This window comes from Pseudomonas sp. WS 5021, from assembly GCF_012985535.1.
Lineage (GTDB): Bacteria > Pseudomonadota > Gammaproteobacteria > Pseudomonadales > Pseudomonadaceae > Aquipseudomonas.
Genome location: NZ_JAAQWP010000004.1, coordinates 1 through 55,654, shown reverse-complemented (window position 1 = coordinate 55,654; position 55,654 = coordinate 1). Strand labels below are relative to the sequence as shown.

The window sequence follows — 55,654 nt, the reverse complement described above, 5'->3', positions numbered from 1 at the left end:
CTCCAGACATTCACGCAGCTCGTTTTCGGTGAGCAGCGCCTCAGGGGTGTCCTGGTGCCAGGCAAATGGCGCGACCAGCCAATGCTCATCGCCGGCGGCAAAACGCTCATCGCCGATGGTGCCGTGGGGCGACGGCAGGTCGTCCAGCAGCACTTCCCGTCGATTCTGCTTGTAGCGCCCCTTGGCCGAGTTGGCGGTGATGGTCAGCAGCCAGGTCTTGAGGCTGGAACGCCCTTCAAACCGGGCGAGGCTGCGCACCACCGAAAGCCATGCGTCCTGGACCACTTCGTCGGCATGGCGCTGGCCTACGATGGCGTAGGCCACCGCACGCATCGCGCTCTGGTAGGTGGTGACCAATTCCTTGTAGGCCCGCTGCTCGCCCTTGAGCAGGCGTTCAAGCAGGTGCGCGTCGTCGGCTGCTGCCATTCAAAACCTCATTGTGCAAGACGTGGCCGCAATCGCCTGGTTCCTAGCGCTTGCGCAGGATCACGCTGCCAATCGAATACCCGGCGCCAAACGAGCTGAGTACCGCCAGCGCGCCCTTGGGCAAGTCGTCCTGATAGGTGTGGAACGCGATCACCGAGCCCGCCGAACTGGTGTTGGCGTAGGTATCGAGGATCACCGGTGCTTCTTCGATCTCGGCTTCACGGCCCAGCAGCTTCTTGACGATCAGGTGGTTCATGCTCAGGTTGGCCTGGTGCAACCAGAAACGCTTCACATCGGTGACGCTCAACTGATTTTCCGAAAGGTGCTGGCCGATCAACTCGGCAACCATCGGGCAGACATCACGGAAGACTTTGCGGCCTTCCTGCACGAAAAGTTTATCTGGCGCACCAACGCCCTCTTCCGCCGCGCGGTTGAGAAAGCCAAAGTTGTTGCGGATGTTATTGGAGAACTTGGTCAGCAACTTGGTGCTGACAACGTCGAACTGGTGTTCGGAAGTGGCCAGGTCGGCACGCTCCAGAATCACCGCGGTCGCCGCATCGCCGAAGATGAAGTGGCTGTCACGGTCGCGGAAGTTCAGGTGGCCGGTGCAGATCTCCGGGTTGACCATCAGGATCGCCCGGGCCTGGCCCAACTGAATGCTGTTGCAAGCGTTCTGGATACCGAAAGTCGCCGAAGAACACGCCACGTTCATGTCAAAACCAAAACCCTGGATGCCCAGGGCTTCCTGGACTTCGATGGCAATGGCCGGATAGGCGCGTTGCAGGTTGGAGCAGGCGACGATCACCCCATCGATATCGGCGGCAGTCTTGCCAGCGCGCTGCAGGGCTTGCTCGGCGGCGCCCACGGCCATCTGACAGAGAATCGACCACTCGTCGTTGGAGCGCTCGGGCAAACGCGGGGTCATGCGCTGGGGGTCAAGAATGCCTTCCTTGTCCATGACAAAGCGGCTCTTGATACCTGAGGCCTTTTCGATAAAGGCGGCGCTGGATTCGGTCAACGCCTGAACGTCGCCCTGCTCGATGGCCACGGCGTTGTCGGCATTGAACTGTTGAACGTAAGCATTGAAAGACTGCACCAGCTCTTCGTTGGAGATGCTGTTGGCCGGGGTGTACAGGCCTGTGCCGCTGATGACGACGTTATGCACGGTCGTTCCTCTAAATCTGTTCAGGCAGAAGGGATTGGTACCTTCGTACCAAACCGTAAATCGCTCTAGTCCGCCGCGCGGACATCAAACGGGGAAACGCTTTGTCCCGGCGCGTCGAGGCTGATACAGCCAATCTAGACGATCCTGGCATTTATAGCGGCGAAGTTTGCCATAAACCGGGGGGTTTGGCGCCTGTCGCGCGCGCACCCGCCCCCGGTACGCCAGGTCAAGGCTCGACCTGGCTCCACTGTTTGCTCAAGCGCTTGTCGGAAATCGGCGCCTTGGTGCCCAACTGCTGGGCAAACAACGACACCCGGTATTCCTCCAGCCACCAGCGGTAAAGCTCCAGTTGCGGGTCGCGCTTGCCTTCCTGGGTGTGCTTGTTCAGGCGCGTCTGGTACTGGCTCCACAGGCCGCTCAACTCACCGCTCCAGACCCGGTCCTTCTGCACCTGGCTGGGCAGTTTTTCCAGGCGTAGCTCGATGGCCTTGAGATAGCGCGGCAGTTCCTTGAACCACTGCGCCGGGGTTTCGCGCACAAACCCTGGATACACCAGGTTGCTCAGTTGCTGCTTGATATCGTTGAGTGCCACGACCTGGGCCAGGTCGATCTTGCCTTTGAAGCGCTTTTGCAGGCCATGCCACAGTTTCAGCACTTCCAGGGTCAGGCGCGCCAGGCGTTCGGCATGTTCGGTCCAACTGCCGCGCTTGCGCTCGGCCAGGGCGGCCAGGCCCGCGCCATCCCTGGGCAGGCTGGCCTCGCCTTCCAGCACGCAGCTGTCGAGGCTGGCCAGCAGAATGTCCTCCACCAGGGCCTCGATACGTCCCAACTCGCGGTACATCAGCCCCAGCTCTGTCAGGCCCGGCAATTTGCCGCGCAGGAATTTTGCCGGTTCGGCCAATTGCTGCATCAACAGGCGCTGCAAGGCGCGGCGATGCTGGAACTCGGCTTCGGCAGCCGTAGAGAAACGTCCTTCCTTGACCGTGCCGTTTTCTTCTACCAGCGCCGGATACACCGTCATCGACAGGCCAGCAATCTTCTGCTGGGTAGTCTCGGCAACCGCAGCGAAGACCTTGGCCTCCACCGGCTGCTGGCTTTTGGCAGTCTGCGGCACTGCCAGGGCAGCCTGGCTGGCTTCGACAAACCGCGCAGTCAACGCTGCCAGGTCGCGGCCTTCGCCGAGGAACTTCCCCTGGGCGTCGACCACTTCCAGGTTCATCTTCAGGTGGTTTTCCACCTGCTGCGCCGCTTCGCTCCAGGCTTCATCGCTGACCCGTACACCGGTCATGCGCAACAGTTCGCGCCCCAGCGCCTGGGGCAGCGAGCCCTGGGCAAATTCGATACGTTGCAGCGCGGCCTTGACGAAGTCCGGCACCGGCACGAAGTTCTTGCGCAGGGCCTTGGGCAGGTTGCGCACCAGGGCAATGCACTTGGCTTCGATCAGCCCGGGCACCAGCCATTCCAGACGCTCGGCGGGCAAGGCCGGCAACAGCGGCGCCGGCACGCGCAAGGTCACGCCGTCGCGCGGGTGGTTGGGTTCAAAGTGGTAACTCAAGGCCAGGGCCAGGTCGCCCAGGTGCAAGGTGTCGGGGTAATGGGCGGCGGTGACCTCGCTGGCCTCGCGGGCCAGCACGTCTTCTTCGCGCATGATCAGCAGTTGCGGGTCTTTCTGGCTGGTGATCTTGTACCAACTGTCGAAGGTCGCCGTCTGATGAATCTCCGCCGGCAGGCGCGCGTCGTAGAAGGCGTACAGGGTTTCCTCGTCGGCCAGGATATCGCGGCGCCGGGCCTTGGCTTCCAGCTCGTCCAATTGCTCCAGCAACTGCTGGTTTGCGGCCAGGCACTTGGCCCGGGATTGGATCTCGCCACGCACCAGGCCTTCGCGGATAAACAGCTCGCGGGACACCACCGGGTCCACCGGCCCGTAGTGCACGGGCCTACGCCCCACCACAATCAAACCGAACAACGTGATCTGCTCAAAGGCCACGACCTGGCCGCGCTTCTTCTCCCAATGGGGTTCGAAGTGGTTTTTCTTGATCAGGTGCCCGGCCAACGGTTCGATCCAATCGGCATCGATCTTGGCCACCATGCGCGCATACAGCTTGGTGGTTTCCACCAGTTCGGCGGTCATCAACCATTGCGGACGCTTCTTGCCGATCCCCGAGGAGGGATGAATCCAGAAGCGCCGCTGACGGGCCCCCAGGTAATCGCCGTCTTCGGTTTTCTGGCCGATCTGGCTCAACAGGCCGGACAGCACCGCCTTGTGCAGTTTCGGGAAGTCCGCCGGTTCCTTGTTGACCGTCAACTGCATATCGCGGCAGATCAGGCTCAACTGGCGATGGGAATCGCGCCACTCGCGCAGGCGCAGGTAGTTGAGGAAGTTCTTGCGACACCAGTTGCGCAGCGGGCTGGCGGTCAGTTCCTGGCGCTGCTCTTCAAAGCCGCGCCACAAATTGACCAGCCCGGCGAAGTCCGAATCGGGATCCTTCCATTGCGCGTGGGCCTGGTCGGCCGCTTGCTGGCGCTCCGGCGGGCGCTCGCGCGGGTCCTGGATCGACATGGCGCTGGCGACGATCAGCACTTCCTGCAAACTGCCAAGCTTGGCCGCTTCCAGCAACATGCGACCCATGCGCGGGTCCACCGGCAGGCGCGCCAGTTGCCGGCCCAGGGGTGTCAGTTGGCTATTGCGGTCTACTGCCGAGAGTTCCTGCAGCAGGTTGAAACCATCGCTGATGGCCTTGCCATCCGGGGGCTCTATAAACGGGAAGTCGGTGATTTCGCCCAGGCGCAGGTGCAGCATCTGCAGGATCACGGCCGCAAGGTTGGTACGCAAGATCTCCGGGTCGGTAAATTCCGGGCGCCCGATAAAATCTTCTTCGCTGTACAGGCGCACGCAAATGCCCGGCTCGACCCGGCCGCAACGGCCTTTACGCTGGTTGGCGCTGGCCTGGGAAATCGCCTCGATCGGCAGGCGCTGGACCTTGGCGCGGTAGCTGTAGCGGCTGATGCGAGCGGTGCCGCTGTCGATCACGTAGCGGATGCCCGGCACGGTCAGCGAGGTTTCCGCAACGTTGGTCGCCAGCACCACGCGCCGCCCCGGATGGGACTGGAAAATGCGCTGCTGTTCGGCCGGTGACAGGCGCGCGTACAACGGCAGGATTTCGGTGTGCTTGAGCTGGGCCTTGCGCAGCATATCGGCGGCATCGCGGATCTCGCGCTCACCGGGCAGGAACACCAGCACATCACCAGGGCTCTTGCGCTCGCTGCGCTCAAAGGCGGCGATTTCATCGAGGGTGGCGAGGATCGCCTGGTCCACGGTCAAGTCGTCTTCGACGCGGTTGCCCTCTTCGTCCTGTTCCAGGGTCAGCGGGCGGTACCAGGTTTCCACCGGGAACGTACGCCCCGAGACCTCGACAATCGGCGCATCGTCGAAGTGCTTGGAAAAGCGCTCCAGGTCGATGGTGGCCGAGGTGATGATGACTTTGAGGTCGGGACGGCGCGGCAGCAGGGTCTTCAGGTAGCCGAGCAGGAAATCGATGTTCAGGCTGCGCTCGTGGGCTTCGTCGACGATGATCGTGTCGTAGCGTTCGAGGTAGCGATCGTTCTGGGTCTCGGCGAGCAGGATGCCGTCGGTCATCAACTTGATCAGGGTGTTGGAATCGCTCTGGTCCTCGAACCGCACCTGATAACCCACCAGCGCCCCCAGCGGCGTGGCCAACTCGTCCGCGACCCGGCTCGCCACACTGCGCGCGGCAATACGCCGGGGCTGGGTATGACCGATCAAGCCGTACTGGCCGCGACCGATTTCCAGGCAGATCTTCGGCAACTGCGTGGTTTTACCCGAGCCGGTCTCGCCCGCGATGATCAGCACCTGGTGCTTTTGCAGCGCGGCCTTGATCTCGTCGCGCTTGGCGGCGATGGGCAGGCTGTCGTCATAGCGAACCTGCGGCACGCTGGCCGCGCGCGCCGTGACCTGGGCACACGATGCCTGCATGCGCGCCACCCACTGCGCCAGCTTCTCCTCATCGGGTTTCTTGCGCAGCTCAAGCAACTGCCGACGCAAGCGGTGGCGGTCGGCGAGCATGGCGTGATCGAGGTTTTTCAGGAGTTGGTCGATAGCGGGCGCTTGGTCAGTCATCAGGTACTTTGAAGGTCGTCTATTTATGCACGGCCGGCAATTGTGGCAGAAAAGCGCACACAACGTTAAAGGCCGCGTAAATCACCTGTAGGGGCTGGCACGGCCGGCATCGCTGTTGGCTGGCCCAGCGCTATCGCAGCCTCGCCGGGGCTCGACAGCTCCCACAGGGTCTGGCGGTATTGATGCCCTTATTCGTTATCCAGGCCCTTGCGCCGATACGGGAACACATCAATCACCTTCCCCGCCCGAATCGCCTCTTGCAGGCCTTTCCAGTAGTCGGCGTTGTACAACTCGCCGTGCAGTTCATCGAACAGGCGCCGCTGCCCGGCGTCGGCAAACAGGAACGGCGGGAATTCCTCGGGGAACACGTCCAGCGGGCCGATGGAATACCAGGGCTCGGAGGCCATTTCGTCTTCCGGGGTGCGCGGTGCCGGGATGTGGCGAAAGTTGGCTTCGGTAAGAAAGCAGATCTCGTCATAGTCGTAGAACACCACGCGACCATGACGGGTGACGCCAAAGTTTTTCAGCAGCATGTCGCCGGGAAAGATATTCGCCGCCGCCAGTTGCTTGATGGCCAGGCCGTAGTCTTCGAGGGCTTCGCGTACCTGGGCCTCGTTGGCGTTTTCCAGGTAGAGGTTGAGCGGGGTCATGCGGCGTTCGGTCCAGCAGTGGCGAATCAGTACCGTGTCGCCTTCGACTTCGACCGTGCCGGCAGCCACTTCCAGCAGTTCGGCCAGGCATTGCGGCTCGAATTTGCTCAAGGGAAAACGGAAATCGGCGAACTCCTGGGTATCGGCCATGCGCCCGACCCGGTCGACACTCTTCACCAGGCGGTACTTCTCGATCACCGTGGCACGGTTGACGTTTTTCGACGGCGAAAAACGGTCCTTGATGATTTTGAACACCGTGTTGAAGCCCGGCAGGGTAAACACGCTCATGACCATCCCACGCACGCCCGGGGCCATGATGAACTGATCGTCAGTGCTGGCCAGGTGGTTGATCAGCGCCCGGTAGAACTCCGACTTGCCGTGTTTGTAGAAGCCGATGGAGGTGTACAGCTCGGCGATGTGCTTGCCCGGCAGGATGCGCTTGAGAAAGCCGATGAACTCTGCCGGCACCGGCACATCCACCATGAAATAGGAGCGGGTGAACGAGAAGATGATCGACACATCGGCTTCATCGGTGATCAGCGCGTCGATGCGGATGCCCTGCCCTTCGCGGTGCAGCAGCGGGATGACCAGCGGCCATTGTTCATCGCGGGTGTAGAGGCGGCCCACCAGGTACGCGCCCTTGTTGCGGTAAAGCACCGAGGAAAACAGCTCGACGTTGAGGTCCGGGTCCTTGCATACCCAGTCCGGCAGGTTCTCGCGCAGTTGTGCTTCGAGACGCTGCAGGTCGCCGGCCAGGTCGGCGTAGGGTTCGCTGAAGCGGTAGTCGCTGAAAATTTGCTCGAGCATCCCGGCCAACTGGCCCTGGGGCTTGTAGGTGCGGGTTTGCGCGGCACGGGCGCGGCGCAGGCTCGGGCGGGTGGTGTGGATGAACATACAGCCGTCGCTGATCAGGTCGTGGCTGAACAGCCCGCAAAAGATCGAGTTGTACCAGGTCTCGGACAGTTCATCGTCAAACCGCAGGTCGATCAGGCTGATATAGGCGCTCTTGACCAGGGGCCAGGACTGGATATCCAGCAGCGCCCCCGCATCGAAAGTGGCTCGCAGGCGCGTGGTGACTTCGCCGACCTTCTCTTCATAGAGGTTGATCCGCGCCGCCGAGGCGGCTTGCGCCTCTTGCCACTGGGCCTTTTCAAAACGCTCGCGGGCGCCGTCGGTGATCTGGCGAAAGTGCTCGCGGTAATCGTCGAAGCCATCGAGGATCATCTTGGCGATGGACTGCGCGGTGTCGATGGCAGGCGTTTGCTGCGGCATGTCGTAGACCTCTGCGGGCATTCGGAAGACCTGAGATTAGCCAGAGTCCTCATGCAGGAGAAGTACATTTTTTACCGGGCGCTGGCTCCTCACGGGGGCGCCTCAAACAATTGTTTACGATTTTTTAATTCGACCATAGGGTCAATAAAACACCCATAAAGTCACCTCGCGTTGATTAATCGATTCATCTGAAGGCCACAAAACACGGGCGCTGGCACCGCGAACAGGAAGAACCCCAGGCCGGGCGGGGTTTCGCGACCTTATACGGACTTGGATCCAACGTAAGGGAAACCCCGATTACCTCAATGATGGCACTTTGCTATACAGCCCAGCGTTTTCCCTGATAACAAGGTCCTAAGACCGGCTCGGGAATCGATTTAAATCGCCCAAGGAGCATTGATATGTCATTGAGGAACATGGGAATCGGCCTGCGTGCCAGTCTGAGTTTTGCGGTATTGGCCGGCCTGCTGGTGCTGGTCGGGTTGTTTGGCCTGGGGCAGATGGCCAAGCTGCGCGAAAGCGCCGCCATCATTGAAACGGCCTGGATGCCGAGTATCGAGAACATCCACAACAGCGCCGCCAACGTCGCGGCTATCCGCCTGGAGGCGTTGCGCTTGCTGACCACCGATGAATCGGCGGTGCGCAAGCGCAGCAAAGAGGTGATCACCAAGGAGCGCGGCTATTTGCAGGAACGCCTGGACAATCACCAGGCCCTGCTGAGCAATGACCAGGAGCGCCAGCTACTGGAGCAGCTCAAGGCCACCGCGTCGGACTATATGACCATCGTCGACCAATTGATCCAACTGGTGGACCAGGATAACCAGATGCAGGCCCTGACCCTGCTCACCGATACGTTGACGCCCCAAGGCGTGATCCTCAACCGGAGCCTGGGCGCCTTGATCGACTTCAACCAGCAAGGCGCCCAGGATGCGGCGCAATCGGCGGCGCAGATGTACCAGAGCGCACAGTGGATCGTCGGCCTCATCATCGCGGTCGCCCTGATCGCGACGCTGCTGCTGGCCTGGCTGTTGACCCGCAGTATCACCACGCCCCTGGCGCAGGCATTGCACGCGGCACGCACGATTGCCGCCGGCGACCTGAGCCAGCCGATCCACGTGCACGGCAAGGACGAACCGGCACAGTTGCTGGGCGCCCTGGCCACCATGCAGGAACAGTTGCAGGCGACTATTCGCGGCATCAGCGAGTCCGCCCAGCAACTGGCCTCGGCAGCCGAAGAGATGAGTTCGGTGATGGAGCAAAGCACTCGCGGCCTGCAAGCACAGAACGATGAAATCGAACAGGCCGCCACCGCCGTCACACAGATGAGCGCAGCGGTGGATGAAGTGGCGGGGAATGCGGTCTCCAGCGCCGAGGCATCCCAGGCGTCCGATGAGGACAGCAAGCACGGCCATTTCCAGATCAGCGAAACCATCAGCTCGATCCAGAGCCTGGTCAACGAGGTGCTCGACGCCTCGGGCAAGGCCGAGGGCCTGGCGCTACAGGCGCAAGACATCAGCAAGGTGCTGGAAGTGATACGCGGGATTGCCGGGCAGACCAACCTGCTGGCGCTCAATGCGGCCATTGAAGCCGCCCGCGCCGGCGAGGCCGGGCGGGGGTTTGCGGTGGTGGCCGACGAGGTACGCTCGCTGGCGCAGCGGACCCAGGATTCCACCGAGGAAATCGAGCAGATGATCACCGGTATCCAGCAAGGCACCCAGGCCACGGTCGGCGCCCTCACCAGCAGCGCCGAGCACGCCAGCCAGACCCTGCAACGGGCCAACAGCGCCGGCAATGCCCTGGAAAAAATCACCGCTGCCATCTCGCAGATCAGCCAACGCAACCTGGTGATCGCCAGTGCCGCCGAGCAACAGGCATCGGTGGCCCGGGAGGTGGATCGCAGCCTGGTGAATATCCGCGACCTGTCGACGCAAACCGCCGCCGGTGCGACCCAGACCTCGGCCGCCAGCCAGGAGCTGTCGCGCCTGGCGGTGGACCTCAACGGCCTGGTGACGCGCTTTATTGTGTAGTTGATACGTAAAAGATTGTGTCAGGCAGGCCCCTGGGCAACACTCTCGCCCTTGTTGAAAAGGAGCTGTCCGTGAGACCTGTCGACACCCTCTACCTGCTGCTACTGGCCGCCATCTGGGGCGCGAGCTTTCTGTTCATGCGGATTATCGCGCCGCAGATCGGCACCTTGCCTACGGCGTTTTTCCGCGTTTCGATTGCCGCCGCCGGCCTGCTGGTGATCCTCGCGATGCTACGGGTGCGCTGGGATTTCCAGGGCAAGTTCAAGATCGTGTTGTTGCTGGGGGTAATCAACTCGGGGATTCCCGCGACCATGTATTCGGTGGCGGCCCAGGTCTTGCCAGCGGGTTACTCGGCGATTTTCAACGCCACCACGCCGTTGATGGGGGTGTTGATTGGCGGGCTGTTTTTCCATGAGCGGCTGACGCCCTCGAAGATTGCCGGGGTGTGCCTGGGCCTGTTCGGCGTGGGCATCCTCACGCGCGCCGGGCCGGTGGCGTTTGACCTGGAGTTGCTGATGGGCGCCCTCGCCTGCCTGCTGGCAACCACCTGCTACGGCTTCGCCGGTTTCCTGGCACGCCGTTGGCTGGATCAACAGGGTGGCCTGGACAGCCGCCTTTCGGCACTGGGCAGCATGCTCGGCGCCACATTGTTTCTATTGCCGTGGTTTGGCTGGAGCGCCATCAGCCACCCGCCCGCCAGTTGGGGCGGCTGGAATGTGTGGCTGTCCCTACTGGGCCTGGGGCTGCTATGCACGGCATTCGCCTACATCCTGTACTTCCGTTTGCTGACCTCCATCGGGCCGGTGAAGTCGATGACCGTCACCTTCATGATTCCGCCATTCGGCGTGTTGTGGGGCGCATTGCTGCTGGACGAGCCGTTGTCCATGGCCCATCTGTATGGCGGGTTGTTGATCGCGGGGGCGCTGTGGCTGGTGCTACGGCGAGGGAAATTGATCAAAGCTGTGTAGGAGCCGGCTTTTCGGCTCCTACACAGGGATATCAAGCTTTACGGAAGACGAATACCAACCCGATGATGATCAACCCCATCCCCAGCACGCTCAGCACTGCCAGCCGATTACCGAAGATCAAGTAGTCCATCACCGCAGTGACTGCCGGCACCAGGTAGAACAGGCTGGTGACATTCACCAGGTTGCCCCGGGCAATCAGGCGGTACAGCAGCAGCGTCGCCAACAGTGACACCACCAGCCCCATCCACAGCACCGGCAGGTAAAAGCCACTGTTGTGCTCGAAAGCAAAGGGCTGGAACGGCACGAACACCGCGCACAACAACAAACCCGCCAGGTACTGCACCGGCAAGGTACCCAATGGGTTATCGGTGATGCGCTTTTGCATGATCGAGCCCAGGGTCATGCTCGCCAGCGCCAGCAAACCAAACAGCATGCCGGCCAGGGACATGCCAGCCAGACCGATGCCCTGGTACACCACCATGATCAGGCCCGCCAACCCCAACGCCAGGCCGAACATCCGGCGCCATGAACGCTGGCGCTCCATCAGCACTACGGTGAGGATCGGTTGCACGCCCATGATGGTCGCCATCACGCCGGGGGTGACCTTCAGGTCCAGGGCCAACAGATAAAAAATCTGATAGGCCCCCAGCAACACCAGCCCGGTGGCCGCCGCATACCACAGCGGTTTGCCCGGGCGCGGCAACCTCAGTTTGAGAATCGGCGCCAGCAACACCAGGCCCGCCAGGGCAATGGCAAAGCGGATCAACAGGAAGGCAAAGGGGGACGCATGGGCCAGGCCCAGCTTGGAGAAAATCGCACCGCTGCTCCACAGCAGCACAAACAGGCTCGTCGAGGCCGCCGCGGCCACGGATTGTTTCGAAAGAACAGACATGATGAACACCTGTAGTCAGGCAAAAAGCCAACTCAGCCAAGGCTGAAATTCAGTAGGTTCGGTACAGGCAGGCAACGGGGAACAGCGGTCTGCTGATCAGCCCGAAATGCCAACGCCCGGCGGTGATACGAGTGCGTACACCGGGATGCTACTGACAGGTGGGGGGTAATGACTGATCTGCACAGGCTGCTGATTCCCGCACGGCACGACCGCAGCGTTGACCGCTGAATCGACTACCGCTATGCGTGGGGAAGCAGGCATGGGCTGATCTTTTTTGAAGGGATGAAAGGTGCTGCGAAACACCTGGCGCCGACTATAACCAGCCGCTGACACGCTTTGCAATGGCTTTGCCAAAAGGCCAGTAAGGACATGTTGAAAAACCACCTCTAGCCTTGGGAAAACCCAACGCCCTCCGCTTCAGGAGGCTCTCGACTCATGACCGCCAATGCCAAAAAAACGCGACCCCTTGCGATACCAGCTCTACCGATCAAAAGCCTTACGCCTTGTGAATGCATCGACTCAACAGTGGTACAAAAACCTGAAACACACCGCCGCCCAAGGCACAGAGATCGACTTAACCCATGTCCGTTTTGAATTGATCGACAGCCATGCATTGGCTGCCTATCAGGACTGGGCAGCAGACTCTCACTTCTCATGGGACGAGGTTGCGACGTGGAAAGGCCGTGAACCGATGGCGTTCGATTTGTCCCTCTGGTACGAAGAGGAACTCTGTGGGCTGTGCTTTGCCAATCCCAATCAAAGCCGATTGCGGATCAAGGTCATCCGCCTGGAGGGAAGACCTGGAAAATCCCACCCGTTGAAAAGCCGCATAGCTTCACTGACGATGATTGCCATCGACCATTACGCGAGAATCATTGGCAGCCAATGGATAGAGATTCAGGAGCCCGCACCCGGTGCTATTGCCCTCTATCAAAACCTGGGCTTTGACTTCGATTCACGGGGCAGGCTTGTGATAGCGGTAGAGAACGAATAGCATCGAAAAAATGTTCAATTAATGATCAATTGTGGAGGCTGCATGGGAGAACTTATTAAAAAACCCGGCGCCCGAAAAGCGTCGTCCAAGGCCCGCCAGGAACTTAAAAGCACTGTACTGACTGCCAATCAGCGCCGTTTTCTAAACGCGGCCCTGGCCGGCAACGTTGAAGAACCAAGCCTTTTGGCGGGGCACCCGGAAAAATAAAAGTCATAAAAAAACCGCTCATACGAGCGGTTTTTTTTGAACCCATCAGCCAAATAACCAATACACCAACGCCACAACCACCACCGCCGCCAGCACCGGCCGCATGATGCGATAGGCTTTGGGGTGCTTGCGCTTCCACTGCTTGACCACCCCACTGAAACGATCACTGAAGCTCTTGCTCCAGGCATAGGCCTGGTTGATCCCGCCCACGCGCTCGTCATCCAGGTTCTGCGGCGCGGTTGCGCGGCCCAATTGGGCACTGACCCAGCGATTGACGCGAGTCATCAACCGGTTGCTCAGTGGCCGCTCGATGTCACAGAACAAAATCACCCGGGTCTTCTCGGTTTCGTTCTTCACCCAGTGCACGTAGGTTTCGTCGAACATCACGTCTTCGCCATCGCGCCAGGCGTAGACCTGGCCATCGACGAAAATGCGGCAGTCGTCGGAGTTGGGCGTCGACAACCCCAAGTGATACCGCAGGGAGCCGGCAAACGGGTCGCGATGGGGGTTGAGGTGGCTACCGCCCGGCAACAGCGCGAACATGGCGCCCTTGACGTTGGGAATGCTGCTGACCAGGGCCACGGTCTTGGGGCACAGCAACTCGGCCGATGGCAGCGGTTTGTCGTACCACTTGAGGTAGAAGCGCTTCCAGCCCTTCTTGAAGAACGAGCCAAACCCGGCATCGTTGTTCTTCTCGGCGGCGCGGATATAGCCTTCGTCGAACAGGTGCATGGCCTCCTCGCGGATCACCTCCCAGTTGTCCTTGAGCACATCCAGTTCCGGGAACTTGCTGCGATCCAGGTAGGGCTTGGACGGTACAGCCGAGAAGATGTACATCAACGCGTTGTACGGGGCGAACAGCGCCGAATGGTTGACGAACTGGCGCAGCACCGGCAAACGCGCCTTGCCGCGCAAATGCACGTAGAGCGTACTGCCGATAAACAGCAACAGCACCGACAGCTTGGCGGCCAAAGAAAAGGTCATGCAGCAACTCCTGGAAATAGCCTCCCGGCAGCGGGAAACCAGACATAGCAGCCGGCCATGATAAACACTCCGGGCCGGAGGAAAAACCCGCGTCATCCAACAATCCGTTTTAAGGGGCGCGCGGCGAGCAATCAATTATGCATAAGGGGCATAAAACCGGGCTGATATGGATCAACCCGATTTCCCTGGAACGGCACCTACCAGGGTCAGGCCTGGTTTTCCTGGTCGGTGAACAGATCGCTGAACAACATGCTCGACAAGTAACGCTCGCCGGAGTCCGGCAGGATCACCACGATAGTCTTGCCCTGCATTTCCGGTTTCTCGGCCAGGCGCACCGCAACGGCCATCGCCGCGCCACAGGAGATCCCGCACAGGATGCCCTCTTCCTGCATCAAGCGCAGGGCCATGGCCTTGGATTCCTCGTCACTGGCCAACTCCACCCGGTCGACCATCGACAGGTCGAGGTTCTTCGGTACAAAACCGGCACCAATGCCCTGGATCTTATGGGGGCTGGGCTTGATTTCTTCACCGGCCAGCGCCTGGGTAATCACCGGCGAGCTGATGGGCTCCACCGCCACCGAGAGGATCGGCTTGCCCGCCGTGTTCTTGATATAGCGCGACACGCCTGTGATCGTCCCACCCGTGCCGACGCCCGCCACCAGTACATCCACCGCGCCATCGGTGTCGTTCCAGATTTCCGGGCCAGTGGTTTTCTCATGGATAGCCGGGTTGGCCGGGTTGTCGAACTGCGCCGGCATGAAATAGGTCGCCGGGTCGCTGGCGAGGATTTCGCCGGCTTTCTCGATCGCGCCTTTCATGCCCTTGGCCGGCTCGGTCAGCACCAGTTCGGCGCCCAGGGCCTTGAGCACCTTGCGCCGCTCGATACTCATGGACGCAGGCATGGTCAGCAACAATTTGTAGCCACGGGCGGCGGCGACAAAGGCCAGGCCAATCCCCGTGTTGCCCGAGGTCGGTTCGACGATGGTCATGCCTGGCTTGAGTTTGCCGCTGCTTTCCGCATCCCAGATCATGCTCGCGCCAATCCGGCACTTCACCGAATACCCAGGGTTACGCCCTTCGATCTTGGCCAGGATGGTCACGCCACGGGGCGCGATACGGTTGATCTGAACCAAGGGCGTGTTACCGATGGAGTGCGCGTTGTCTGCAAAAATGCGGCTCATGGCGGGGTCCTTTAGGCAGTTTTCATGAAGGCAACAAGGGTATGCCTCGTACTCCAAGGCGTCCAGTCGAGGAACGTTGCCGCTGCCGGCGTAGTCAACCGCCTATACACAGGGAGGAAAAACCTATGAAGCGTCGCTACAGTTGGCCGATATGGACGGTCGCCGGGCTGGTGGTCGTGCTGGTGGCACTGGACATCGCACTGCCCTACCTGGTGCGCAACTACCTCAATGAAAAACTCGCCGACATGGGCGACTACCGTGGCCAAGTGACGGACGTAGACCTGGCCCTGTGGCGCGGCGCGTACCGGATCAATGGCCTGCAGATCGTCAAGGTCGACGGCAAGGTGCCCGTACCGTTCGTCAAGGCGCCGGTCATTGATCTGTCAGTGAGCTGGCATTCCTTGTGGTATGACCATGCGGTGGTGGCCCAAGTGCAATTCGTCAAGCCAGAGCTCAACTTCGTCGACGGTGGCGCCAACAAACAGGCATCCCAGACCGGTCGTGGCACCGACTGGCGGGCGCAACTGGGCAAACTGCTGCCCATCACCCTCAACGAAGTGCGCATCGACGACGGCAAGATTGCCTTCCATAACTTCAACTCCAAACCGCCGGTCAACATCGGGGCCACCCAGGTCAACGCCAGTTTCTACAACCTGACCAATGTGGTGGACGTCGAAGGCAAGCGCGATGCGCGCTTTGATGGCAAGGCCCTGTTGCTGGGGCATGCGCCGCTGGAAGCCAGCGCGACTTTCGACCCGCTGAGCAACTTTGAAGACTTCGAGTTCCGCTTTCGCGCCCGCGATATCCAGCTCAAGCGCATGAACGACTTCGCCTCGGCCTACGGCAAATTCGACTTCAATGCCGGCACCGGCGACGTGGTAATCGAGGCCCAGGCCGAGAAAGCCCAACTGACCGGCTATATCAAGCCACTGTTGCGGGATGTGGAAGTCTTCGACTGGCAACAGGACGTGGAGAACAAGGACAAGGGGATTTTCCGCTCGATCTGGGAGGCCGTGGTCGGCGCCAGCGAAACGGTGCTGAAGAACCAGAGCAAAAACCAGTTCGCCACCCGAGTCGAGCTCAGTGGCAGCGTTCACCAGCAAGATATCAGCGCGTTCCAGGCGTTTTTGCAGATTTTGCGCAATGGTTTCGTCCAGGCGTTCAACGCCCGCTACGAACAACCCAAACCCAGCGCCGATTGAACCTGGCGTGACTGGTCATTCAGAGACTGAATAACCCGTCTGCGTTCACAGTCACCGGGGCTGCGCGCTATAGTCGCAGGCATGCTGACTACCGGCGTCATGTTCGAGGATTGAGAAATGAAGTTCGAAGGCACCCAGGCCTACGTTGCCACCGATGACCTGAAATTGGCCGTCAACGCTGCCATCACGCTGGAGCGCCCGCTGCTGGTCAAGGGCGAACCGGGTACCGGCAAGACCATGCTCGCCGAACAACTGGCCGAATCGTTCGGCGCGCGGTTGATTACCTGGCACATCAAGTCCACCACCAAGGCGCACCAGGGCCTGTATGAATACGATGCGGTCAGCCGCCTGCGCGACTCGCAGCTGGGTGTGGACAAGGTCCATGACGTGCGCAACTACCTGAAAAAAGGCAAGCTGTGGGAGGCTTTCGAGTCCGAAGAGCGGGTGATCCTGCTGATCGACGAGATCGACAAGGCCGATATCGAGTTCCCCAACGACCTGCTGCAAGAACTCGACAAGATGGAGTTCTACGTCTACGAAATCGACGAGACCATCAAGGCCAAGAAACGCCCGATCATCATCATTACCTCCAACAACGAGAAAGAGCTGCCAGACGCGTTCCTGCGTCGCTGCTTCTTCCACTACATCGCCTTCCCCGACCGCACCACCCTGCAAAAAATCGTCGACGTGCACTACCCCGACATCAAGAAAGACCTGGTCAGCGAAGCGCTGGACGTGTTCTTCGACGTGCGCAAGGTGCCGGGCCTGAAGAAAAAGCCCTCCACCTCCGAACTGGTGGACTGGCTCAAGCTGCTGATGGCCGACAATATTGGCGAGGCGGTGCTGCGCGAGCGTGATCCGACCAAGGCCATCCCGCCACTGGCCGGCGCCCTGGTGAAAAACGAGCAGGATGTGCAACTGCTTGAGCGCCTGGCGTTCATGAGCCGTCGCGGCACTCGATAAGGGCTTTTGCCATGCTGCTCAACCTGTTCAATGAAATGCGTGCAGCCAAGGTGCCGGTCTCGGTGCGTGAGCTGTTGGACTTGATCAACGCCCTGAAACAACGGGTGACCTTCGCCGACATGGACGAGTTCTACTACTTGTCCCGGGCGATCCTGGTGAAGGACGAGCGCCATTTCGACAAGTTCGACCGGGCCTTTGGGGCCTACTTCAACGGCCTGGAAAAACTCGACGATCACCTGCAGGCGCTGATTCCCGAAGACTGGCTGCGCAAGGAGTTCGAGCGTTCGCTGAGCGATGAAGAGCGCGCGCAGATCCAATCCCTGGGCGGCCTGGACAAGCTGATCGAAGAGTTCAAGAAACGCCTGGAAGAACAAAAGGAACGCCACGCCGGCGGCAACAAGTGGATCGGTACTGGCGGTACCAGCCCGTTCGGTTCCGGCGGTTTCAACCCCGAGGGCATTCGCGTGGGCGATGCCGGCAAGCGCCAGGGCAAGGCGGTCAAGGTCTGGGACCAGCGCGAGTACAAAAACCTCGATGACTCGGTGGAGCTGGGCACACGCAATATCAAGGTGGCCCTGCGCCGCCTGCGCAAATTTGCGCGCCAGGGGGCGGCCGAGGAGCTGGATATCGACGGCACTATCGACCACACCGCCCGCGACGCCGGCCTGCTGAATATTCAGATGCGCCCGGAGCGGCGCAATACGGTCAAGCTGCTGTTGCTGTTCGACATCGGCGGCTCGATGGATGCCCACGTCAAGACTTGTGAAGAGCTGTTCTCGGCCTGCAAGACCGAGTTCAAGCACCTGGAGTACTTCTACTTCCACAACTTTATTTATGAGTCGGTGTGGAAGAACAACATGCGCCGCACTTCCGAGCGCACCTCGACCCAGGACCTGCTGCACAAGTACGGCGCCGACTATAAGGTGATCTTTATCGGCGACGCGGCCATGGCACCTTACGAAATCACCCAGGCCGGTGGCAGCGTGGAGCACTGGAACGAGGAGCCGGGGTATGTGTGGATGCAGCGGTTCATGGAGAAGTACAAGAAGCTGATCTGGATTAACCCTTACCCGAAAGACACCTGGGGCTATACCTCGTCGACCAACATCGTGCGGGATTTGATTGAGGACCAGATGTATCCGTTGACCTTGCGCGGGCTTGAAGAAGGGATGCGTTTTCTCTCTAAATAGGCGGTGAATTCACCGCCGCTATCGCAGGCAAGCCAGCTCCCACAGTTGAATTGCATTCACAAATCAAAAGATGTGAACGCCGCTCAACTATGGGAGCTGGCTTGCCTGCGATGCCTTTAGCGATTCGTAAATCGCTGCAAATAGCTCAGATGCTCGCGATGCGCTGTCTCCTGCATCACCGGCGCCAGCCTCACCTTCTCCCCCGGCAGGCACTGCGCCAGGCGCGCCAACGCCAACGGCGTCAACGCCCCCAACCGCGGATAGCCGCCAATGGTCTGGCGATCATTGAGCAATACAATCGGCTGCCCATCCGGCGGTACCTGGATCGCACCCAAGGGGATGCCTTCGGAGATCAGCGACGGCCCCTGATACGCCAATGGCGTGCCCAGCAAGCGCATGCCCATGCGGTCGGCGCGGCTGTCCACGGCCCATTCGGTATTGAAGGCATCGAACAGGCTCTGGCCGCTGAACTGGCCGATCTGCGCGCCGAGGATCACGTCCAGGGGCGCGGTAGCTTGCAACCGCTCAACCGGCAACTCCCGCAACTGACTGCCGGTGCCGGAATACCCCAGGGCCGCACCTTCGGCCAGGGCCCGGCCAAAACCGTCCAGCCCGCCCAGGGCTTCGCGCCCGACGCTGGCACAACTGCCCAGCACCTTGGGCGCGTCAAACCCGCCCGGCGCCGCCAGGTAAGCCCGCGCACCACGGTGTGGCTGGGTGAAGCGCAGACGCTGGCCTTTTTGCAGAATGAAACTGCGGCCAGGGCTGATGGCGCGCTCGTCGATATACGCCCCCAGGTCCGCGCCGGCCAGGGCCAGCACGCATAGTTCCTCGGCCTGCACGGTAAAACCGCCCAGGGTGATTTCCACCACCGGCGCATCCAGCGGGTTGCCCAGCAGCCAGTTGGCCCAGGACATCGACACCCAATCCAGCGCGCCGCCCTGGGTCACGCCCAGGTGCCGCACACCAAAACGCCCGGCATCCTGCAACAGGCACAGCGCGGTGCTGGCCTCGATCAACAAGCGGCTCATACCTGGGCCTCCAGGGGCGTGTCATCGCCACCCAGCTTGATAAATTCAGCGCGGCCAATAGCTTCGAAACGCACGCTGTCGCCTGGCTGCATCAGGCTGTAGCCGTCGCGCTCGCGGTCGAACAGTTTGGCCGGGGTGCGGCCGATCAGGTTCCAGCCACCAGGAGATTCCACCGGATAGGCTGCGGTCTGGCGCTCGGCAATACCGACGCTGCCCGGCGCCACCCGTTTGCGCGGGGTGCCCAGGCGCGGCGCGGCAAGCTGTTCTTCCACCAGGCCCATAAACGCAAACCCAGGAGCAAACCCGAGGGCGAAGACCTGATAGTGATGCTGGCTGTGGCGGCGAATCACCTCGTTGACCGCAAGCCCGCTACGCTGGGCGAGCAAGGTCAGCTCAGGGCCGACGCTCAGGTCGTACCACACCGGCAATACATGACACTGCCCACTGCCCTGGGCCTGCGGCTGCAAGTCCGTCAGGGCGTGCTCGATCAGTTCCCGGGCCTGTGCCGGGCTCAGTGCCAGCAGGTCGTAATGCACCATCAGCGTCGTGTAGGAAGGCACCAAATCCACCAGCGCCGCGCCAAACCCCTCGCGCAGCCGGCACGTGGCAGCAAGCATCCAGGGCATGTTGTCTTCGGCGATCACGTCAAACAGGCGCACCATCAGGCAGTCAATGGCGACTACTTCAATCCGTGGCTTCATGCTGGCGTCAACGCCTGGCGAATGCGCTGCACCGCCGCCACCGAGCTGGCGTTATCGCCATGCACGCAGAGGGTGTTGGCTTGCAGCAACAGCGGGCTGCCATCGCTGGCGACCAGGGTTTGGCCACGGGCAATGGTCAAGGCCTGCTCAAGGATGACCTGCGCATCGTGATGCACCGCGCCCGGTAACTGGCGCGAGACCAGGTGCCCGGCGTTGTCGTAGGCGCGGTCGGCGAAGGCTTCGAACCACAGGGTCACGCCATATTCATCCCCCAGGGCCTGGGCGGCGCTGTTGTCACGGGTGGCCATCAGCATCAACGGCAGGCTGGCGTCGTACGCCGCCACGGCCTGGATCACTGCGCGCAGTTGCGCAGGCTTGGCCATCATGTCGTTGTACATCGCGCCATGGGGTTTGACGTAGCTGACCCGGCCACCCTGGGCCCGGCAGATACCGTCGAGGGCACCGATCTGGTAATGCAACAGGTCCTGGAGTTCCTGGGGCGCATAGGCCATGGAGCGGCGGCCGAAGCCTGCCAGGTCCTGATATGCCGGGTGCGCACCTATCTGCACGCCATGCTGCAACGCCAGGGCGACGGTCTTGCGCATGATGCTCGGGTCGCCGGCGTGGAAACCGCAGGCGATATTGGCGCAATCAATGAATGGCATGACCTCGGCATCCAGACCCATGGTCCAGGCGCCAAAACTTTCGCCGATGTCGCAGTTCAGTAGCAGGCGGCTCACACTGAAGACTCCTGTAGGCTTTATTTTTTTGTAGTGTGGGATCTTTTACCAAGATCCCGCAACGATGTTGTCCTGAGCCCCGACGACGCTTATCGTGAGACAGCCCGATTTTTGGCGCGCAGCCCCTGCTGCGTCCAACTAATAAAAACCGATCCATGCATAAGAAAAAGTTGATCCCATGAATTTGAAGTTCCTCGAAACCTTCGTCTGGGTGGCCCGGCTCAAGAGCTTCCGGCTGACCGCAGAGAAACTGTTCACCACCCAGGCCTCGATCTCCAGCCGCATTGCAGTGCTGGAAAGCGAGCTGGGGGTGAAGCTGTTTTTGCGAGACTCGCGTGGCGTAAGCCTGACCCCGGACGGGATGAAGGTGCTCGATTATGCCGAACAGATGATGGTCACCATGCAGGGGCTCAAGCAATCGCTGGAAACCACCAGCAGCAAGGTCGGACGCATCCGCATCGGCGCAATGGACACGGTGATCCACACCTGGCTCAGCCCGTTGGTGACCGAGCTGATGGACCACTTCCCCCTGGTTGAGATCGAATTGGTCGCCGATACCGCGCTGAATCTCTGCGATCAGTTGCAAAAAGGCTTCCTCGACGTGATCCTGCAAACCGACCTGATGCGTCAGGAATCGGTGCGCAGCCTGGAACTGGCCAGCCACCCCATGGGCTGGATCGTCGCCAGCAACTCGATCTACAACCGCGACTACGCCTCCCTCGCCGAACTGGCCCAGGAACGAATTATTACCTACTCGAAAAACTCCCATCCCCACCAGGACGTGTTGAGCCTGATGCAGGCCCATGGCGTGGCGGCGCCGCGCATGAACTGCGTGAACTCGGTGTCGGCCATCACCCGCCTGCTACGCGACGGCTTCGGTATCGGCGCGTTGCCGCCGGTGCTGGTCAGCGAAGAATTGGCGCGGGGCGAGTTGCTCGTGCTGCCGATGGCGCAGCGCTTGCCGAACCTGCAGGTGGTGGTGTCGTGGCGGGTGGGGGTGGAGTTGGTGGAAGAGATTGTGGCGTTGTGCCAGAGCGTAGTGGCGCGGTATGCCGAGGAAGTGGGTGAAGAGCGCATGGTGCTCAACCAACCAAACCCGCTGAGGACACCCGATTAAACCTGTGGGAGCTGGCTTGCCTGCGATGCAAGCACCTCGCTACATAAGCTGCACCGGGGTGACGCCATCGCAGGCAAGCCAGCTCCCACACAAACCCGCTGCAACCTTGGGATTTGTGGCGTAGTTACAGGCCCTTGAGGTCCCGCTCTTCAATCGGCCGGCTCTGGCGCAAGCGCTTGCCGCCCAGCACCACCCAGTCGATCAGGCGGAACAGGCACTCCAGGCCGAACGACAGCAGCATCGCCCCACCCAGGCCCCAGCCCATGGCTTCGGGGGTCAGGAGGATCTGGTAGCTGTAGCCATTCCAGGTTTCCCGGCGGATATCCGGGTCGGCGGCCACCGCCACCTGCAAGGCGCGGATGTACCACGGCCCCTGCATGGCCTGGAATTGCTTGTCCAACGCCACCTGGCGATCGAGCAAAGTGCCGAGGCTGTTGGCATCGCTGCGGAACACCGGGTCATCGCTGGCACGGTAATGCGCCACCAATGCTTGCAAATCGCCATTGAAGAACTGCTGGGCCGTGCTTTCAAAACCGCGCAAACCGGTCTGGGCTTCGATCAGGTGGGCCTCGACCCGCTTGGCGTAGTCGTTGATAAACCCCGGGACTTGCACCCCGACCAACAAACCGATGGCAAACAACACCAGGCGCAGATAGCTGAGCAACATAATCGACGTCCTTATGCGGTTGTGCCCTGGCGCACGCATTCGCCGCGCCGCCACAGGCTCCACTGGCCCGGTTCGTAGCGGGTCCAGGTCTCGTTTTCGGTCAAGGGTTCGGTGGCAATCACCGTCACCACATCGTTTGGCGTGGTTTCAGCCTGAAAATCGACGATCACGTCGACATCTTTCAACCGTGCAGGGCCAAACGGCGCACGGCGAGTGATCTGCGCCAGCTTGGTCGAGCAGTAGCAGAACAACCAATCACCATCACTGAGCAGGCAGTTGAACACGCCCTTGCTGCGGTATTCGGCGCAGGCCGCGATCAGGTCCGGCAACACTTGCTCGATATCCACCGGCTCTGGAAACGCCTCGCGGATGCGGTTGAGCAGGTCGCAGAACGCCGCTTCGCTGTCGGTATCGCCCACCGGGCGGTAGAACGTGGCCTGGGGCGTGAAGTCGGCGAGTTGGCCATTATGGGCGAAACACCAGTTGCGCCCCCACAGTTCGCGCACGAACGGATGGGTGTTGGACAGGCTCACCTTGCCGACGTTGGCTTGGCGGATATGACCAATCACCACTTCACTTTTGATCGGATAACGCTGCACCAGCAGGGCCACTTCAGACTCGCTGCTGGCCGCCGGGTCCTGGAACAGCCGCAGGCCACGGCCCTCATAGAAGGCAATGCCCCAGCCATCGCGGTGTGGCCCGGTGCGCCCACCGCGCTGCATCAGCCCGGTGAAGCTGAACACGATATCGGTCGGTACGTTGGCACTCATGCCCAATAATTCACACATGCCAGGACTCTCGATGCAGGGCTTACAACGTTAAAGACGCGGCTCGACCCGCATACCACTGACCGGGGCCGGCGCACGGCCATAGGGTTCGTCGTCCTCAGGCTCGGCCGCGACCGCTGCCGCAGCGGCGGCCTTCTGCTCACGCCGGGCCTTGGCGGCACGCTCGATGGGCCAGCGAATCAGCACAAAGACCAGGTACAGGCCAAAGGCGATCATGGCGTACATCAGCAAATCGGACACCGCCCGCCAGGCGTTATTGCCCACTTTGAGCAACAGATCCAGGGCGGTGATGGCCACGGCCGGGGCGAATTGCTCCTTGACCGGGTCGACAATGGTCGGGCTCAACAGCAGCACCGCCATCAGCAACCGCAGCGGTTCGCGCAGCCAGCGCCAGATCCAGCGGGTCAGGCGAAACCACACCAGCAGGCAGCCCAAAGCGGCGAAGGCGTAGAGGCCCCAAGCGGTCAGATAGTCGTTCTCGGTCATGGTGTCCATGGCAAGGTAGGCAAACAGGCCCGTATGATAACGGCTTTTGAGTGCCACGGCTGCAATGCCGTCGGCCCGCCACCAGACAGAGAGTGATCCATGCCTTCATCGACCCACGCCGCTGCCGCCCCGATTGCCCGCCAGGACTCAGGCCAGGACCCGTATGCCTGGTTGCAGGAACGCGACAACAGCGAGGTGCTCGACTACCTCAAGGCCGAAAATGCCTGGCAAGAGGCGCAGCTTGAGGACCAGAAAGCGTTGCGCGAAAGCCTGTTCCAGGAGATCAAGGGCCGTATCCTCGAGACCGACCTGTCACTGCCCTCGCCCTGGGGCCCGTACCTGTATTACACGCGCACCACCGCCGGTGACGAATACGCGCGCCATTACCGCTGCCCGCGCCCGGCCGACGACAGCCAGCAGATCGATGAAAACGCCGAAGAACTGCTGCTGGACCCAAATGTGCTGGCCAATGGCGGCTTTTTCTCCCTCGGCGCCTTCAGCATCAGCCCGGACCACAAGCGCCTGGCCTACAGCCTGGATACCAATGGCGAAGAGATCTACACCCTGTACGTGAAGGAATTGTCTTCGGGCAAGGTCAGTGAACTGGCCTTCGAAGACTGCGATGGCAGCATGACCTGGGCCAACGACAGCCTGACGCTGTTCTTCGGCGAACTGGACGACACCCATCGCCCGCACAAGCTGTATCGCTACCGCCTGGACGGCACCGCTGCCGAAGAAGTGTTCCACGAGCCCGACGGCCGCTTCTTCCTGCATTGCTACCGCTCCAGTTCCGAGCGCCAATTGCTGCTGTCCCTGGGCAGCAAGACCACCAGTGAAATCTGGGCCCTGGACGCCGAGCAGCCGCAACAGGCGTTTGCCTGCCTGGCGCCACGGGTTGAAGGCCATGAATACGATGTCGATCACGGCAAGCTGGACGACCAATGGACCTGGTTTATCCGCAGCAACCGCGATGGCATCAACTTTGCGCTATTCCAGGCGGCCGACACCGGCGGCGTGCCCACCGAAGACCAGTGGCACAACCTGATTGCCCACGATGACGCGGTGATGCTCGATGGCGTGACGCTCAATGCCCGGGCCATGACCCTGAGCCTGCGCATTGGCGGCCTGCCGGTGATCGACGTGCACCCACAAGGCCTGCCGGCTTATCGCGTGGAGCTGCCGGACGCGGCCTACAGCCTGTATGTGCAAAACAGCCTGGAATTCGACAGCGACAAAATCCGCCTGCGCTATGAAGCACTCAATCGTCCGGCCCAGGTCCGCCAATTGGAGCTGGCCAGCGGCGCGCAGCACGTGCTCAAGCAAACCCCGGTACTGGGCGTGTTCAATGCCGACGATTATGTCAGCCAGCGGCTGTGGGCTACCTCTGCCGATGGCACCCAGGTGCCGATCAGCCTGGTGGTCAAGCGTGACCAGGTGGGCCAGCCGACGCCACTGTACCTGTACGGCTACGGCGCCTACGGCTCGAGCCTCGACCCGTGGTTTTCCCATGCGCGCCTGAGCCTGCTGGACCGCGGCGTGGCGTTTGCCATTGCCCATGTGCGCGGGGGCGGCGAATTGGGCGAAGCCTGGTACCGCGCCGGCAAGCAGGAGCACAAGCAAAACACTTTCAGCGATTTTATTGCCTGCGCCGAACACTTGATCGCCGAGGGCCTGACCACCTCCAAGCAACTGGCCATAAGCGGCGGCAGCGCCGGCGGGCTGTTGATCGGTGCCGTGCTCAACCAGCGCCCGGAGCTGTTCCAGGCAGCAATTGCCGAAGTGCCCTTTGTCGATGTGCTCAACACCATGCTCGACCCGGACCTGCCACTGACCGTCACCGAATATGACGAATGGGGCAACCCTCAGGAACCCGAAGTGTACGAGCGGATCAAGGCCTATGCGCCGTACGAAAATGTCAGCGCCCAGGCCTACCCGGCGATGCTGGTGATCGCCGGCTATAACGACAGCCGCGTGCAGTACTGGGAAGCCGCCAAGTGGGTGGCCAAGCTGCGCGCCACCAAGACCGACGACAACCTGCTGCTGCTCAAGACCGAACTGGGCGCCGGCCATGGCGGCATGAGCGGGCGTTACCAGGGCTTGCGTGACGTGGCCCTGGAATACGCCTTTGTGTTCAAGGCTCTGGGGCTGGTTTAAGAACCCGCCGCCTTGGGCTTGCTGTCGTTTTGCTGCAAGCCAGGCAAGGTCTGGTCCTTGGGCGGCTTGGGCATTTCAATCGGCGGCAACAACGGCGCCCCGCTACCTTGTGGCTTGGGCGCCGTTGGCGGCGTGACTTGCGGATAGGGGGTCGGCGTGGCAGTGCCCGGCGCCCCCGTGGTGGTCGCCGGCGTGTTCGGCACGGGTTGCAACTGCTGGGCATGTGCGGCACCCAATGTGAGCACACTCCCTACAATGACCGCTAGAATGCTGCACTTCATCGATGGCTCCATGGCCTGACTGTTAACCAGTCCCAAGGCTACTCCCAACCGCGCAAGAATGCCCTTCCCAATGAGATTTCCATGAAACGTTTCGTGCTGCTCGACACCACCCCGATCCCCGATAACGGCGGCGCCCTGTGCCTGTTCGAGTACGGCGAGGATTTTGTGATCAAGATCCAGGGCGGTGACGGCGGGCAATTGATGAACACGCGCATGCACGGCTCCGAAGATGCCCTGGCCGAAATCCCCTGCCGCAAGGTCGCCGGCCGCCCTGGTTCACGGGTATTGATTGGCGGCCTGGGCATGGGGTTCACCCTGGCCTCGGCGCTCAAGCACCTGGGCAAGACGGCCGAAGTGGTGGTGGCTGAATTGGTACCGGGCGTCGTGGAGTGGAATCGCGGCCCGCTCGGGGAAAAATCCGGCAACCCGCTGCTGGACCCGCGCACGGTAATCCGCCTGGAAGACGTGGCCAAGGTGCTGCAAGCCGAGCCCCAGGGCTTTGATGCAATCATGCTCGACGTCGACAACGGCCCCGAAGGCCTGACGCAGAAAGCCAACAGCTGGCTGTACTCCGCCGGTGGCCTCAGCGCCTGTGCCAAGGCCCTGCGCCCCAAGGGCGTGCTGGCCGTGTGGTCGGCCAGCGCCGACAAGCAGTTCAGCGACAAACTGCGCAAGGCCGGCTTCAAGGCCGAGGAAGTGCAAGTGTTTGCCCATGGCAACAAGGGCACCCGGCATACCATCTGGATTGCCGAGAAACTCAAGGGCTGAACGGCGCGCCGCTCAGATCGAGCGACGCAGTCGACTCAGGTGCCGCAAGCCTTCCAGTACCAACACCACCACCGCCAGCCAGATGGGCAGGTAGGTCATCCACTGGCCCGGCTTGAGGCTGTCGCCCAGCATCAACGACACCGCCACCAGCAACACCGGCTCAGCGTAACTGAGCAGGCCGAACAGGCTGAAGGGCAACAGGCGGCTGGCCAGGATGTAGCAATAGCCTGCCGCCGCGCTGACCAGGCCCATCACTGGCACCAGCCAGTACAACGCCGGGCGCTGCGCCAGCGTTTCGCCAATGGGTTGGCCGCCGAGGATGAGCCACAGCGCCACGGGGATCATCAGCATCATGTCCAGCCACAATCCGCCCAGGTTGTCGGTGCCACAGCGCCGGCGCAGGACGAAATACAGCGGGTAACCAACACACACCACCAGGGTGGTCCAGGAAAACCCGCCCGTGCGGTACAACTCATTGCCCACGCCCACTGCGGCCAACACGGCGGCAATCTTTTGCAGATGGGAAAGGCGTTCGCCATAAACGATACGCCCGGTGATAACCATGGTCAGCGGCAACAGGAAGTAACCCAGGGAAACGTCCAGGCCATGGCCGTTGAGCGGCGCCCACATGAAGATCCACAACTGCACACCCACCAACGCGCTGGTCAGCACCACGCAAGGCAACAACCCCGGCTTGTCGCGCAAGCGCTGGTAGATCAGCGGCACCCATTTCCAATCCCCGGACAGGCACAGCAGCAGCGTCATGAAGGGCAACGAAATAAGGATTCGCCAGCCAAATATCTGCTGGCCGTCCAAAGGCTCAAGAAGAGAAGTAAAGAAATACAGCACACCAAACAGCAAGGACGCGGAAACCGCCAGAACAACACCTTTAGACACAACAGCCTCTACAACAAATTGCATGTATTGAATTGAAGCTGGCAGTTGAATGTAAGCGAGACGAACATCAAAACTTATTAACGCGCACCACAAACTTACAACTCACACAGAATAGAATTCCAGAGTCATGAATTTATAAGCACAGGGTAACTCGTCGATTTTTTATTATTGGCAAGACGCTGATCAAACTCTTCAACCAACCCGACTTCGGTGATTGGCAGCAGTACGCTCTGCACGAGCGCCTCTGATTTGAAACGCCACAACGCCAGCCGCGGGGGCTGATATCGTGATGGGAAAACCCGATTGCACGGGAAACTAACGGTCGCCAGGCAAGACCTGGCTTATTGAGAACCTGACACCACCACACAACAGCGGCAGTGGGCCAAGAGACGCCACATTAAAGAACTTGGCAAAGTTAGTCCAACACTTTCTCAGCTAAAACTAACGTTGGCCTTATTTAACTTCCCAACGGTATTCAAACACAGCGTTGGCCAGCCATTGTTAGTGTGCCCCAAGCCGCCCAATCGCCGCCCGGCACCCGGACTGAAAAAGCCAAGGGCTTATTGCTCCGCGAGCAGCTAGAATCAACGCCATCCGTGATCCACTAAAAACAGGAGCCATGATGAGCTCAAGCAACCCGCCCTCCCACACCGCCAAGCTGGACCGTATCCTCGCCGATGCCCAGCGCGACCGGGAAATGGGCTACCGCGACAAAGCCCTGAAAATGTACCCCCACGTATGTGGCCGCTGCGCCCGTGAATTTGCCGGCAAGCGCCTCAGCGAACTGACCGTGCACCACCGCAACCATAACCATGACGACAATCCCCAGGACGGTTCCAACTGGGAATTGCTGTGCCTGTACTGCCACGACAACGAACACTCGCGCTACACCGACCAGCAGTATTTCGGCGAAGGCTCCACCAGCAGCCCGACCATTGCCAAGGCCACGCACAACCCGTTTGCGGCGTTGGCGGGGCTGATGAAGAAGGACGACTGACGGTCGTCGCTGAACGTTACGACGTCATCGCGGCGATGCGGCGCGATGACAATCGCCCAAACACGCCATTTCTATAGCGACCGCTGCTCGAGCAATCCCCGTATAATTGCGGTTTTTCTCGAAGGCACCCTCTCCCGTGGGCAATAAACGCTACAGCTGCATCGGTCTGTACAACCCCAAATCCCCCGAAAACGTCGGTTCGGTCATGCGCGCCGCCGGCTGCTATGGCGTGGCTTCGGTGTTCTACACCGGTAAACGCTATGAGCGGGCCCGGGACTTTATTACCGATACCAAGAAGGTCCACCACGATATCCCGCTGATCGGCATCGACGACCTGAAAAAAATCCTGCCCCTGGGCTGCATCCCGGTCGCCGTCGAGCTGGTGGACGGCGCCCGCCCGCTGCCCGAATACACCCACCCAGATCGCGCGCTGTATATCTTCGGCCCCGAAGACGGCTCCCTCGACAAAGAGATCCGCGACTGGTGCGAAGACGTGATCTACATCCCGACCACCGGTTGCATGAACCTCGCGGCCACGGTCAACGTGGTGCTCTACGATCGCCTGGCCAAGGGCAATAACACCCGTTCGGGTCCCAAGTACTGATTTGGCGGGAACATCCACGAACTGCCGGCAGTCAGTTGCATATCAATGGCCCTTTGTTGGAGACAGACCATGAGCGACAGCAAAACCCTCAACCCTGTAATTGAATCGACGCCGTTCCAAACCCAGCCGACCCAGAATGTCCAAGGCTGGGAGCGCATTGGCTCCTTGGCCGGTGGCGTGGTGATGATGGGCAAGGGCATTCGCCGGGGCGGTTTCTTTGGCCTGATCCAAGTGGCGATTGGCGGTGTGGCCTTGGCACGCGGGATCAGCGGGCATAGCTCGGCCAAGTCGCTGCTGGAAAAAAGCCGCCAGGATATGAACAGCGTACGCACTAAAATCGAACGCGCCGGCGAAGAACTGAAAAACCTCAAGACCCGCGCGCAAGTGGCTGCCGAAAAAACCACCCCGTGACGCAACTTGTGTGGGAGCTGGCTTGCCTGCGATGCGTGCGGCTCGGTCTTTTAGTCAGACCGAGGTGATGCTATCGCAGGCAAGCCAGCTCCCACACAAACCCAGTGCCTACACAAGCTGTGTTTGCACCATTGAGTTTCAGCGCAGCAGTTTGCTGTCGAGCACCACCGAGGATTCGCCAATCACGCTTTCGGCCAACTGCACAAACTCCCTGGTCGTGATGCTGTCCAGGCGCATCAGCGCCTGCGTCAGGTCATCCAGGGAACGCTTGTTGTGGGTTTTCAGGCGGATTTCGCGATCCAGTTCCTGCAACACCACCACCGCCCGCGCCACCGTGGCGCCGCTGACGTGCTCGCCGCGCAAGGTCGTCACACCCTTGCCGTCCTTGCTCAAGCGCGCCTGTATTGCCTCATAACGCTCGTCGCTGATGCCACCCGCGCGGCGTAGCAGTTCAATGGAGTAATACTCGGCAAGCCCTTCGCTGATCCAATCGCTGCCCTGATGGTCGTTGAACCGGCCGATGGCCTGCACCACTTCGCGAATCAATGGGCTACTGCCGTTTTCGCTGACCAGCGGCGTGCGGCTATTGAGGTACACCGAATCGCGCCCGGAAAACGCGCCACGGCGCATCGGATCACTGGCCCCCACGACCAGCAGTTTGGCCGGATGCCGGGGAAACGCTGCTTGCACCTGGGGCCAAACGAATGTCAGCAACGTCAACACGTCCATGCGGCGCATGGCCTGGCCCTTGGGCGAGGTCACGGTGATTTCAGTTTCGCCCAGGCGTACCCGGCGGCTGCCCAGGTTACCGGCGAGCATCCAGCCCGTGGGCCGGTCGAACAGACGGGACACGTTGTCGATACGGAACTTGTGCTTGCCGATCCGCGGCCAGGGGGTCTCGACGCTTTTCCATCCTGGCGGCAGCTCGAAGGTCAGCCGCGACACCAACTCCACGCCGTCCTGCTGGTCAAGCCGGGCCGCAGGCACCAGGTCTTCACCACGAAACAACGCCCAGTTGGGGGTCATGCGCGATTCGTAGATGCCGGGCTTGCGCGCATGGCTCAGGCGCACGCGGTAGGTCAGGCTGGCCTTGTCCGCGCCCGGCTGCCACAGGCCACGCCGGGCGCCCGTATCGGGCGTGACCTGCCACTGGCCGTCGGCCTTGAAGTCGCTGTAGTCACCGTCGCGCCCCAGGTCGAAGTTCAGGCTGCGCACCGCCGAGCCCTCGGACAGGCTCAGGCGCACCTCGGCCTGATCGCTCTGGGGTAATAGTTTGACGTGATAGTCGAGGTCGACTTTTTTCGCCGACCATGCCGACGTGCTCAACCCCAGCAACAGCAGGCTTGCCGCCAGCCTGGCTTGGACCGTCATACGCTCTCCTTTTCAGCCTGCGCGAAAAATCAGGTAATCCTCCCAATCGTCCTCGGGCACGCTGCCTTCGCTGAGCATGCGGCCGGACTGGGAAATGCGTTCGTGGTGCACGGCGTCGCGATCACCGCAGACCAGGTGGTGCCATAGCGGCAAGTCCTTGCGCTCACTGACCAGGCGATAGCCACAGGTCGGCGGCAGCCATTTGAACTGATCGGCCTGGCCCGGCGTGAGCTGGATGCAATCGGGCACCGAGTCCCGACGGTTAGGGTAGTCGGTGCACTGGCAGGTTTTCAGGTCCAGCAATTTGCAGGCGATGCGCGTGTAATAGACGCTGTTGTCGTCTTCATCTTCAAGCTTTTGCAGGCAGCACAGGCCACAGCCGTCGCACAGCGACTCCCATTCCTCCTGGTCGAGGTGCTCGAGGGTTTTGCGTATCCAGAAAGGTTCGACTTTGGCGGCCATGGCTCTACATCAGTATCGGTAGGTGAAAAGGCCGCCAGTCTAGTGCCCAAGCCCCCTGGGGCCAAGCGCTTACGACTGCCGGTAGGGCAAGACTTGTCAGGCGCGCGGCGGCGCAGTAGCTTTGAGGGCCGTTTTTTTCACCAGGATCCGCTTATGAGCACTGAGCCACGCGTTGCCGATTACCCGATCCACCCGCAGTTCACCGAGCGTTGGTCGCCGCGTGCGTTTACCGGGGAAAGCATTCCGGAGGAAACCCTGCTGAGCTTCTTCGAAGCTGCGCGCTGGGCGCCTTCGGCCTACAACTCGCAGCCTTGGCGGTTTCTCTATGCCCGTCGCGATACACCGCACTGGCAGCGTTACCTGGGCCTGCTCAATGAATTCAACCGTGGCTGGGCGCAACATGCCTCCGCACTGGTGATCGTGGTGTCGAAAACCACTTTCGCAGTGCCCGGCGCCAGCGAAGAAACCCCGGCGCTGTGGCACACCTTTGACACCGGCTCGGCCTGGGGCCACCTGGCGCTGCAAGCCAGCATCAGCGGCTGGCATACCCACGGCATGGCCGGCTTCGACCAAGAGCTGACCCGCAAGGAACTGAAGATCCCCGAGGGTTATGCGCTGCATGCGGCAGTTGCGGTGGGCAAACTGGGGGACAAGGCGACCCTGGCGGACTACCTACAGGCCCGGGAAGCCCCAAGCCCCCGCCGGCCGTTGAGCGAGTTGGTATCTGCTGGTGACTTCAAGCTCTAAGCCCCCGGCTGCATAGGCCATCGCCTGGCGTATGCAGCTGGTTGAAAGCGCCAAGGTGCAGATCACGACGCTCAGGCAAGCAGGCGCGCAAAGGCCTGGCGCAGCGCCTCTCTTTGACGTACATACGCGGCCATCACCACCGGCACCATGAACTCCAACGGCTGGGAATCCATATCCACCGGGTAGATCTTCTGGTCTTTCGCCGAGTACATAAAGTTCTTCAGTTGCAGATCATTGTGATAGATATCCTTCGCTTCCATTTGCGCCAGGGCATCATCCAGCAAGGACCGTGCTTGCGGCGGCAAACTCCCTCTCTCAAAATGACTGAGCGCCACCCCATCAAGCTTGCGCATCTTTATGTATTTAAAGCCGTCCTCAATGATCCCTCTTGCAAAACTATCGCCATAATATTTATTCAGCGATATCACCTCCATGTTGAGGTAATTGGCCGAAGGTTGCAGTGAAGTAGGCCCAAGATCCTTGTAGACACTTTTGCCATCGCGGCTGGCGTAAATCACACCCTCGCCACCGGCCGCGATTTCCGGCCCCAGATCGTCCGCGACTGACACAGGCCCCGCCCCGCGCAGCGTCAACCGCCGCCATTGATCGCCCTGGACGTGCTCGACCAGCAACGGCGTTTGCCGGCCATTGTGATAGATCCGTGCCTGGACAGTGCTGTCCTCGGCACGACTGACTTGCCGGACTTCATACACCGCGGTCTGACCGGCACTGTCGATGTGGCGGATATGAGACAGATGGCCATCAGCGGCGAGATAACCCCCCTGGCTGTTGCGCGAAAGCCCGGCGATTCGCGAGGGCGCAACGCTGTACTCGGCAAACATCCGGTTGCCCAGCTCGCTACCCGGGGCGATACGCGCCATGGCCAGTGCGCCGTCCACGGCCGTGGTTTGGGCAACAAACCCTTCAAGGGGGCTACCATAGGGCCGTATCCTGTCAACATCGAAGGCATACCATTTACCGTTGCGCAGCACCGCGCCACCTTCGATACGCCTTCCTGCAACTATGTAGGTGCCCGTTGCCGCAACACCAGACTCCCTACTGACCGCCTTCAATAGGTCATAGCTGCCGCTGCTCCCCCTGAGCTTGTTAACCGCCTGGATACCTTTGGACAATCCTTTACCGGCCAGTTGCGCACCGCCCACGGCCAAGTCGCCCAATCCTCCCAGGGGGTTAAACGCGCCAATCGTGGCCACACCGATTATCTTCGTCCCCCGTAATACCTTGGTCACCCCGGAGACAGCAGCGCCGCCCAACCGCCCCAGTTTCCCCGCCACTGCCGCGCCGGCAGTCAGGAAGCCAAAGATGTCCAGCGCCAGGTCCACAGCCCCCTCGCCGTAGTTGCCCTGCTGAAAATTGACAATCGCCGAGCGCAACGGAACAAGGTTGAGCACAAACTCTTTAACCGCCCTGGCTGTGCCCTTCTGCTCGTCCAGCGTGGTCTGCCCCCTGGCATGTTCCTTTATCTGCGGGTCATCCAGATCAAGATGCTCAACGAATACATTGGCAATGTATTGAGTACGCGGCGTCGCAAAGCTATCAAGCAACCCGTTACCCCGTGGGGTTCTTTCATTTCTCTGCTGAGGGGCACCCTCAGGGCTGAACACTTTGGTCTCGTACACGACATTGGCATTTCTTGAACTACGCTGCGCCGCCCGCCAGAGATCCACGGGCCGAATAACCCCTTGGGCAAAGTTGATTTCATAGGCTGCTGGAGGCTTTCCCTCGCGCTCAACTTTCAGCAGCAGTTCCTGGCCTTTGGGGTGCTGGGTTCTGTCGGTAAAGCCTAGGCCCAAGGTGTGGGATAGATTCTGATAGAAGGTCAGCTTTCCATACTCAAGGTTCTCCCGATCGACCACCGGCAACTGCGCGACCAGATGCTTGATGGTGATGCCGATAGCTGCCTTTTTATTTTTTATCGTGTCATCGAACGGCTGGTTGAACGCCTCGGTGGTGCCAAATCGGTGATTGGCGTTCAACTCGGCCAGGGGGATGCGGCTGTCTGCGCAATCAAATACGGCGGGCGAAGGTAGGTCCATCATCGCGATATCCAGCAGCGAATGGCGCCCAAGCAAGTAGGTTGCTGGCGTTCCAGGACCACCTCGCGGATGGCCTGTAGTACTGATCAGTTTCTCTTCAAACAACGCGCCCAGGTCGCCAAATCGTCGCTTGAGTTCGGCCAGCGCCAACGCTTTTCGACTGGGAATCGCCTTATCCAATGCCTGGCTGGCGCTGATCATTTGCCGCTGGCGGCTGTTGAAGGTGTCTTTGAGTATGTTCAGTTCCTGGTCGCTGTAGCCCTCATCATCCCGGCGCTCCAACAGTCCATTGGCACCCCCCCAGTCCAGCAGGGCGGCCTTCTGCGCCCGCCAGGTGACGCCCGGATCAGCCAGGCCCGCACTCTCGGCCTGTTGCATGACCTGCACAAAGGTCATGTTCGGTACCTTGCCCGGCGATTGAGCTTCTATCGTGCGCGCCGCAACCGCCAGGTTTACCCAGGCCGAGCTGCCATAGGTGACACTGGCGGGGATGTCCTTGATCAGGAACTCGGGGGCCATCCTGGCCAACAACAGATAGGCGCCTACCCCAGCCATCTCCGGGCGGGTTCTGCCACTGGCGCTCAGGTGCGTGCGCAACCCGTCGACCACCACTGAAGCGGGTTTACCCCAGTGCCGAGCGCTTGCGAGGTCAAAACCCGCCACCTTGGTGCGATGTGGCGCGGTGATGGATTCGGGATCCATCTGCACAGCAATGGCAGCCAGCAAATAGTCGTTGATACTGCGGTCGGTAGCGACTGCGTCCATTTGCTGTTGCAGGTACTGTCCCAGCCGCTGCCCTGGCGCGCAACTGATCAGGGATTGCAGGGCCTCGATGGGGTTGCTGCGTACCTGCAGGTCGACGGGCTGCTGATCGTTCAGGTAATCCAGCACCCCCTTATTACCGAGCCGGTCCAGAGCCACCGCGCCCAGCCTGCGTTGCTCATCAGGACTGATAGGCACCGGCCACGATAAGCCGCCGCCAAGATCGCCAAGTGGGTGCTCCAGGGCTTTTTGAGTGACCGCATCGGCGAGGCTGGCAAGGTGAAAATGGCTGGTGGGCTGGAAAAATCCAAGGTGCCGGATAAAAGTCGTCAGGGTGATGCTGCTACCGGTATCCAGCGGATAGGACGACCCAGGGTCTATGCCCATCGGGGTACTGCCCAGCGCCGCCAGCACAGCTTGCGGCGTGGCATCTACGCCCAGGCGCGTGGCGACCTCGAAGAGCTTTTGCCCCAGGACCTTCAGGTTTTCTCTGTCGGCCAGGGCAGCCTGCAGGCCAGACTTGGGTTTGGCCTGTGTCGGGGTGACCGGGCCACCAGCGGCGCCAGTTGCCGGCAAAGGGTCAGGCTGCGCAAGCCTGGCGCCTTCAGCGACACGGTCAGTCAAAGACGCGGGAAACAGAGGTGTTTGCGGGGGGATAGCACGCAGATCGAACATTGAGAGGCCTCCCTGATTAAGGTCAGCGAGCCTCCCACGATACCGTCAGCGATAAAATCAGATGCGGGCTACGCAGCCTGTGGGGGAGTTCAATATCCGCGCTCGAAACTCACCTCGCCACGCAGCGAATCCTTGGCCTGGTATGCCCCAAGGTTCTCGACAAACAGCGCCACCATGCGTCGCGGGCAGGTCGGCGCCGAGCTGTGGCCCGTCAGCAACAAGCCCCAGGCAGTCCAGAACGGATGGCGCTGGGGCAAAGGCTCCTGGCGACACACGTCGATGACCGCACCGGCCAGGTGCCCTTCTTTCAGGGCCTCGACCAGATCGGCATCCACCACCGCCACGCCCCGGCCGACGTTGATGAACAGGCCGGTCGGCTTGAACTGCTTGAACAGCGCCGCATCGTACAGATCGTGGGTGTTCGGCGTGTTGGGCAGCAGGTTGACCACATAGTCCACCTCGCCCACCAGCCGGCCCAGTTGATCCGGCCCGGCCACCTCGAGAAACGGGGCCTGCTCCCGGGCTTGGCTGGCAACGCCGTATAACTCCACGCCAAAGGGCAGCAGGAACTGCGCGACGCTCTGGCCGATATCGCCGGTGCCGACGATCAGTACCTTGCGCCCCGCCAGGCTCTGGCCCATGCGGTTGTCCCACTTGCGCTCGACCTGGCTGACCAGGCGCGCCAGCACCTCGCGCTCGTGGCCGAGCATGTAGGTGAGCACGTACTCGGCCATCACCTGGCCAAAAATGCCGACGGCACGGGTCAGTCGATAATCCCGTGGCAAGCCATCAGCCAGCAGCGGCGTGATACCGGCCCAGGTCGATTGCAGCCATTGCGGGTGATGGCCCTGGCGCAGCAGGGTTGCCAGCAGGTCCGGCTGGCCCAGCCACACCGGGCAATCGGCGGCCAGGCGTGACAGTTCAGCCGAGTCGCCGCTGGTCAGGACTTCAATATCCGGCGCCGCTTCGCGCAGCAGTCGGGCGTACAGCGGGTGGTCCTGTTCTGCTATCAGAACGCGCATGGTTCAAACCTTTCAAAAACAGTGCAGGCGACCACCGGCAGCAGACTGACTGCTGGGCTCGGGGCTCGCCAGGTCATTCGATTCAAACGTGTCCCGAGCGGGACACGGGTCGATCACATCGGGTCGTTACGGCGCAGCAGTTCTTCGGGCAGGTGTTCGATGTACTCATCGTCCGGCGGTGGCATCTGCAGGTGGTAGCCCTGCTTTTGCAGGTTGGCCAGGACTGCCACGATATCTTCCTGCTGCAGCTTGCGTTCCGCCGTCAGCACCAGGTTGAAGGCGTGTACCGGCTTGCCGAACACGGTCAGCAGGCCTTCGGGCACGCGCTCCAGGGCATCGCTCTTGAGCACGTAGAGGTACATGCCGGCGCGTTTCGGGCTGCGGTAGATGGAACAAATATGTTTCAAGGCTGTTCTCCGGCAGTGGCCAGGCTGTCCAGCAGCGCCTGGCCCATCAACTCGCGGCGCCAGCCACGCAGCGAGTCAGGCAATTGGTAAGGCCCATCGGGGTAGCCACTCTTGACCAGCGCCTCGAGGGTTTTCTTGCGCAGCATCAGCTCCGGGGCCATGTCCAGGCGTTCGGCGAAGGTTTGGCCCAGGGCGCGCAGTTGCTTGATCAGCACCGCGGCATCCACCGGCAATGGCTCAGGCACGGCCGGCGGCCATTGGTCCATCGGCACACTGGCGGCACGTTTGATCAGGCCCAGCAGAAACTCGCCGTCCTGGCGCACGGTGCGCGGGTGCATGTCTTCGATTTTGCCCAGGGCCGCGAGGTTATCCGGCTGCGACTTGGCCAGGGGCCATAGCGAGTGTTCACGCAGGATACGGTTGCGTGGCAGGTCGCGGGCGCGGGCTTGCTGTTCGCGCCAGGCGCACAGCTCGCGCAGCACAGCGAGTTGGGCACGGGACAGTTTCCAGGCCAGCTTGGCGTCGCGGTAGACCTCATAGGGGTCGATTTCCCGACGCAGGTTGGCCACCAGTTCCGCGCCATCTTCCAGGATCCAGGCGTATTTTTCGTCGGACAGGCGCGGGCGCAGCCGTGTGTAGACTTGCGCCAGGTGCACCGCGTCTTCGGCGGCGTAGCTGACCTGGGTCTCGGACAATGGCCGCTGCAGCCAGTCCGAACGGGTCTCGCCCTTGGGCAGTTCGATGTCGAGCACAGCTTGCACCAGGCGCGAGTAGCCCATGGAGAAGCCGAGGTTCAGGTAGGCAGCTGCCAGTTGGGTGTCGAACAGCGGCGCCGGCAGGCTGCCGGTCAGGCGCAGCAACACTTCCAGGTCTTCACTGCAGGCGTGTACCACCTTGATCACCGCTGGGTTTTCCAGCAGCGCGGCCAGGGGTTGCCAATTATCGATGGTCAGGGGATCGATCAGATAAGCGCGTACACCATCGCCGATCTGGATCAGCCCGGCGATGGGATAGAAGGTATCGACCCGCATGAATTCGGTGTCGAGGGCGACGAATGGCAACTGCTGCCATTCGGCGCAATGCTGGCCGAGGCTATCGTTGTCGCAGATCCAGTGAATATCGATGGCCACACGGCTCTCCCTTGAAGAATGGCGCGCAGTATATATCGCCAGAGGGACTTTCGAGCACCCGCAGTGTGCCAGCCATCATGAAAACTCTGACAGGAGACGAAGAATAGCCCGACAGCTGAGGGTTATCCTCGTTTGCGCAGCACATAAACCCGCCACAAGGTCGAGCCGGGCATGAACTCTTGCTGATTGAGCACCGTGAACCCCGCCTGGCGGAACTCCGCTTCCACCTCGACACGATGGGACAGCAAGGCTTGCCCCGTGCCTGGCGGGTGGAGCTCACGATGGCGGCTGTCGCTGTCCACCGAGACAATCACCGTGTCGCGGCTGACCCGGTGAAACTCGCGCAACAGCGCCAGGCGCGCGTCGGCCGTGGGGACGTGGCGAAACAGTTCCAGGCAGAAAATGCAGTCCACCGCGTTGGCCGACAGGCCGATGGAAAAGGCCGAGCCCTGGAACGTCTTGATCCGGCGCAAAAATGCCGCGCCGTGATGGCTCTGGGCATGATCGAGCATGGCCTGGGATGGGTCCGAGGCGAGGATCACACGGTTGCTGTGTTCGGCCAGCACCGGCCAGAAGCGCCCCGCCCCACAGGCCAGGTCCAGCAGCAGCCCGGGCTCCCCCGCGACTTTCAGGGCCTGGCGCACCAGGCGCTCATCGCGCCATAACCATAGGCGCCGCCGTAAAGTCGGGGGGCGCGGGTCGCCGCAGACCCGAGCGTGGTCACGATCACAGCGCGCGGCGAATTCAGCCTCGATGGACGATGGGGGTTGCGACGACATCACGGGACTCATGTAGATGAACCGGTCTCTACGGACACTGGACCCTCAGCTTATCCACCCGCTCGTGAAAAAAAGGTCGAAAGCATCGCGCTTCATCATCACGCCTGGTGCAGGTACCAGCGCCAGTCCTGCTCGCCCACCTCGCCCATGAACTGCCGGTACTCAGCCCGCTTGACCGCCAGGTACACGCCGAGAAACTCCTGGCCGAATGCTTCACGTGCCCAGGTCGAACCTTCCAATGCACGCAAGGTGGTCAGCCAGTCGGTGGGCAGCAGCTCCTTGGCCTGGGCATAACCATTGCCCGTGACTGGCGCGCCGGGATCGCGCTGCTCACGAATGCCACGGTGGATCCCCGCGAGGATTGCCGCCGCCGCCAGGTACGGGTTGGCATCGGCGCCGCAGATGCGGTGTTCGATATGCCGCGAAAACGCCGGGCCGCCGGGCACACGCAGGCTCACGGTGCGGTTGTCGACCCCCCAGGTGGCCGCCAGCGGCGCATAGCTGTTGCTCTGGAAGCGTCGGTACGAGTTGGCGTTGGGGCAGAACAACAGCAAGGAGTCGAGCAAAGTACTGAGCATCCCGCCCACCGCCTGGCGCAGCAGCGGCGTACCATCGGGCGCCTCGCTGGCAAACAGGTTGTTACCGTCGGCGTCCGCCAGGCTGACGTGCATGTGCATGCCGGTGCCGGCCAGGTCGTCGAACGGCTTGGCCATGAAACAGGCCGTCATCCCGTGCTTGTGGGCCACGCCCTTGACCAGGCGTTTGTAACGCACCGCCTCGTCCATCGCCTGCAACGCATCGCTGCGGTGTTCGAGGGTGATCTCCACCTGGCCCGGCGCGTATTCGGAGATCGCCGTGCGCGCGGGAATGCCTTGCAGCTTGCAAGCGCTGTACAAGTCGGCCAGAAACGGCTCGATCTGCTCCAGCTCGCGCAGGCCATAGACCTGGGTCGAGCGCGGGCGACCGCCGTCCATATCCCGCGCCGGTTGCGGGCGGCCATTGCTGTCGGGCTTCTGGTCCAGCAGGTAGAACTCCAGTTCCGCCGCCATCACCGGGTAATAACCATCGGCCTTGAGCCCGTCGATGACCTTGGCCAGCAAGTGCCGGGGATCAGCCACCGTCGCCGGCAGGCCCTCCACCGGGTGCATGCTGACCTGCACCGCCGCAGTGGGAATCAACCGCCACGGCATGCGCTGCAAACTGCCGCTGATCGGGTAGGCGCGGCAGTCGATATCCCCTACCTCCCACACCAGGCCGGAGTTTTCCACGTCGTCGCCATTGAGGGTCAGGCCCAGGATGGTACTGGGCAGCGGGCGGCCACTGGCGTAGACCGCCAGCAGTTCATCACGGTGCAGCAACTTGCCGCGAGGCACGCCGTTGCTGTCGAGGATGAACAGTTCGAACATCTCGATATCGGGATTTTGGTCAAGAAACGATTGGGCTTCGTGCAGGCTGGCAAAGACGGTACTCATGGCAACTCTCTTACGTATGCGTCAGGCAGGCGCGCACGACGGCGCACCCGTGAGGGGGCAATCAGCGTAAGGGAGCGGTATCCGGCGGGCGGGCGTGGCGGCAGTGCCACAGCGCCCAAAAGGCCAGTTCAGAAGGCAATGCATCAACGCCCAGCCGACACACCGGGCGGCTGGGCGTTGATGCGCCAGGCGAGGCCTCGGGGTGAGTGTCGGGGGAACCGTCCATGCAGGGATCACAGTGAAGAGATAAGCGCCAGCGTCACACGCCGGGTTAAGCCATTAAATTCAGTCTTGATGGAGTTCACTTTCAGGATGACTAAACATTCGCCACCCACTCACCACATCGACAAACGCCCGGCATGCAGCACTGCGATAAGCGCCCTTGCGACTGAGCAGGGCCACCGTGCGCTGCGGCAACGGCGGGCGCAGTTGCACCGCGTGCAAGCCCTGCTGGGCCATGGCCACCTCGCGGGGCAGGATCGTCGCCAGTTGGGTATGGCGAATAATTTCAATCACCGCACTGATCGAATTGGCCTGCATGGCAATCTGCGGCGTTATCTCCAGCGTCCGGCAATAGTCATCAATGTAACGTCGCGTCGCAAATCCGCTGTTCAACAGCACCAGGGGTTGCTGCTTGAAGTCAGCCAGCTTGAGCCACTGTTTGCGCTTCAAGGTTGGATGACTGGCGCTGGCCACTACGCTCAACTCCTCGACAAACACCCCTTGGCATTCGATGTCTGGCATGTGCTCGCCGCTGAAGCCAATGCCGATATCCAGTAAATCCTCGGTCAGCGCGCGCTCAAGACGGTCCTGGGGCATTTCCTCGACGCTGACGGTGATCCCCGGATACTGCTGATAAAACTGGGCCAGTAGCGGCCCGATCAGGTACGCGGTGAACGTCGGAGTCATGGCCAAGCGTAAATTGCCACGGCTCAGGTCCTGCACGTCATGCATGGCCCGGGTGCCCGCCTGCAGATCCTGCAGCGCCAGGCGGGCAAACCGCACATAGGCCTGGCCCGCGTCGGTCAGGTTGACACTGCGCCCGGAACGATCCAGCAGCGGTGCCCCCAGGTTCTCTTCGAGTTGCTTGATCTGTTGCGACAATGTCGGCTGCGACACATGCAACGCTTCGGCAGCCCGCGTGAAGTTACGGTGTTCGGCGACGGCCAGCAGGTAGCGGATATGGCGTAGCAGCATGCAAAACACTCCAACTATAGGCATTACTTATAGAAACTATAATAATCCGGCCTTGGACGCTATAACCAAAAACTTCCATCCTTGCCCCATTAGCGACGCAAGGAGAAACACCATGCAGCATCTCATCGACGGCTTGCGCAAGTTCCAGAGCGAAGCCTTCAGCCAGCGCAGTGACCTGTTCAAGCAACTGGCAACCACGCAACACCCCAGCACGCTGTTTATTTCCTGCTCCGACAGCCGTGTAGTCCCGGAGCTGTTGACCCAGCAGGAACCAGGCGATCTGTTTGTGATCCGCAATGCCGGCAATATCGTGCCGTCCTACGGCCCGGAGCCGGGCGGGGTCTCGGCCACGGTCGAATATGCGGTGGCCGTGCTGGGGGTCAGCGATATCGTGATTTGCGGCCACTCCGACTGCGGCGCCATGACGGCCATTTCCACCTGCAAATGCCTGGATCACTTGCCCGCCGTGGCCAACTGGCTGCGCCATGCCGAGTCGGCCAAGGTGATCAACGCCGCACGTACCCATGCCTCGGATGCAGAGCGACTGAGCGCCCTGGTACGGGAAAACGTGGTCGCACAATTGGCCAACCTCAAGACTCATCCCAGCGTCGCCCTGGCGCTGGAACAGGGCCGGCTGAGTCTGCATGGCTGGGTCTACGATATCGAAAGCGGCTGCATCAACGCCCTGGATGGCCGCACCGCTCGCTTTGTATCCCTGCTGGACAATCCACAGACCCGCGCACACGCCGCCTGAACCTTATTTAACCGAAGAGGAAGTCATCATGCTGCAATCCCAATTGTCCCAAACCCCACGCCTGGCCCTGGCCGACACCGTGATTGATATCAAGGCCCGCAAAAACCTGTCCTGGCAGGACCTCAGCGACGGCACCGGCCTGAGCCTGGCGTTCGTCACCGCAGCCCTGCTCGGGCAACACCCGCTGCCCAAGGACGCAGCCGATGTGGTGTGCGCCAAACTGGGCCTGGACGCGAACGCCAGCCGTCTGCTGCAAAGCGTGCCTCTGCGCGGCAGCATCCCCGGTGGCATTCCGACGGATCCGACCGTGTACCGTTTCTATGAAATGCTGCAGGTCTATGGTTCAACCCTCAAAGCCCTGGTCCACGAGCAGTTTGGCGATGGCATCATCAGCGCCATCAACTTCAAGCTGGACATCAAAAAGGTCGAAGACCCGGACGGCGGCTCCCGCGCGGTCATTACCCTGGACGGAAAATACCTGCCGACCCAGCCGTTCTAATCCCCGGGCAACCGTCTACGCTCTTGGGACATTCACAAGAACGAGGGACGGGTAATGAAGGGAATGCTCCGCGCCACCTGGCTGCTGCTGTTGCTGGGTTTCAGCCAGGCCCAGGCCGCAACCGCCCATGAACAGGACGCCCAGGCCGCCAAGGCGCTGCTGGAGAAGGCCCTGGCTTATTACCACGACAACGGTGACAAGGCCTTCGCTGCCTTCAGCCGCCAGGGCGAGTTTGTCGACAAGGACCGCTATGTGTTCGTGGTCGATACCAAGGGCGTACTGCTGGCCAGTGGTGGCCCATCTTCGGCGCTGATCGGTCGCGACGTGTCCGAAGTGCTCGGGCCGGACCTGCGCCAGTCGTTCAAGGACGCGCTGAAGATCCCGGAAGGCAATGGCATCCAACAGGCCGAATACCGCTGGCAGAACTGGAACGACGGCAAGGTGGAACGCAAGCATGTGTTCTACCAGCGTATCGGCCAGCGCATCCTGGCCGTCGGCTATTACCTGCCCCGGGCTACGCCCGAGCAGGCCAAGGCCCTGCGGGACAAGGCAGTCAGGGAACTGGAGAAAAACGAAGCCGGCACGTTGAAGGCAATCAATGCGCTGCAAGGCGGCTTTTTGCAGGACGACTTGTATGTGTTTGTGGTCGACCTGGATACCGGGCGCTATGTGGCCCACGGCACCAACCTGCGCCTGATCAACACCGACTTCGCCAAGATCAAGGACCCGGACGGCAAGCCCGTGGGTGAACCGATCCTGGCACTGATGAAGGAGCAGGGTCAGGGAGAATATGAATACCGCTGGAAAAACCCGGTGACCGGCAAGGTGGAAAACAAGCATGCCTATCTGCGCAAGAGCGGGCATTTTCTGGTAGCGGTGGGTTACTACAGCCCGTAAGCGCGCAACTGCACGCCTTGTAGGAGCAGGCCGGCGCCTACGCTAGCGCGCCTTGTCTTCGCGCCCGCGCAACAGCTGGTTGGGCATCGCAATCGCCGCTGCCAGCCCCAGCAGCGACACCGCCGCGCTGATCATCAACAAATGCCGGAAGGTCCTCAACAGCTCCCCACGCAAGGCGTCCTGCGCCGGGCCGGGAGCCGCGTTGAGGCCATCGAGCAGCACGTTGCCGGAGCTGCCTTCGGCCATCATCGAGCCACTGGCCAGGTGGGCAAAACTCGAGTCCTGCAACAACGCCAAAAGCAAGGCCGACATACACGCCACGCCGACCGCGCCACCCAGGGAGCGAAACAGGTTGGTGGTGCTGGTAGCGACACCGATGTCGTGTTGCGCCACTGAGTTTTGCGTACCCACCAGGGAAGTCGGGAACTGCATGCCCGAGGCAATGCCGCTGAGCACCATGAACAAGCTGCTGAGGATCAGTGACTGGGGTGCGCTGAAGGCCATGCCGAGGATAGCAATCGGCGTGAGCAGCGCACCGGTAAGGATCATCGGTTTATAGCGGCCGGTGACTGAGGTCATGCGCCCGGCAAAGAACGCACCCATGGGCAAGCCTATCGCCAGCGGCAGCAGATGCAAGGCAGCGCTGTCGGCACCGGCCCCCGTGACGCTCTGGTAGCGCAGGGGCATCAGCACGATCAGCGAGATGGCCTGGAAGCTGGTGAAGAAAATCGTACACCAGCACAACACCGCGCTGCGGTTGGCGAACAGGTGCATGGGCAACAACGGCTCCCGCGCCCGGCGCTCATGCCAGACAAACACCGTCAACGCCACCAGCGCACAGGCCAGCAGGCCCAGTACTTGATCATCGCGCCAATGATGGCCCTGGCCGATTTCAGTGATGCCCAGCAACAGCGCGGTCAGGCCGATGATCATCAGCACCGTGCCAAGGTAATCGATGATCGGCTTGCGCTGTGGCACCGGCAGCCCCACCAGCGTGCGATGGGCCACCCACCAGGCGCCCGCGCCCAATGGCAGGTTGATCAAAAATACCCAGCGCCACGACAGGTACTCGGTCATATAGCCGCCCAACACCGGCCCGGCCACGCTGGCAACGGCGTACATGCTGCTGAAGTAACCCTGGTAACGCCCACGCTCGCGGGGCGGAATGATGTCGCCGATGATCGCCTGGCTCACCGAAATCATCCCGCCCGCGCCGATGCCCTGGAGGATCCGCGCCAGCACCAACTGCTCCATGCTTTGCGCCATGCCACAAAACAGCGAGGCCACGGTGAACAGGCCCATGCCGATCAACATCATCGGCCGCCGCCCATACAGGTCGCCAAGCTTGCCGTAGATCGGCACCGCCACGGTCATCGCCACCATGTAGCCGGAGATGACCCAGGCCAGCAGGTTGACGTCGTTGAACTGGGCGGAAATGGCCGGCATCGACACGGCGACGATGGTCTGGTCCAGCGCACCGAGGAAAATCGCCAACATCAGGGCGGCAAGGACACTGCGTACAGAGGGTGTGGATTGGGTCACGACAGAACCTGCAGGCAAGCGGCAATGCCCGCCATGTTACTCGATAGCCGGCTATTCGATAGCCTCGTAAGGAAGCCCGACGTAATTTTCTGCAATGGTTGCGCGTCCAGCCTGCGACTCGACAAAGTACTCCAGCTCGCTCTGGGCAATCCGTTGGCTGAAGCCATCCGCCTCGGGAAACTGGTGCAGCATCGAGGTCATCCACCAGGAAAACCGCTCGGCCTTCCAGATCCGCCGCAAACAGATCTGGGAGTATTTCTCCAGCAGCTCCACGCGCCCTTCCCGGTACACCTTGCACAAGAGGGTGAACAGGGTGCTCACGTCACTGGCCGCCAGGTTCAGGCCCTTGGCGCCGGTGGGCGGCACGATATGGGCGGCGTCCCCCAGCAGGAACAGGCGCCCGTACTGCATCGGCTCCACCACGAAACTGCGCAGCGGCGCGATGCTCTTTTCAATCGAAGGCCCGGTCACCAGGCTGGCTGCCAGATCCGCCGGCAAGCGCTCCTTGAGCTCCGCCCAGAAGCGCTGGTCGGGCCATGCATCAAGCGACTCCTCGGCCGGCACCTGCAGGTAATAGCGACTGCGGCTGGGCGAACGCATGCTGCACAGGGCAAAGCCACGCGAATGCTTGGCGTACACCAGTTCCCCGTGGACCGGCGGGGTGTCGGCAAGGATGCCCAACCAGCCGAACGGGTAGACCCGCTCGAAGGTCTTGAGCACATCGGCGGGGATCGACTGGCGCGACACGCCATGGAAGCCGTCGCAACCGGCGATGTAGTCGCAGTCCAGGCGCACCTGCTGGCCTTGATGCTCGAAGGTCAGCCAGGGCCGCTCGCCCTTAAGGTCGTGGGGCTGAACATTGCGCGCTTCATACAGGGTGATCGCGCCGGCGTGCTCGCGGGCGGCCATCAGGTCGCGGGTGACTTCGGTCTGGCCGTAGATCATCACAGTCTTGCCGCCGGTCAGGGTCTTCAGGTCGATGTGGTGCAAGCGCCCATTGAGGGCCAGCTCGAAGCCTTCATGCACCAGGCCCTCGGCGTCCATCCGCTGGCTGACACCCGCCTGGCGCAACAGGTCGACCATGCCTTGCTCCAGCACTCCGGCGCGAATTCGCCCGAGAACGTAGTCCGGGGCCTGGCGCTCAACAATCAGGGTTTCAATCCCCGCGTTATGCAGCAATTGGCCGAGCAGCAGCCCCGAAGGACCGGCGCCGATGATGGCGACTTGAGTTTTTAGGGTTTTCATTATTTTTATGGCCCGCCGGCTTCCCCCGAACGTTATCGGTGAAAGCGTTGTCATTGGTTTTGGTACTGGCATTTTTCCCTTGAGTGAGCCCCACAAGAAGGTGAAAACTGAGCCAAAGCCTGCGCTTTTCGCCAATCGGGGCGATTACCGAACCACTGTCCTGAGTATCGGATAAAAACATGACCAAAAATGCCAGTCCCGCGATTCCAGTGTTCAAACTCTACGGAGAAAGCCAGCAGTGGCCGACTCCGGATTTGCTGCATTGCGAGACCATCTCCCGGCGCAGCCGCGAGTACCAGTGGGAGATCCAGCCCCACCGGCATGCGGACCTGTGCCAATTGCTCTATGTGTACAAGGGCCAGGCGCAATTGGAGATCGAGGGCCAGCGCACGACGCTGACCGAATCGACCCTGCAAGTGCTGCCGCCGCTGTGTGTGCACGGGTTTCGGTTTGCCGAGGATGTAGAAGGGTTTGTGGTGACACTGGCCGCGCCGCTGGTGGCGCACCTGCAGGGCCAGTTGGGCTCGGCGGTAGACGGCTTGAGCGCCCTGGGCAGCTACCCGGCGGGCCAGGACAGTGACTACCTCAATAGCCTGTTCACCCGCTTGCAGAATGAATACACCGATGACTTCCCGGCCCGGGACATGATGATGCACGCGCTGGTCAGCGTGCTGCTGGTGTGGATCAGCCGCCAGGCCATCCAACGCCGCCATCCACGGGCACCTCGGGGCCGCGAGTACTTCCGGCACTTCACCCAGTTGGTTGAGCAGCACTACCGCGAACACCCGAAGATCGAAGACCTGGCGCACAAGCTGGGGATCTCGGTGTCGCACCTCAACGGCACCTGCCGCGAGCTGGGCGGGCAGCCGGCGTTGCAGATCATGCACGACCGCCAACTGCTGGAGGCCAAGCGTCTGTTGACCTACACGAGCATGACCATTAATGAAATGTCTGACGTGCTGGGGTTCTCTGACCCGACGAACTTTTCTCGATTGTTTCGCAGGCGCGTAGGATTTTCACCCAAGGCATTTCGCGAACAACTGAACGCGGACTGACCGACCACCCACGCACTGTTGCAGGAGCCCGCAAGCCGGCTGCTGCAACAGGTTGCGTGTCAGCGCAGTGCGCTCAGGGTCGCCGAGTAGGTGCATTGCCCATGGTTGCAGGCAGAAGCCATGCCGGGTTGCAGGCGGGCCTGTTCGGCGCGGTAGGCTGCGGTGCCATAGAGGGCCGTGGCAAAGGCGCAGAGGGCAAAAATCGTCAGGTACTTTCTGGTTTTGATCGTCATGGCATCAACCTCCGGACAGATCAAGAAGGTGCTGTATTGAGCATAGGCCAGCCAGGGCCAGTTGCCAGTATTGACGGGTATTCAGACGCCTTATAGGGCTTACAGCCCCACGTCCCATTGCGGCTCTGGCGGGAACCTCAAGACCAGGAAATCCAGAAGGCTGCGCAATGCCTGGGGCATGTGCTTGCGCGAGGCATACACCGCATACATGTTCATCTGCCGCGGTTCGGCATGGGGCAGCAGGCGGACCAACTGGCCGCTGCGGATGTAGTCGCCGGCCTGATAGGTCGGCAACATCGCCACCCCTGCCCCGGCCAGGGTCAGCCGCAGCAAGGTGCTGGCTTCATTGGCGCTGATATTGCCATGCACCGGCACCGACACGGGCTCAGCGTTCTCCTCGAAGTGCCACAGGCTCTTGCCGAAGTAGGAATGGGTCAGGCAGTTGTGCTCCGCCAACTCTTCTACCCGCTGGGGCTGCGGGTGTTCCTGCAGGTAGGCCGGCGACGCGCAGATCACCGAGCGGCACACGGTCAACTGACGCGCAATCAGATTGGGATCCAGGTCGTTGCTGGTGCGGATCGCCAGGTCGATGCGCTCATCCACCAGGTTCACCGTGCGGTCGAGCATTTGCAGGTCAATGCTGACCAGCGGATAACGCTTGACGTACTCGGCCATGGCCTCGGCCAACTGCGCCTGGCCAAACGAGGTGCTGACGCTCAGGCGCACCAGGCCGCGAGGGGCGTCGTCCGGTTCGCTGACGGCGGCCTGCATGTCGTAGGACAGTTCCAGCATCTGCCGGCAACGCGGCAGGGTCTCACTGCCGGCGGCGGTCAGGCTGAGCTTGCGCGTAGTGCGGTGCATCAGGCGCGCGCCCACCCAGTCTTCCAGCTCCGCCAGATAGCGCGACACCACTGGGCGCGACAGGTCCAGATGATCGGCGGCGGCCGATTGGCTGCCCAGGTCGACCACGGTGACAAACACCCGCATTGCTTGAAGACGATCCATGATTTGCCCGGTTTTAGAAACAAACTATGTCCAAGCATCGCATTTTTTGCTGCGTTCAGTGCAACTAAGCTCTGTCCATCGCCTGCCAAGGCATCCCTGACCTGGACTTGAACATGCTCACTACCCTCAAGCGCTTTGTACTGGCCACTACCGTTCTCGGCTTTGCCGCCCACGCCGTCGCCGCCGACCTGACCCTCGAGGTGTATAACCCAGGTGAATCGGCGATCTTCCCCGTCAGTTCGGTGCTGGTCAGCGGCGAAAAAGACGCGATCCTGGTGGACGCGCAGTTCGGCAAAAGCCAGGCCGAACAACTGGTGCAGAAGATCCGCGCCAGCGGCAAACAGCTGACCACCATTTACATCAGCCATGGCGACCCGGATTACTACTTCGGCCTCGACACCCTGGCCAGCGCTTTCCCACAGGCCAAGATCGTCGCGCCACAACCGGTGGTCGAGCATATCAAGGCCACCGTTGCCGGAAAGATTGAATATTGGGGCCCGAAAATGGGCGCCGATAAACCCGCCAAGACCCTCATTCCCCAAGTCCTCGACGGCCATAGCCTGACGCTCGAAGGGCAATCGCTGGAAGTCATCGGCCTGGACGGCCCGCAGCCGGACCGCAGCTTTGTGTGGATCCCGTCGATCAAGGCCGTGGTCGGTGGCGTGGTGGTCTCGCAGAACATCCACCTGTGGATGGCCGACACCCAGGGCGCACAGTCCCATGCCGATTGGTTGGGCACCCTGCAACGTATCGAAAAACTCAAGCCGGTCACCGTGGTTCCCGGCCACTACTTGGGCACGCCTTCGGTCAAAGCTGTCGCCTTTACGGCCGACTACATCAAGGCTTTCGATGTAGAAACCGCCAAGGCCAAGGATTCCTCGACCCTGATCGCAGCCATGAAAAAACGCTACCCGAACCTGGCCGATGAAAGCTCCCTGGAGCTGAGCGCCAAAGTCGCCAAGGGCGAAATGAAGTGGTGATTTGATCCAACCCTTACCCACACTGGAGAACGTCATGAGCAAGATTGCAATCATTGGTGCCACCGGCCGTGCCGGTAGCCAACTGCTGGAAGAAGCCTTGCGTCGCGGCCACACCGTCACGGCCATTGCCCGTAACACCGGCGCGATCGCCGCGCGTCCCGGCCTGACCGTCAAACAGGTGGACGCACTGGACGCCCAAGCCCTGCAACAGGCCATCAGCGGCAGCGACGTGGTGATCAGCGCCGCGCACTTCGCCACCCTGCCTGCGCCTGCGGTGATCGGGCCGGTCAAACAGGCCGGCGTGAAGCGCCTGCTGGTGGTGGGCGGTGCGGGTTCGCTGCTGCTGCCGGGTGGCGGGCGGGTCATCGACAGCGAAGGCTTCCCTGCCGAATACAAGGCCGAGGCCAGTGCTGGCGCAGCGTTCCTCGACACCTTGCGCCAGGAAAAGGAGCTGGACTGGACGTTCCTTTCGCCCTCGGCAGAGTTTGTCGAGACCGCGCGCACCGGTACATTCCGCCTGGGCCAGGATGACCTGTTGGTGAGCAGCGAGGAGCGCAGTTGGATCAGCTTTGCCGACTTCGCCATTGCCTTGATCGACGAAGTGGAAACACCCAAGCATTCGCGCCAGCGTTTCACCGTGGGCTACTAAGCCCACAACCCTGTAGGAGCCGGCTTGCCGGCGATGGCGGCGATGGCGGCTTATCTGACAGACCACTATCGCCGGCAAACCGGCTCCTACAGATGCAGTTTTTCAATAGCTCCTGCGACTTTCTGATTTGCCGCCGGGCCCGCGCGGTCGCCTAATGGCGACCTTGTCCGCTCAAGGCCCGCCCATGGAAAACGTCCACGCAAAACCCACTACCGCCCTCTGGCTGATGATCAGCGTCGTGCTGGTGGCCCTCAATCTGCGTCCGTCCATGGCGGCGGTCGGTCCTTTGTTATCGTCGATCCGCGGCGATGTGCCGCTGAGTTTCAGCACTGCTTCGCTACTGACCATGTTGCCGGTGATGGCGATAGGCTTGGCGATGTTCTTCGGCATGGGCCTGGGCAAACGCTTTGGCGAGCATCGCAGCATTGTCCTGTCGCTGGTGGTGATTGGCCTTGCCACCTTGTCGCGGCTGTTTCTCGACTCTGCCGCCGAGTTGATCCTCAGCGCCATCGCCGCCGGCGTGGGCATTGCGCTGATCCAGGCGTTGATGCCGGCGCTGATCAAGTCGCGCTTTAGTGACAACGTTTCGCTGTTCATGGGCTTGTACGTCACCGCGATCATGGGCGGCGCGGCATTGGCTGCGTCGTTCTCGCCATTCATCCAGGTACAGACTGGCAGTTGGCGGATGGGTCTGGCGATCTGGGCGGTGCTTGCCGTGTTGGCGCTGCTGTTCTGGTATGCCCAGCGCGCCGCGTTGCCACCACTGCCCCAAGCCGGCAGCGGCCCGCAGGAATCGTTTTTCGGCAATCGCCGCGCGTGGTTGCTGGCGATTTTCTTCGGCCTCGGTACCGCGTCCTACACCTGTGTACTGGCTTGGCTGGCGCCGTACTACGTCGAGCAGGGCTGGAGCGAACAGAACGCCGGCCTGCTGCTGGGCTTCCTGACGGCCATGGAAGTGGTCTCCGGACTGATCACCCCGGCTATCGCCAACCGACGCCAGGACAAGCGCGGCGTGGTGGCCGTGCTGCTGGTGCTGATCATCGCCGGCTTCTGCGGCCTGATCCTTTCCCCGCAACACCTCACACTGCTGTGGCCATGCCTGCTGGGCCTGGGCATTGGCGGGCTGTTCCCGATGAGCCTGATCCTGTCCCTCGACCACCTGGACAACCCGCGCCGCGCCGGTGGCCTGACGGCGTTTGTGCAAGGCATCGGCTACCTGATCGCTGGGGTGTCGCCGCTGATTGCCGGGATGATCCGCGACCAACTGGGCAGCTTCGAATGGGCCTGGTGGTCACTCACCGCCGTGGTGGGGGTGATGTTACTGATAGTCCTGCGCTTCGACCCGCGCCACTATGCACGGCATATTCGTTAGGGCGTCGTGTTCCAAACAGTATCTGTCCCACAATGAACATAGAAAGGTCCGACAGACCTTTCTATTGGGACGAGCGTTCCGTTAACATTTTGTCTTGTTTGCGCTGCGGTCGCGCAACAGGCTCACGGACGGAACGAATGCTAAACAGTAACTTGCTTAGAAAGCTCGATATGCAGGATCTGATGGTGTTTATCGCTGTGTATGAGCAAAGCAGCGTCACCGATGTGTCCGAAACCCTGTTTGTCAGCCAGTCCACGGTCAGTTACAGCCTGAAAAAGCTGCGCACCAGCTTTGAGGACGACCTGTTTATCAACACCCGTGCCGGCATGCGCCCAACCTACAAGGCCAGCACCATGTACGGGCATGTGCAGAAAATCCTCGAAAGCATCAACCTGTGCCACGCGGGCGCGCAGACATTCGATCCCACGCAAAAAGCTGTCACCTTCAACCTCTGCGCGCCCGAATACTTCGAGCAACTGATCCTGCCCAGATTGTTGAAACACTTCGATCATGCCGACCTGCCGGTGATCGTCAATGTGCAGAAGCTGGAAACCGAGATCCCTGTCGAGGCGCTGCGTGACGGGCGCCTGGACCTGGTGATCTGCTTCGGTCCGCACTTTCACCGTGAGCACAAGGACCTCAGGACCCAGATGCTGCTGGAAGACGACTTGGTCTGCGTCTTCGACAAGCGTGCGGCCCCCCGGGAGCCGGCGTTCAGCCTGCAGTCCTTTGTGGCCCGGCGCCATGTGTTCCCCACGCCCTGGACCTCGGACACCAACATGATCGACGGCTGGCTGAGCCGCCAGGCTCACAAGCGCCAGGTCATCGCCCGGGCCAACAGCTACAGCGCGGCGCTGAAGATGATTGCCGGCACCGACTTTATCGTCACCCTGCCCCGGCGCGTGCAACAACTGCTGGCCGTGGAACCACAGTTCGGCCATTGCGAAGCCCCCAACGGCCTGCCGGGGTTTACCCTGGAGATGCAGTGGAACGATGCCAGCGAGCAGGAAAGCGCCAACGCGTGGTTTCGCGAGCAGGTGGCGGCGGTTGCGGCCAGTTGCAAAGTGGACGTGGCAAGAGAAGCAAACGCCTAACTTGCCGCGCTCACGCCCCCATGAACGCTTCCAGCCGCGAGCGCATCCAGCGTTCGGCGGGGTCGCTGTCAACGTGGCTGAGCCAGACCATGGACAGGTCCAGGGTCGGTGTATCGAACGGAAACGGCTCACAAAACAGGTTGCCCGCCGCCGCCATGGCTTGGGCCGTGTAGTCTGGCAGGCTGGCGATCATATCGGTGCCGGCCAGTAATGCCGGTAAGGAACTGTATTGCGGCACGGATAACACCACGTGCCGCTTGCGACCGATCTCCGCCAGCCACTCATCGGCAAACCCCGCGACGTTAGCGGTGTGAGACACCAGCACATGGGGCCGTGCGCAGTATTCGTCGAGGGTCAGCGCCTGGTCCGAGGCATCGGCGCGCAGCACGCTGGGACGGATGTGGCGCAACAGTTTGCGCTTGGCATTGGCCGGCAGGCCACGGGTCTGGGTGATGCCGACGGTGATATCGCCAGAGGCCAGCAAATCGGGAATCCGCCAGTAATCGACGTGCTGCACCACAAACACCACCTGCGGTGCTTCGGTGCGCAGGGCCCGCAACAGCGGTGGCAACAGACCGAACTCGACGTCATCGGACAGGCCGATACGAAAGGTCATGGTACTGACAGACGGGTCGAAATCATGGGTAAGGCTCAACGCCGCCGACAGCGAGTCCAGGGCCGGCGACAGATGCAGGATGAGCTCCTCGGCCCGCGCCGTCGGCTCCATGCGGTGGCCGACACGGATAAACAGCGGGTCGTTGAACAGCGTGCGCAGGCGGTTGAGGGCCGAACTGACCGTGGGCTGGCCAAGGAACAGCTTCTCTGCCACACGCGTCACGTTGCGCTCGAGCATCAGTGTTTCAAAGACCACCATCAGGTTGATGTCGGCCTTGCGTAATTCATTGCGATTCATGGCAAGCGCCCCACTGCCCAAGACAGTCGGCAGTTTAGGAACACAGCGGGGCCTGCGTCTATGCGCCGACTATCCAACCCACGTATTTGGGACTATAAATCAGCTTCCATGGCAACCGAGAACATCCCCGTGCTGGTCATTCTTGCCCTGGCCATCCTGATGGCCGGGCTGTGCATCTGGAGTATCAGGTTCATCGCCCATCCAACCGCCAGGACGCTGCTGCGGGTATTTATCGGGTTGTGCCTGGCCGCCATCGTGGCGTACCTGGTCTTGGCGTCGGGGTTTCCCACGGCTCTGCTGGTATCGGCAGGTTGACGAGCCTGCTGGCACTTCCTCTAATAGGCATCTTTTTCAAGCACGGAGCGCTTAGCCATGAAATTCGCCTACACCATCGTCTACGTCCCGGATGTCGCCGCGTCGCTGCAGTTTTTTGAAACGGCCTTCGGCTTCAGTCGACGCTTCCTGCATGAGTCTGGGACCTATGGCGAGCTGGAAACCGCAGGCACCACCTTGTCCTTCGCCGCGCATGAACTGGGGGAGTTGAATTTCAAGGGTGGGCACGTCGCTGCTCATTCTTCTAAGCAACCGCTGGGGGTGGAACTGGGATTTGTGACCGATGACGTCCCGGCCGCCCACGCCAAGGCTGTGGCCGCGGGTGCGACCGAGCTATCAGCACCGAGCAGCAAGCCCTGGGGCCAAGTGGTGTCTTATGTGCGCTGCCCGGATGGGACGCTGGTGGAGTTGTGTACGCCGATGTCCTGTGAGCCGGCTTGACGGCGGGGGCCTGTCAGCGTTATGCCCATCGCGGGCAAGTCGGTTCCTACAGTTATGGCTTCAGGGGCGTTCCTGATCGCGTTCGGATAGCTCCGTCCCGTCATCCGGATGCTTCCAGGTCTGTGGCTTCTCTTCCTCGCGACGCTGCCTGGCGCGCTCCTGCTCCGCGTCATCGCGCGGTTTGGGTTCAGTGGTCATACCTACCTCCCGTCCTTAAGAATGAGTCAAGCCAACTAAGCATAGAGTAGCAATCGCATTTGTTGCAGTTGGCGGGCGCGACCAGTTGCTTGCGGGCTTATGGGTTTTCGACCGCCCAAAACAAAACCCCAACTGCTTTCGCAATTGGGGTTTCGGAATTTAATCTTGACGATGACCTACTCTCACATGGGGAAACCCCACACTACCATCGGCGATGCATCGTTTCACTGCTGAGTTCGGGATGGGATCAGGTGGTTCCAATGCTCTATGGTCGTCAAGAAATTCGGGTACTGAGTCGTGGCAAGTGCCTCGCTTCAGCAAATTGGGTATGTGACAGCTTTCGGTGTTTTGTGAGATTCGAACTTTCGGTTCATTTCGTCTTCACACACCGCAATCTGATGCTCTTTCGAGAAACAAATTGCTTGGGTGTTATATGGTCAAGCCTCACGGGCAATTAGTATT

Annotated in this window: 54 protein-coding genes and 1 rRNA gene (1 of these 55 cut by a window edge); 24 read left to right on the top strand and 31 right to left on the bottom strand. The window is 61.3% G+C overall.

The genetic code is table 11. The features are described from left to right. The 4 genes from HBO19_RS13820 to aceK form a co-directional block, all read right to left on the bottom strand. Positions 1-426 carry the 5' portion of an RNA polymerase sigma factor gene (locus tag HBO19_RS13820; RefSeq protein WP_170043263.1) on the bottom strand. 189 nt of this gene lie to the left of the window's left edge, so 426 of the gene's 615 nt are visible here — the first part of the coding sequence; its start codon is at positions 424-426; the stop codon falls past the left edge of the window. A gap of 43 nt (positions 427-469) precedes the next feature. After that, positions 470-1,591 (bottom strand): beta-ketoacyl-ACP synthase III, encoded by a 1,122-nt coding sequence (locus HBO19_RS13815; RefSeq protein ID WP_170043262.1) that lies wholly within the window; start codon positions 1,589-1,591, stop codon positions 470-472. 226 nt (positions 1,592-1,817) lie between these two features. Next, complete coding sequence (gene hrpA, locus HBO19_RS13810; protein ID WP_170057692.1) at positions 1,818-5,729, bottom strand: ATP-dependent RNA helicase HrpA; 3,912 nt, start codon at positions 5,727-5,729, stop codon at positions 1,818-1,820. A gap of 188 nt (positions 5,730-5,917) precedes the next feature. Beyond that, on the bottom strand, positions 5,918-7,651 hold the full coding sequence (gene aceK / locus HBO19_RS13805) for a bifunctional isocitrate dehydrogenase kinase/phosphatase (protein ID WP_169955625.1): 1,734 nt from the start codon (positions 7,649-7,651) through the stop codon (positions 5,918-5,920). Positions 7,652-8,052: 401 nt separating this feature from the next. On the opposite strand from aceK, the gene HBO19_RS13800 reads away from it, so the two are divergent. Together HBO19_RS13800 and HBO19_RS13795 are read left to right on the top strand one after the other, a co-directional pair. Beyond that, complete coding sequence (locus HBO19_RS13800; protein WP_170057691.1) at positions 8,053-9,678, top strand: methyl-accepting chemotaxis protein; 1,626 nt, start codon at positions 8,053-8,055, stop codon at positions 9,676-9,678. Between the two features lie 71 nt (positions 9,679-9,749). Continuing rightward, positions 9,750-10,646 (top strand): DMT family transporter, encoded by an 897-nt coding sequence (locus HBO19_RS13795; RefSeq protein WP_170043259.1) that lies wholly within the window; start codon positions 9,750-9,752, stop codon positions 10,644-10,646. Positions 10,647-10,677: 31 nt separating this feature from the next. On the opposite strand, the gene HBO19_RS13790 is transcribed toward HBO19_RS13795, so the two are convergent. After that, positions 10,678-11,538 carry a DMT family transporter gene (locus HBO19_RS13790; protein WP_170057690.1) on the bottom strand — a complete coding sequence of 287 codons (861 nt, stop codon included), beginning with the start codon at positions 11,536-11,538 and terminating at the stop codon, positions 10,678-10,680. 445 nt (positions 11,539-11,983) lie between these two features. On the opposite strand from HBO19_RS13790, the gene HBO19_RS13785 reads away from it, so the two are divergent. Together HBO19_RS13785 and HBO19_RS13780 are read left to right on the top strand one after the other, a co-directional pair. Next, a complete protein-coding gene (locus tag HBO19_RS13785; RefSeq protein WP_169955576.1) occupies positions 11,984-12,532 on the top strand; it encodes a hypothetical protein in 549 nt (182 codons plus the stop codon). 42 nt (positions 12,533-12,574) lie between these two features. Further along, a complete protein-coding gene (locus HBO19_RS13780) occupies positions 12,575-12,739 on the top strand; it encodes a hypothetical protein (protein ID WP_170057689.1) in 165 nt (54 codons plus the stop codon). A 45-nt stretch (positions 12,740-12,784) separates the two neighbouring features. Here the strand turns inward: HBO19_RS13780 and HBO19_RS13775 are convergent, their stop codons facing one another. Then, a complete protein-coding gene (locus HBO19_RS13775) occupies positions 12,785-13,723 on the bottom strand; it encodes an aspartyl/asparaginyl beta-hydroxylase domain-containing protein (protein WP_169955575.1) in 939 nt (312 codons plus the stop codon). Positions 13,724-13,929: 206 nt separating this feature from the next. Continuing rightward, positions 13,930-14,904: a cysteine synthase A gene (cysK, locus tag HBO19_RS13770; RefSeq protein ID WP_169955574.1), complete on the bottom strand. Its 975-nt coding sequence runs from the start codon at positions 14,902-14,904 to the stop codon at positions 13,930-13,932. A gap of 125 nt (positions 14,905-15,029) precedes the next feature. On the opposite strand from cysK, the gene HBO19_RS13765 reads away from it, so the two are divergent. From HBO19_RS13765 to HBO19_RS13755, 3 genes are all read left to right on the top strand, one after another. Then, positions 15,030-16,106 (top strand): DUF748 domain-containing protein, encoded by a 1,077-nt coding sequence (locus HBO19_RS13765; RefSeq protein ID WP_170043254.1) that lies wholly within the window; start codon positions 15,030-15,032, stop codon positions 16,104-16,106. Between the two features lie 117 nt (positions 16,107-16,223). Next, positions 16,224-17,069 (top strand): MoxR family ATPase, encoded by an 846-nt coding sequence (locus tag HBO19_RS13760; protein ID WP_029292347.1) that lies wholly within the window; start codon positions 16,224-16,226, stop codon positions 17,067-17,069. A gap of 11 nt (positions 17,070-17,080) precedes the next feature. Next, entirely contained in the window at positions 17,081-18,259 is a 1,179-nt protein-coding gene (locus HBO19_RS13755) for a VWA domain-containing protein (RefSeq protein WP_057441266.1), read from the top strand. Between the two features lie 116 nt (positions 18,260-18,375). On the opposite strand, the gene HBO19_RS13750 is transcribed toward HBO19_RS13755, so the two are convergent. Genes HBO19_RS13750 through HBO19_RS13740 form a run of 3 tightly spaced genes read right to left on the bottom strand, consistent with a single transcriptional unit; the run spans position 18,376 to position 20,731 of the window. Next, a complete protein-coding gene (locus HBO19_RS13750; RefSeq protein ID WP_170057688.1) occupies positions 18,376-19,290 on the bottom strand; it encodes a biotin-dependent carboxyltransferase family protein in 915 nt (304 codons plus the stop codon). Further along, positions 19,287-19,991 carry an allophanate hydrolase subunit 1 gene (locus HBO19_RS13745; RefSeq protein WP_170057687.1) on the bottom strand — a complete coding sequence of 235 codons (705 nt, stop codon included), beginning with the start codon at positions 19,989-19,991 and terminating at the stop codon, positions 19,287-19,289. Before HBO19_RS13745 ends, HBO19_RS13750 begins: the two co-directional genes overlap by 4 nt. Then, positions 19,988-20,731, bottom strand: a complete 744-nt coding sequence (locus HBO19_RS13740; protein WP_169955570.1) for a 5-oxoprolinase subunit PxpA — start codon at positions 20,729-20,731, stop codon at positions 19,988-19,990. Before HBO19_RS13740 ends, HBO19_RS13745 begins: the two co-directional genes overlap by 4 nt. A gap of 178 nt (positions 20,732-20,909) precedes the next feature. On the opposite strand from HBO19_RS13740, the gene HBO19_RS13735 reads away from it, so the two are divergent. Next, on the top strand, positions 20,910-21,848 hold the full coding sequence (locus tag HBO19_RS13735; protein ID WP_170057686.1) for a LysR family transcriptional regulator: 939 nt from the start codon (positions 20,910-20,912) through the stop codon (positions 21,846-21,848). Positions 21,849-21,972: 124 nt separating this feature from the next. Here HBO19_RS13735 and HBO19_RS13730 read toward each other — a convergent pair whose 3' ends face one another. Genes HBO19_RS13730 through HBO19_RS13720 form a run of 3 tightly spaced genes read right to left on the bottom strand, consistent with a single transcriptional unit; the run spans position 21,973 to position 23,798 of the window. After that, entirely contained in the window at positions 21,973-22,515 is a 543-nt protein-coding gene (locus HBO19_RS13730; protein WP_016971394.1) for a DUF2937 family protein, read from the bottom strand. 11 nt (positions 22,516-22,526) lie between these two features. After that, a complete protein-coding gene (locus HBO19_RS13725; protein ID WP_029292340.1) occupies positions 22,527-23,303 on the bottom strand; it encodes a class II glutamine amidotransferase in 777 nt (258 codons plus the stop codon). Between the two features lie 30 nt (positions 23,304-23,333). Continuing rightward, complete coding sequence (locus HBO19_RS13720; protein WP_225923868.1) at positions 23,334-23,798, bottom strand: MFS transporter; 465 nt, start codon at positions 23,796-23,798, stop codon at positions 23,334-23,336. A gap of 90 nt (positions 23,799-23,888) precedes the next feature. On the opposite strand from HBO19_RS13720, the gene HBO19_RS13715 reads away from it, so the two are divergent. Further along, complete coding sequence (locus HBO19_RS13715; RefSeq protein ID WP_170057685.1) at positions 23,889-25,943, top strand: S9 family peptidase; 2,055 nt, start codon at positions 23,889-23,891, stop codon at positions 25,941-25,943. On the opposite strand, the gene HBO19_RS13710 is transcribed toward HBO19_RS13715, so the two are convergent. Beyond that, positions 25,940-26,224, bottom strand: coding sequence for a hypothetical protein (locus HBO19_RS13710; protein ID WP_169955567.1), 285 nt, complete (start codon positions 26,222-26,224; stop codon positions 25,940-25,942). The two genes, HBO19_RS13715 and HBO19_RS13710, sit on opposite strands and share 4 nt — an antisense overlap. A gap of 81 nt (positions 26,225-26,305) precedes the next feature. Here HBO19_RS13710 and HBO19_RS13705 point away from each other — a divergent pair, with 81 nt between their 5' ends. Then, the gene (locus HBO19_RS13705) at positions 26,306-26,992 is read left to right on the top strand and encodes a hypothetical protein (RefSeq protein ID WP_169955566.1); all 687 of its coding nucleotides are present in this window, start codon (positions 26,306-26,308) and stop codon (positions 26,990-26,992) included. Positions 26,993-27,004: 12 nt separating this feature from the next. On the opposite strand, the gene rarD is transcribed toward HBO19_RS13705, so the two are convergent. Then, positions 27,005-27,889, bottom strand: coding sequence for an EamA family transporter RarD (gene rarD / locus HBO19_RS13700; protein WP_170057684.1), 885 nt, complete (start codon positions 27,887-27,889; stop codon positions 27,005-27,007). Positions 27,890-28,511: 622 nt separating this feature from the next. On the opposite strand from rarD, the gene HBO19_RS13695 reads away from it, so the two are divergent. The 3 genes from HBO19_RS13695 to HBO19_RS13685 all read left to right on the top strand — a co-directional run bounded on the left by HBO19_RS13695 (position 28,512) and on the right by HBO19_RS13685 (position 29,901). Next, complete coding sequence (locus HBO19_RS13695) at positions 28,512-28,886, top strand: YajD family HNH nuclease (protein WP_038448187.1); 375 nt, start codon at positions 28,512-28,514, stop codon at positions 28,884-28,886. A gap of 136 nt (positions 28,887-29,022) precedes the next feature. Next, positions 29,023-29,490 carry an RNA methyltransferase gene (locus HBO19_RS13690; RefSeq protein ID WP_032863501.1) on the top strand — a complete coding sequence of 156 codons (468 nt, stop codon included), beginning with the start codon at positions 29,023-29,025 and terminating at the stop codon, positions 29,488-29,490. A 69-nt stretch (positions 29,491-29,559) separates the two neighbouring features. Beyond that, positions 29,560-29,901 carry a DUF2892 domain-containing protein gene (locus HBO19_RS13685; RefSeq protein ID WP_169955564.1) on the top strand — a complete coding sequence of 114 codons (342 nt, stop codon included), beginning with the start codon at positions 29,560-29,562 and terminating at the stop codon, positions 29,899-29,901. Between the two features lie 138 nt (positions 29,902-30,039). On the opposite strand, the gene HBO19_RS13680 is transcribed toward HBO19_RS13685, so the two are convergent. Then, positions 30,040-31,272: a hypothetical protein gene (locus tag HBO19_RS13680; protein ID WP_170057683.1), complete on the bottom strand. Its 1,233-nt coding sequence runs from the start codon at positions 31,270-31,272 to the stop codon at positions 30,040-30,042. A gap of 12 nt (positions 31,273-31,284) precedes the next feature. After that, positions 31,285-31,734, bottom strand: coding sequence for a YcgN family cysteine cluster protein (locus tag HBO19_RS13675; RefSeq protein WP_029292333.1), 450 nt, complete (start codon positions 31,732-31,734; stop codon positions 31,285-31,287). A 153-nt stretch (positions 31,735-31,887) separates the two neighbouring features. Here HBO19_RS13675 and HBO19_RS13670 point away from each other — a divergent pair, with 153 nt between their 5' ends. Beyond that, positions 31,888-32,481, top strand: coding sequence for a nitroreductase family protein (locus HBO19_RS13670; protein ID WP_169955562.1), 594 nt, complete (start codon positions 31,888-31,890; stop codon positions 32,479-32,481). 71 nt (positions 32,482-32,552) lie between these two features. Here the strand turns inward: HBO19_RS13670 and HBO19_RS13665 are convergent, their stop codons facing one another. The 7 genes from HBO19_RS13665 to cynR all read right to left on the bottom strand — a co-directional run bounded on the left by HBO19_RS13665 (position 32,553) and on the right by cynR (position 41,982). Continuing rightward, a complete protein-coding gene (locus HBO19_RS13665; RefSeq protein ID WP_170057682.1) occupies positions 32,553-35,975 on the bottom strand; it encodes a hypothetical protein in 3,423 nt (1,140 codons plus the stop codon). Between the two features lie 89 nt (positions 35,976-36,064). Continuing rightward, entirely contained in the window at positions 36,065-36,997 is a 933-nt protein-coding gene (locus tag HBO19_RS13660; RefSeq protein WP_169955560.1) for a D-2-hydroxyacid dehydrogenase, read from the bottom strand. A gap of 113 nt (positions 36,998-37,110) precedes the next feature. Next, the gene (locus tag HBO19_RS13655) at positions 37,111-37,404 is read right to left on the bottom strand and encodes a YcgL domain-containing protein (RefSeq protein ID WP_169955559.1); all 294 of its coding nucleotides are present in this window, start codon (positions 37,402-37,404) and stop codon (positions 37,111-37,113) included. Continuing rightward, positions 37,401-38,534, bottom strand: a complete 1,134-nt coding sequence (rnd, locus tag HBO19_RS13650) for a ribonuclease D (protein ID WP_169955558.1) — start codon at positions 38,532-38,534, stop codon at positions 37,401-37,403. Before rnd ends, HBO19_RS13655 begins: the two co-directional genes overlap by 4 nt. Positions 38,535-38,656: 122 nt before the next feature. Next, positions 38,657-39,313 (bottom strand): class I SAM-dependent methyltransferase, encoded by a 657-nt coding sequence (locus HBO19_RS13645; RefSeq protein WP_169955557.1) that lies wholly within the window; start codon positions 39,311-39,313, stop codon positions 38,657-38,659. A gap of 98 nt (positions 39,314-39,411) precedes the next feature. Continuing rightward, complete coding sequence (locus HBO19_RS13640) at positions 39,412-40,785, bottom strand: glutamine synthetase family protein (RefSeq protein ID WP_170057681.1); 1,374 nt, start codon at positions 40,783-40,785, stop codon at positions 39,412-39,414. A 285-nt stretch (positions 40,786-41,070) separates the two neighbouring features. Further along, the gene (gene cynR / locus HBO19_RS13635) at positions 41,071-41,982 is read right to left on the bottom strand and encodes a transcriptional regulator CynR (protein WP_169955555.1); all 912 of its coding nucleotides are present in this window, start codon (positions 41,980-41,982) and stop codon (positions 41,071-41,073) included. 112 nt (positions 41,983-42,094) lie between these two features. Between cynR and HBO19_RS13630 the strand changes: the two genes are divergently transcribed. The 3 genes from HBO19_RS13630 to HBO19_RS13620 are packed head-to-tail and all read left to right on the top strand — an operon-like array spanning position 42,095 to position 44,132. Continuing rightward, positions 42,095-42,736 (top strand): carbonic anhydrase, encoded by a 642-nt coding sequence (locus tag HBO19_RS13630; RefSeq protein ID WP_057958801.1) that lies wholly within the window; start codon positions 42,095-42,097, stop codon positions 42,734-42,736. 28 nt (positions 42,737-42,764) lie between these two features. Next, complete coding sequence (gene cynS / locus HBO19_RS13625; protein ID WP_170057680.1) at positions 42,765-43,235, top strand: cyanase; 471 nt, start codon at positions 42,765-42,767, stop codon at positions 43,233-43,235. Between the two features lie 54 nt (positions 43,236-43,289). Beyond that, a complete protein-coding gene (locus HBO19_RS13620; RefSeq protein WP_169955554.1) occupies positions 43,290-44,132 on the top strand; it encodes a cache domain-containing protein in 843 nt (280 codons plus the stop codon). Positions 44,133-44,174: 42 nt separating this feature from the next. Here HBO19_RS13620 and HBO19_RS13615 read toward each other — a convergent pair whose 3' ends face one another. Then, a complete protein-coding gene (locus tag HBO19_RS13615; RefSeq protein WP_346266492.1) occupies positions 44,175-45,674 on the bottom strand; it encodes an MDR family MFS transporter in 1,500 nt (499 codons plus the stop codon). A gap of 51 nt (positions 45,675-45,725) precedes the next feature. Further along, a complete protein-coding gene (gene pobA / locus HBO19_RS13610; RefSeq protein ID WP_170043244.1) occupies positions 45,726-46,919 on the bottom strand; it encodes a 4-hydroxybenzoate 3-monooxygenase in 1,194 nt (397 codons plus the stop codon). A 179-nt stretch (positions 46,920-47,098) separates the two neighbouring features. On the opposite strand from pobA, the gene HBO19_RS13605 reads away from it, so the two are divergent. Next, positions 47,099-47,974 (top strand): helix-turn-helix domain-containing protein, encoded by an 876-nt coding sequence (locus HBO19_RS13605; RefSeq protein ID WP_170043243.1) that lies wholly within the window; start codon positions 47,099-47,101, stop codon positions 47,972-47,974. A gap of 59 nt (positions 47,975-48,033) precedes the next feature. On the opposite strand, the gene HBO19_RS13600 is transcribed toward HBO19_RS13605, so the two are convergent. Beyond that, positions 48,034-48,207, bottom strand: coding sequence for a hypothetical protein (locus HBO19_RS13600; protein WP_169955550.1), 174 nt, complete (start codon positions 48,205-48,207; stop codon positions 48,034-48,036). 99 nt (positions 48,208-48,306) lie between these two features. Continuing rightward, on the bottom strand, positions 48,307-49,212 hold the full coding sequence (locus HBO19_RS13595) for a LysR family transcriptional regulator (RefSeq protein ID WP_170057679.1): 906 nt from the start codon (positions 49,210-49,212) through the stop codon (positions 48,307-48,309). A 113-nt stretch (positions 49,213-49,325) separates the two neighbouring features. Between HBO19_RS13595 and HBO19_RS13590 the strand changes: the two genes are divergently transcribed. The 4 genes from HBO19_RS13590 (at position 49,326) to HBO19_RS13575 (ending at position 53,307) form a co-directional block, all read left to right on the top strand. Further along, positions 49,326-50,192, top strand: coding sequence for an MBL fold metallo-hydrolase (locus HBO19_RS13590; protein WP_170057678.1), 867 nt, complete (start codon positions 49,326-49,328; stop codon positions 50,190-50,192). Positions 50,193-50,226: 34 nt separating this feature from the next. Beyond that, positions 50,227-50,841, top strand: coding sequence for an NAD(P)-dependent oxidoreductase (locus tag HBO19_RS13585; protein WP_170057677.1), 615 nt, complete (start codon positions 50,227-50,229; stop codon positions 50,839-50,841). 184 nt (positions 50,842-51,025) lie between these two features. Continuing rightward, positions 51,026-52,213 (top strand): cyanate transporter, encoded by a 1,188-nt coding sequence (locus HBO19_RS13580; RefSeq protein ID WP_170057676.1) that lies wholly within the window; start codon positions 51,026-51,028, stop codon positions 52,211-52,213. 137 nt (positions 52,214-52,350) lie between these two features. Next, positions 52,351-53,307, top strand: coding sequence for a LysR family transcriptional regulator (locus HBO19_RS13575; protein ID WP_169955545.1), 957 nt, complete (start codon positions 52,351-52,353; stop codon positions 53,305-53,307). A gap of 10 nt (positions 53,308-53,317) precedes the next feature. Here HBO19_RS13575 and HBO19_RS13570 read toward each other — a convergent pair whose 3' ends face one another. Further along, a complete protein-coding gene (locus HBO19_RS13570) occupies positions 53,318-54,220 on the bottom strand; it encodes a LysR substrate-binding domain-containing protein (protein WP_169955544.1) in 903 nt (300 codons plus the stop codon). A 108-nt stretch (positions 54,221-54,328) separates the two neighbouring features. Between HBO19_RS13570 and HBO19_RS13565 the strand changes: the two genes are divergently transcribed. Together HBO19_RS13565 and HBO19_RS13560 are read left to right on the top strand one after the other, a co-directional pair. Then, positions 54,329-54,535 carry a hypothetical protein gene (locus tag HBO19_RS13565; protein ID WP_178121219.1) on the top strand — a complete coding sequence of 69 codons (207 nt, stop codon included), beginning with the start codon at positions 54,329-54,331 and terminating at the stop codon, positions 54,533-54,535. 57 nt (positions 54,536-54,592) lie between these two features. Next, complete coding sequence (locus HBO19_RS13560; RefSeq protein ID WP_170057675.1) at positions 54,593-54,994, top strand: VOC family protein; 402 nt, start codon at positions 54,593-54,595, stop codon at positions 54,992-54,994. A gap of 60 nt (positions 54,995-55,054) precedes the next feature. Here the strand turns inward: HBO19_RS13560 and HBO19_RS13555 are convergent, their stop codons facing one another. After that, complete coding sequence (locus HBO19_RS13555; protein ID WP_170057674.1) at positions 55,055-55,192, bottom strand: hypothetical protein; 138 nt, start codon at positions 55,190-55,192, stop codon at positions 55,055-55,057. Between the two features lie 163 nt (positions 55,193-55,355). After that, positions 55,356-55,471, bottom strand: a 5S ribosomal RNA gene (gene rrf / locus HBO19_RS13550). Positions 55,472-55,654 lie beyond the last annotated feature (183 nt).

Bases quoted from the DNA above. Each gene is read 5' to 3' on its own strand.
- hrpA (WP_170057692.1), bottom strand. From the start codon at position 5,729: ATGACTGACCAAGCGCCCGCTATCGACCAACTCCTGAAAAACCTCGAT.
- aceK (WP_169955625.1), bottom strand. From the start codon at position 7,651: ATGCCGCAGCAAACGCCTGCCATCGACACCGCGCAGTCCATCGCCAAG.
- HBO19_RS13800 (WP_170057691.1), top strand. From the start codon at position 8,053: ATGTCATTGAGGAACATGGGAATCGGCCTGCGTGCCAGTCTGAGTTTT.
- HBO19_RS13790 (WP_170057690.1), bottom strand. From the start codon at position 11,538: ATGTCTGTTCTTTCGAAACAATCCGTGGCCGCGGCGGCCTCGACGAGC.
- HBO19_RS13785 (WP_169955576.1), top strand. From the start codon at position 11,984: ATGCCAAAAAAACGCGACCCCTTGCGATACCAGCTCTACCGATCAAAA.
- HBO19_RS13780 (WP_170057689.1), top strand. From the start codon at position 12,575: ATGGGAGAACTTATTAAAAAACCCGGCGCCCGAAAAGCGTCGTCCAAG.
- HBO19_RS13775 (WP_169955575.1), bottom strand. From the start codon at position 13,723: ATGACCTTTTCTTTGGCCGCCAAGCTGTCGGTGCTGTTGCTGTTTATC.
- cysK (WP_169955574.1), bottom strand. From the start codon at position 14,904: ATGAGCCGCATTTTTGCAGACAACGCGCACTCCATCGGTAACACGCCC.
- HBO19_RS13765 (WP_170043254.1), top strand. From the start codon at position 15,030: ATGAAGCGTCGCTACAGTTGGCCGATATGGACGGTCGCCGGGCTGGTG.
- HBO19_RS13760 (WP_029292347.1), top strand. From the start codon at position 16,224: ATGAAGTTCGAAGGCACCCAGGCCTACGTTGCCACCGATGACCTGAAA.
- HBO19_RS13755 (WP_057441266.1), top strand. From the start codon at position 17,081: ATGCTGCTCAACCTGTTCAATGAAATGCGTGCAGCCAAGGTGCCGGTC.
- HBO19_RS13750 (WP_170057688.1), bottom strand. From the start codon at position 19,290: ATGAGCCGCTTGTTGATCGAGGCCAGCACCGCGCTGTGCCTGTTGCAG.
- HBO19_RS13745 (WP_170057687.1), bottom strand. From the start codon at position 19,991: ATGAAGCCACGGATTGAAGTAGTCGCCATTGACTGCCTGATGGTGCGC.
- HBO19_RS13735 (WP_170057686.1), top strand. From the start codon at position 20,910: ATGAATTTGAAGTTCCTCGAAACCTTCGTCTGGGTGGCCCGGCTCAAG.
- HBO19_RS13730 (WP_016971394.1), bottom strand. From the start codon at position 22,515: ATGTTGCTCAGCTATCTGCGCCTGGTGTTGTTTGCCATCGGTTTGTTG.
- HBO19_RS13725 (WP_029292340.1), bottom strand. From the start codon at position 23,303: ATGTGTGAATTATTGGGCATGAGTGCCAACGTACCGACCGATATCGTG.
- HBO19_RS13720 (WP_225923868.1), bottom strand. From the start codon at position 23,798: ATGGACACCATGACCGAGAACGACTATCTGACCGCTTGGGGCCTCTAC.
- HBO19_RS13715 (WP_170057685.1), top strand. From the start codon at position 23,889: ATGCCTTCATCGACCCACGCCGCTGCCGCCCCGATTGCCCGCCAGGAC.
- HBO19_RS13710 (WP_169955567.1), bottom strand. From the start codon at position 26,224: ATGAAGTGCAGCATTCTAGCGGTCATTGTAGGGAGTGTGCTCACATTG.
- HBO19_RS13705 (WP_169955566.1), top strand. From the start codon at position 26,306: ATGAAACGTTTCGTGCTGCTCGACACCACCCCGATCCCCGATAACGGC.
- HBO19_RS13695 (WP_038448187.1), top strand. From the start codon at position 28,512: ATGAGCTCAAGCAACCCGCCCTCCCACACCGCCAAGCTGGACCGTATC.
- HBO19_RS13685 (WP_169955564.1), top strand. From the start codon at position 29,560: ATGAGCGACAGCAAAACCCTCAACCCTGTAATTGAATCGACGCCGTTC.
- HBO19_RS13680 (WP_170057683.1), bottom strand. From the start codon at position 31,272: ATGACGGTCCAAGCCAGGCTGGCGGCAAGCCTGCTGTTGCTGGGGTTG.
- HBO19_RS13675 (WP_029292333.1), bottom strand. From the start codon at position 31,734: ATGGCCGCCAAAGTCGAACCTTTCTGGATACGCAAAACCCTCGAGCAC.
- HBO19_RS13670 (WP_169955562.1), top strand. From the start codon at position 31,888: ATGAGCACTGAGCCACGCGTTGCCGATTACCCGATCCACCCGCAGTTC.
- HBO19_RS13665 (WP_170057682.1), bottom strand. From the start codon at position 35,975: ATGTTCGATCTGCGTGCTATCCCCCCGCAAACACCTCTGTTTCCCGCG.
- HBO19_RS13660 (WP_169955560.1), bottom strand. From the start codon at position 36,997: ATGCGCGTTCTGATAGCAGAACAGGACCACCCGCTGTACGCCCGACTG.
- HBO19_RS13645 (WP_169955557.1), bottom strand. From the start codon at position 39,313: ATGTCGTCGCAACCCCCATCGTCCATCGAGGCTGAATTCGCCGCGCGC.
- HBO19_RS13640 (WP_170057681.1), bottom strand. From the start codon at position 40,785: ATGAGTACCGTCTTTGCCAGCCTGCACGAAGCCCAATCGTTTCTTGAC.
- cynR (WP_169955555.1), bottom strand. From the start codon at position 41,982: ATGCTGCTACGCCATATCCGCTACCTGCTGGCCGTCGCCGAACACCGT.
- HBO19_RS13630 (WP_057958801.1), top strand. From the start codon at position 42,095: ATGCAGCATCTCATCGACGGCTTGCGCAAGTTCCAGAGCGAAGCCTTC.
- cynS (WP_170057680.1), top strand. From the start codon at position 42,765: ATGCTGCAATCCCAATTGTCCCAAACCCCACGCCTGGCCCTGGCCGAC.
- HBO19_RS13620 (WP_169955554.1), top strand. From the start codon at position 43,290: ATGAAGGGAATGCTCCGCGCCACCTGGCTGCTGCTGTTGCTGGGTTTC.
- pobA (WP_170043244.1), bottom strand. From the start codon at position 46,919: ATGAAAACCCTAAAAACTCAAGTCGCCATCATCGGCGCCGGTCCTTCG.
- HBO19_RS13605 (WP_170043243.1), top strand. From the start codon at position 47,099: ATGACCAAAAATGCCAGTCCCGCGATTCCAGTGTTCAAACTCTACGGA.
- HBO19_RS13600 (WP_169955550.1), bottom strand. From the start codon at position 48,207: ATGACGATCAAAACCAGAAAGTACCTGACGATTTTTGCCCTCTGCGCC.
- HBO19_RS13595 (WP_170057679.1), bottom strand. From the start codon at position 49,212: ATGGATCGTCTTCAAGCAATGCGGGTGTTTGTCACCGTGGTCGACCTG.
- HBO19_RS13590 (WP_170057678.1), top strand. From the start codon at position 49,326: ATGCTCACTACCCTCAAGCGCTTTGTACTGGCCACTACCGTTCTCGGC.
- HBO19_RS13585 (WP_170057677.1), top strand. From the start codon at position 50,227: ATGAGCAAGATTGCAATCATTGGTGCCACCGGCCGTGCCGGTAGCCAA.
- HBO19_RS13580 (WP_170057676.1), top strand. From the start codon at position 51,026: ATGGAAAACGTCCACGCAAAACCCACTACCGCCCTCTGGCTGATGATC.
- HBO19_RS13575 (WP_169955545.1), top strand. From the start codon at position 52,351: ATGCTAAACAGTAACTTGCTTAGAAAGCTCGATATGCAGGATCTGATG.
- HBO19_RS13570 (WP_169955544.1), bottom strand. From the start codon at position 54,220: ATGAATCGCAATGAATTACGCAAGGCCGACATCAACCTGATGGTGGTC.
- HBO19_RS13565 (WP_178121219.1), top strand. From the start codon at position 54,329: ATGGCAACCGAGAACATCCCCGTGCTGGTCATTCTTGCCCTGGCCATC.
- HBO19_RS13560 (WP_170057675.1), top strand. From the start codon at position 54,593: ATGAAATTCGCCTACACCATCGTCTACGTCCCGGATGTCGCCGCGTCG.
- HBO19_RS13555 (WP_170057674.1), bottom strand. From the start codon at position 55,192: ATGACCACTGAACCCAAACCGCGCGATGACGCGGAGCAGGAGCGCGCC.